This window comes from Affinundibacterium danionis, from assembly GCF_042432465.1.
In the GTDB taxonomy this organism is placed as follows: domain Bacteria; phylum Pseudomonadota; class Gammaproteobacteria; order Burkholderiales; family Burkholderiaceae_D; genus Undibacterium; species Undibacterium danionis.
Genome location: NZ_JBHLXJ010000034.1, coordinates 1 through 57,671, shown reverse-complemented (window position 1 = coordinate 57,671; position 57,671 = coordinate 1). Strand labels below are relative to the sequence as shown.

Here is a 57,671-nt window from a genome sequence, read left to right as displayed (position 1 = left end):
CGCTTTTGCATTACCTGGATTGGCTTCCAAATGAAATACCCGGGAAGCGTGGGCATACATGACAGGATCATCTTTAACCGCATCAAAAGATGGCAAACGGATGACCGTCTTGTTATGTTTGTTGCGCAACATGGCCTGACGCTCTTCACGGCTCATGATGCGGATTGCTTGCTGTTTGATAGTATCAGGAGTCGCAGCGAGTGGCGCAACATTATTGCCGACGGCATTTGCATCTGTCGCACTCGACCCATCGGTCGCGCAATTGGCGTCTTTTTCTGGCATCATTTCATACGGATTGGTATGTGCTTCTACCTTACCCGGCGTATCGATTTTGATCGACTGAATTTCTGTCCAATCCGCATCAGGCAGCCAATTAGATGGCGTCATGAACGCCGTACCGCGTAAATCACGAATTGCCTTAATCGGTTCACCGGCCGCAAGTCGGTGCGTTAAGTCTACTATGGCGCGCTCGGCATTTCCAAAGAGTAGGAGATCGGCTTTAGAGTCTGGCAATACCGAGCGTTTTACTTTATCAGACCAGTAATCGTAGTGCGCAATTCGGCGCAAGCTCGCTTCGATACTGCCGATCACGACATTCACTTCTGGGAAAGCTTCGCGAGCTCTTTGCGCATAAACGACCACCGCGCGGTCTGGGCGCTTATTCGGATCACCGTCTGGGGTATACGCATCTTCAGAGCGAATTTTACGATCAGCCGTATAACGGTTGACCATAGAATCCATATTGCCAGCAGTGATACCAAAATATAGATTGGGGCGCCCTAAGGCACGAAAATCTTCCGCTGAATGCCAATCAGGTTGACTGATAATCCCAACACGAAAACCTTGCTGCTCCAACAAACGTCCCACCAACGCCATACCAAAACTAGGATGATCAATATAGGCGTCGCCCGTAATTAAGATGACATCGCAACTATCCCAGCCTAAAACGTCCATTTCGGCACGTGACATAGGAAGAAAAGGCGCAGCATTTTTGCCGCCCACATCGGGACGGTAGCGTGGAGACGCAAATAGATTTTTCGGTGCAGGATTCATGGGCGCGATTCTACCTGAATCCCATGCACTGCGCCTGCGGTCATACTAGTTTCCAAGTACAAGCTTTGCTTGGTGCATGGTCATTCTTTATCAAAAAACCAATTCAAGAATCTGGTACCGCTATCCAAGAAGCGCTTAATTTTATTCGGCAAATTCTTCTAGTAGCGCAGTATTAACAATATAAACAATAACTTTTAACTATAATATCCGTGATATTGGTAAAATGAAAATCAACTGACGATATGTTCTACCTATGAAAAACGTCACAAAATTTTGATAAATTGAGGTGAAATTGTGGAATCGAAAAAAGTTTTATGTGAAAAGCAGCAAAACAAATCAAGCAGAATCGTCCCAATTGGATGCCTAGTATTAGCACTGGCCTTAAGTGCGTGCTCCAGCACGGGTGACAAGCGCGACGTCGATAAGACCACAGCCGATACAGTAGCAACGGAACAAAACAAGTCCGTACATTCGACCAAAGACAATGGCAGCGTTAAAAGCAAAGCAGAAACCGATGCCAGCTTGGACAATCGGGTTGGTTCCGCGATTACCTCGCCTTTGGGGGATTTAAATTTAGTACGCGCCGAAATTCCAGCAATTTTAATCAATGCGCGAAAAGCACCTTATGCAGTGCCTGATGATGCGGGCTGCGTCTGGTTCACAACTGAAATTCAGGGTTTAGACCAAATTCTCGGACCCGATTTAGACGCAGCAAAAGTCGATGCCAAAGGCAATATCATAGAAAAAGAATTGGGCAACGCTACGGTAAATGCATTAAAGAGTTTTACCGAAGGATTTGTACCATTCCGGTCTTTGGTTAGACGCATCACGGGCGCCGATAGTCACTCCCGCGAAGTAGCTGCTGCTGGCATGGCGGGAATAGTTCGACGCTCTTATCTAAAAGGTGTTGCTAGCGCCAAAGCCTGCCGTATCGATCCAGTTCCAGGAATGAGCGCTCCTCAAGCTGTTGGTGCGACACCTGTAGAAAAATAGTTAGTGTGACGGTTAGCTCTATTAACCAATAAGCCAAAAACGAGAGGGGGGACTTTGCTGCAGAGCGTCATAAGTATTCTCTGTGTGCGAAGTTGCCCGCCTATATAATTCATTTCCATACATCTATCGGATGTATTTACAAGATATTCCTGCACCTTAGGCTTACTTCATTTAATTTTACTCCACCAGATTATGCAAAGCTTCTCTCGATTGTTTCAAATAGTATCGTTCGTCGCGTCTGTTTCCGTTATTAGCTCTGTTGTAAGTTCTTTCGTCTCTCCGGCTCAAGCACAATCCGCAGCCAATACCACAAAATCTGCAACACAAAATTCCACGAATAATTTGGAAAAGTCGGTGGTTAAAGTGTTTTCTACTTTACGCGGACCAGATCCATTCAAACCTTGGGGCAAGGCCTCTCCACAAGAAGTCACTGGCTCTGGTGTAGTCATTGAAGGTCGTCGCATTTTGACCAATGCCCACGTAGTTGAATATGCCAGTCAAGTTCAGGTACAAACTGGACAAGAAGGAGATAAGGTCTCCGCCACGGTGGTCGCCATCTCAAGAGGTATGGATTTAGCGATATTGAAGCTCGATGACGAAAAATTCTTTGATACTCATGCGGCGGTACAACGTAGTAATAAATTGCCAGAAATTACTGACGCGGTGTTTGCTTATGGCTATCCGGCAGGTGGCAATTCTTTATCAATCACCAAGGGCATCGTATCTCGTATTGAGTTTGTTGATTACGACGGCAGTGTGGGCGGCTTACGTATTCAGATCGACGCTGCCATCAATCCAGGTAATAGCGGTGGGCCGGTAATCGCAGGCGACAAAATGATAGGACTAGCGTTTTCTGGATTAATGCACGCGCAAAATATTGGCTACATTATTCCTAACGAGGAAATCGAGTTATTTTTGAAAGATATCGCAGACCAAAAATATGATGGCAAGCCTATCCTGCTTGATGTAACCCAAACCTTCGAAAATCCTACCGTCCGTGAATATTTAAAACTGGATAAATCGATAGAGGGTTGCATTATTCATTTACCGTACACATCGGAAACGACCGAGTCTGCCTTAAAAGAATGGGATGTAGTCACACATATCGGCGACACAGCTATTGATAATCAATGTATGGTGAAATTAAAACCGAATGTGCGCGTGATGTTCAAGTATAAAGTGCAGCAAATAGCGCATCAGGGCAAAGTCCCCTTGACCGTAGTGCGAGCTGGCAAGAGCATGAAAATCGATGCACCGGTATTCGCTGGTCGTCCGCATTTGATTTCAGATTTAAAAGGTGGCTATCCTTCGTATTTCATCTACGGCCCCATCGTGTTTTCTCGTGCCACGGCAGAGTATTTGAGCTTTCTAAGTAATAATGCACCTGCTTTAAATGGCTATGCGTATAACGCAAGTCCATTAGTCACCTTACGTGGTGCTGCGCCCACAAAAGAACGTGAGGAATTAGTCGTCGTTAGTTCACCATTTTTTCCACACAAATTAGTAACAGGCTACAGCAACCGATTTGGTTCTGTGATTTATTCTATCAATGGTATTCCGGTAAAAAGTCTGAAACACCTGGTCTCGCTATTACGTGACTTAAAAGATGACTTGGTCGTTATTCATTATGATCAACGCTATGGCGAAACCATGGTCTTGCCTCGCAAAGCGATGGTGGCGGAAACCGAAGGAATATTGTCCGATAATGGTATTCGTTCGCAAGGATCGGCAGATATGATGGCGATCTGGAACGCGAAGTAATAAGCGGTGAAGCTGTATTGATCCGATACTAAATTAAGTGAATAAAGTAAAAAAGCACCGATTTTTTATGTCGGTGCTTTTATTTTGATTTAGTATTGATTAAGTCAAAAAATCGAGAGAAGTTTAAATTAATCAAACCGAATATCGATTAAAAAATAACGTGGTATTTTGAATTTTTTTCCTAATTCTTCTGGCGTACTACCAGCCTGATTAACGTCCACATATTTCAAGATACCGTTCTTACTTTGGTAGGGCATCATGAAACTTAAGATCGTTTGATTTTTATTAAGCGAGATGTTAGTTTCGCTGTTTTCTGTTTGCAGACTTTTGAGCATAAAGTCTTTCTGATCTGAGTCTAAAACAATCTCCTTCACCACACCAAATCCTAAAAAGCGGAAATCAAACTTCGCTTTATTACTGGAAGTTCGTTGTACCAAGACATTGAAGCCAAATTCTTGTTCTTTGATTTTAAAGAATTCGTCTTCAGTAGAATCAAAAATTTCATAAGTTTTCACCAGTTTATTTTGGTGAAAATCACGCAGGAAAATTTTGAAATTTTTACCCCACAAATCGGTTCCGCTAAATTTAACCTTGGTGTAGTTGATACCCTGAAAACGCAGTACGTTCATCAAGTCTTCATTTTCCACACCGTTCGCTGCACTTAATTTGATATTTGATTGAGCACTTGCAAAGCTGATAGGCAATAGCAATGTCGCTACTAAGAGGGCGATTTTACGCATAGAGTTTCCAATAAAATGGGAGAGTATGATTTTTGTCACTAGCCAGAATTTTATATCAAAATAAATCTATTTACTTTAAGTTTTACTTAAATTAATATGCGCATTAACGATATTTTTCAAAATTTTTCATTTCTATAGCAGAGAGTCCGTGATGAGTTCAGCGAATAATCCAAGCACAAAGGATATGAGTAAATTGAGTGTTTTTATTAAAGGTTTAGTCTTCATCTTTGCTTTAAATTTACTGATTGATCGTGGCGCTCAGTTGTTTCCCGTGTATAGCTTGGGAGGTAATTTCAATTTACTCAATACCTTGTTACTGTCTTTTAAATTACCGTCATTTTGGACGGGTCTGCTGGTGCCAGTTATATATTTATGCGCCTTATGGACGGCCGCCGATTTTTTGAAACATTTTGAATTCAGCAAGGTTTTTGATGACAAGTCACTTCGGAGTTTGCAAAGTATCGGTGCCGATTTAATGTATGCGGCGATGGCGGCAATTCTATTGGTGCCATCGCTAGAGGGCTGGATCAACCAAGGATCACGCTCCGTAAAAACGCTGTGGGATATAGAAGCTGTGACGATAGGAATGATAGGTTTGATATTGAAATATGTAGCGCAACGAGCGCGCAATCTTCAAATCAAAGTTGATGGATTTGTATAGCAGCCACCAAGTTGTATCATTTGGCGTAACGCCTAATAACTTTAGATAAGAAGCTCGATGCCTATTCGCGTTAATTTAGATGTCATGCTAGCGCGTAGAAAAATACGCGCCAAACAACTGGCAGAACAAATCGGACTTTCTGAGACACAATTATCGATGCTACGCACCGAGAAAGTTCGAGGCATACGTTTCGATACGCTCGCAAAAATCTGTCTGGTACTCGATTGCAAACCTGCCGACATATTGGACTACGATGTCGATACAGCAGATTTGCATACTGATGAAGAAGATTAAGCGGCCTCTATATGTTCGACCAATAACTGGACTTTAGTCACACCGTTGTACTCATTGGCATCAAGTCGGAATGCGACGTTGACACGTTCACCAAAACTGTCGGTATGCCCAAACCAAATAGCATCGTAACGCATGCCGTTTTTTTCCAAGACCATCTTTAGGTGCCGTTCTTTTAAAATGCGTTGCGATACTAATTTGAATTCATCACAGAATATGGGCGGCGCAAAACCTTGGCCCCATACTTGGCTATCGAGCAGTTCAATAAAATCAGTGGTGTAATACGCTTCTTCTAAAGGCCCATCTGTCTCGATGATTCTCTCTAATTGTTCCTGCCGTAGCCAAGATTTACCGACTGCTTCAAAGGCCAGTTGAAATGCAGTAAAGTCTTCCGCACGTAGGGTCAAACCTGCCGCCATGGCATGTCCGCCAAATTTCTGTATCAGACTCGGTGAATGTTTTGAAACCAGATCCAAAGCGTCACGCAAATGAAAGCCTGGAATAGAGCGTCCAGAGCCTTTGATGAAACCCTCATCGCCCGGCGCGAAGGTAATCGTTGGTCGGAAGAATTTATCTTTTAAGCGTGAGGCCACGATACCGATCACACCTTGATGCCAAGATTCGTCGAATACCGTAATAGTATGGGTATCTTGCGCTTGAAAATCATCCAGATGAAGCAAGGCGACATCTTGCATTTCGCGTTCTATATCTTTACGGTCCGCATTAATGCTATTAAGCCCTTGCGCAATTTGCCAAGCACGACCTTCGTCATCGGTGGTTAAACACTCGATACCTAGTGACATATCGGCTAATCGACCTGCTGCGTTTAAACGTGGGCCGACTGCAAATCCTAGATCAAATGGACTGGCTAAACGTGGTTCGCGCCCAGCAACACGAAATAGCGCGGCAATTCCAGCATGCATACGACCAGCACGCATACGCTTTAAACCTTGCGCGACCAAAATCCGATTATTTGGATCTAGTTTAACCACGTCAGCAACGGTGCCGAGCGCGACCAAATCCAGCAAAGTGTCTAATTTAGGCTGATTTTGTTGATCAAATACGTCTCGTTTTCTTAGCTCCGCACGCAGGGCCAGTAAGACATAAAACATGACACCAACACCCGCCAAGTTTTTACTGGGAAAATCACAAAAGGGCTGATTCGGATTCACGATAACACTCGCTTGCGGCAAACTATCCGCAGGCAAGTGATGATCCGTCACCAGCACTTGAATTCCTCGTGCGTTGGCAGCCGCCACCCCATCGATACTGGCAATACCATTATCAACCGTGACAATAATATCGGGTGACTTCTCGCGAGCTGTAAGTTCAACGATCTCCGGAGTTAAACCATAACCATATTCAAACCGATTCGGCACTATGTAATCGACTTGCGCACCCAGCATACGTAAGCCGCGCAGACCTACCGCACAAGCGGTGGCGCCATCACAATCATAATCGGCAACGATGACCATTTTTTTGCCGGCAGCTATCGCATCAGCTAAGAAAACGGCGGCTTTCTCACTATGAAGTAATCGCGTTGGCGGTATCAATGCGGGCAACTCGGTACGGAGTTCTTCTGCCGCTAAAATGCCGCGCGCAGCAAACAGTCTCGCGAGTACAGGATGTAGGCCACTTTGCTTAAGCATTTCAGCCTGACGAAACGAATAAGAACGGGTGCTAATACGTGTCATAAAAACGTGGGGGCTAGAATGATTCAAATGCGGTTGATTAAACGTAGCTAACTATGCAGACTAAGTTGCTAAGCTAGCAGTCGATGTGACGGCAGAGTCACTGCCGGCCAGAATAGCCAAGGGCTGCAACGACGCTTTACGCCAAAATTTCCAACTTTGCGGTGCTTTGCACTCAAATATCGCCAAACGATGTGTGTCACTGACCACCAGATTAAGCGCGCTCATTTTCTTGGTCTGTAATGCCTGTAATGCCGGCAAAAAACAAGTTTGCTCCAACTCATTCATTGCAGCCAACCAACTGCCCCAATCATTATTGAGATAGGCCGCGTTTAAGTTATCTAAAACGACCGCTTTGGCGTCAGAGGGAGTCGGTGAAGCCAAAATATCATGCAGTTTTGTGATGCCAAATACATGCTCTGGCACTTGTAATTTTTCACTACCACTATGCAGCCACACTGAATTAATCGTATCGAGTCCTTGATCGGCTCGACTTTGATTAACCGGATGGATATGCCATTGCATTTGTATTTCATTTTGCAATTTGCGCCATGCGACTTCGCATTCGCCTTTGGCAATCCAAATATCCATATTGTGTCCGCATGCGGCTTGCAAACTTGCTGTGGATAAGTTTCGCCAAGGATCTGCGCGTAAAAACCAAGTTTGTTTGTCACCAAAAATCAGGCTGTATCCTAATTCTGTGCAGAGACTTTCTGCCGCATCAAATAGCGTGCGAGATTCATCTTCGCTGATTGCCAAGCGCTGTGGGTCCGTCATGACCAAATGATCGCGTGCGACATGAATATGCACTGGACTCAGCGTAAACCAATAACCCTCTTCAGGGAGCACACCTGCTTGCTGCATAAAAAAATGGGTGAGGGCAGGGCTAGTACTGCGTTTGTCGCTCGCTAGTCCTGACTGGTTTGCATCGTCAAAATCTCGCGTTATCCAATATTCATGAGGTAATTGTCTGGATAATTCTTCAAACTCATGTAAAGCCACGGTTTTTGCGTGCCCCAATAAAGCCGCTAGCGACGGTGTACGCATCTGCTTCATCAACTCTTTAGCGAGTGATGTGGGTGGAATGCCAAAAGGCAAAATAATTTCTAAATAGCTCATACCGTCATTGTATGGCAAACTAGCGCCCTGTTAGAAAAATCCTCGGTTTTCTTGGATTTTTACTCTTCTGTTTTTTGAATGGAATTTACCGTTTCGTGAAAAATCTCTCCTTTGAATGGCTAGTCGGTCTGCGCTATACGCGGGCAGGGCGACGTAGTAGCCGGAATAGTTTTATATCTTTTATTTCCTTAATCTCCATGGCTGGCATCGCACTGGGTGTCGCAGCCCTAATTATTGTGCTCTCGGTGATGAATGGATTTCAGAAAGAAGTCCGTGATCGCATGCTATCGGTATTGCCTCATATCGAAGTATTTGACGCCAGTGGCGTTATTCCTGATTGGAAAGCCACTGCGGCCGAGGCAAAGAAGCATCCGGCCGTACTTGGCGCTGCACCTTACGTTGATGCACAAAGCATGATTGTGAACGATGGCGTGATGCGAGGCGCGATGTTGCGCGGCATTTTGCCAGAAGAAGAACCCAAAGTCTCGATCGTCGCTAGCAAAGTAAAAGCGGGCAAACTCAGCGACTTACGCGAGGGCGCTTTTAATATCATTTTAGGCGTAGATCTGGCTCGTGCGATGCACGTGAGTATCGGTGAAAAAGTAACCTTAGCAGCACCGGAAGGACAACTTACCCCAGCCGGTACGATACCTCGCCTCAAAGCATTTACCGTAGTCGCTATCTTCGAAGCTGGGCATTACGAATTTGATTCTGGCATGGCCTTTATCCATATCGCAGACGCACAGAAATTTTTCCGTCAAGAAGGCCCAACTGGTGTGCGTTTAAAAATCAAAGATATGCTAAAGGCGCCGCAAGTTGCCTTTGACCTGAGTCGTAGCTTGGGCGGTAATTTGATTACTCGTGATTGGTCGCAGCAAAACAGTAATTACTTCGCTGCCGTCAAAACCGAAAAAACCATGATGTTTATTATCTTGACTTTGATTATTGCGGTGGCAGCCTTCAATTTGGTATCAACCTTAGTCATGACAGTCACAGAAAAACAAGCTGATATCGCCATCTTACGAACACTAGGCGCATCGCCTATGTCTATCATGAAAATTTTTATGGTGCAGGGTGGATTGGTTGGCTTATTTGGTACGGCATTAGGTGTTTTATCCGGCATTGTCGTTGCATTAAACATAGAAGTAATCGTGCCATTTATCGAACGTGTGTTGGGCATACAATTTTTAGCAAAAGAAGTCTATGTGATCAGTAGTCTGCCCTCAGATCTCCATTGGTCGGATGTCTGGACGATAGGCGCGATTGCGGTTGTACTCGCTTTTCTGGCGACAATTTATCCTAGCTGGCGTGCAGCCCGCGTGAAACCTGCGGAGGCACTGCGCTATGAGTAAAATTCAAACAGTATTGTCATGTAAAAACCTAGCCAAAACTTTTGGTCAAGGCGAGCAGGCCGTCAAAGTATTGCAGGGTATTGATTTTTCTATCGCAGCCGGTGAACGGGTTGCCATCGTTGGCGCATCCGGCTCTGGCAAATCAACCTTATTGCATTTGTTGGGGGGCTTAGATACACCAAGCAAAGGTATTGTGAATTTATTAGGCAATGATTTTGCAAATATGAGCGAATCAGCGCGTGGTGATTTACGTAATCAATCTTTGGGTTTCGTGTACCAATTCCATCATTTATTACCTGAATTTTCTGCCCTCGATAATGTCGCTATGCCCTTATTGATACGCCGTATGAAGCGCGCTGACGCTCAGGCTGCTGCGCAAACAGTGCTGGCAAAAGTGGGGTTAGCACACCGAGTTACGCATGTTCCAGGCGAGCTATCAGGCGGCGAAAGACAAAGGGTTGCACTGGCACGAGCATTGGTCACTAATCCAGCTTGTGTACTGGCCGATGAGCCAACCGGCAATCTCGATCGCGGAATTGCCGATCAGGTTTTTGCCCTGATGCTGGAATTATCTCGTACTCTTGGAACTGCTTTTGTGATCGTTACGCATGATATGGATCTTGCCAAACGCTGTGACCGAGTTCTAAGACTTACCGCCAACGGCATCGTGCAAGCCTGATTTTAAGTTGGAGTAAATTCTAAATTGAGGGACGGCCGGGATTCGTGTGAAATTCATCAAAAACTACTGTAATTAATTGATTATTATAGGATTTTTGTTTTGTAATTCATTGGTGGAAGTTCTCGTTCGAGATCCAAAGTGTAGTCACCAAAGCGGTTGATATGTTCGGTTCGATATGGTGCCAAACCTGCTAATATTTCCTCGCTAATTGGCCAACCCTCTTCCTGCATTTCTTTCAATACGCCTGTCATCGCTTCAACATTATGTAGAATCGCAAGGTTGGCAACCAACTGATTGTATTTAACCACTTTACGCTGTTCATGCCGAACATTCTCAGCGATGATTCCTTGATTTCCAAAAAACAGCCATTTGATAAACTGATTAAACTCTTCGCTTTTGTTGGTGGCCGCCTGAATGGTTTTACGTAATTCGACATCACCCAAGTACTTGAGCAAAAATTCGGTACGAACAACTCTACCCAATTCACGAAACGCGAAATAAAGCTTATTTTTACGACTTGCTGTGCCTAATCGCCTTAAGATAGTCGATGGCGTTATTTTTCCAGCCTTGATAGACAAAGCGATACGTAGCATATCTGGTAGATGCGTTTCGATCAGTTCCCAATTAATAGATTCACTAAATAGTCCATTAATATGCTCATACTTTGCTGTGCGATCTGGTTTAAAGAAAACCAAACTTTTTAGATTGCGAATTCTCGGCATTAGTTTAATTCCCAACAGGTACGCTAATCCGAAGACAGGTGCGCTTTGTGCATGCGTATCGCCGTGTAGAGTGTCAGGCTGAATGTCAGATTCATTTTTTATTAGTCCATCCAAGATATAGATCGCTTCATAGACGCCGCATGGAATGAAATGGCTAAATAAAGCGATATACATATCTGATACGTGGTAGTAGCCGATGCCACCATACCCACCATAACGAATGTGATATTCCGACAGAAGGTTTTGTTCGTATAAATTCCATTTCGTTCCATCCGCAGAAGCACTCTTGCCACTGCCCCAATATTTGGGAAGTAGAAATTTATTGTAAGCGTTGACTACCTGCACAATCGATTTCTCGATGCGTTCTTCGGTAATATGATGTAGGTTGAGCCATGCAACTTGCTTTCGGGAGATGCCTTTTACAGACCTTGCTGTTTGCGTAGGACCCAAATTGCAACCGTAGCAAAACAGTGTCGTCACAAAACGTTTGCGCGGATCGTCGATTTTCGATTCGAAACCAGAAAGAGGACCAAATTGTTTATGCAGATCTAGCCAACTTTCTGATTCCACTAATAAATCTAGGATGTTTTTCTCTGGAAGACGTGACGTTAGTTCTTTATCGATTTGTTTCAGTGCTTCGGGTTTTTCATTTTTAACATGTTTGCGTACTATGATTTCTGTTCCGTTCAAATCAACATGTTCATTGTCCGGAAACCCACGATCGACAAGTATAGCCGTATCAGATAGCAACTTCTTGAGACCTGAGGAAAACGCCTTAGCGTCAATCGGAATATTCAACATCGTTCCGTAGTCCATTACTTGCTCTTTATACGTTTCCCAATCAATGAGCTGTGTTCGATGATCGCTGTATTGATCACTATCAGCAACAAATAAATCTCCAGACTGCAATTCTTGCATCACTTCAGTCAATACACAAAGTTCAAAATACTTGCGATTGACTTCTGCTACTTGCCCTGATCGTTGGCCGGTAACTAATTTACGCCATTTCTCAGGCACCCATTTAAGATTAAGGTTGGCATTGATAATGGATAACCATTCTTTATGGCTCTGTCGATTTTGAAGAATGAATTGAATTGCTTCAATCAAAGAGCTATCCGCAGTACTCGATTCCAAATTCAATAGTTCAATACAGTTCAAAAGCAATGGACGCTGTGTCTGATAGGGATTTAGTAAAAATGGCAGGTAATTATTCCCAGCATAAGCCATATGTTCTTCACACTCAGCTATCAATAGCTCAGGGTTTTCATGAATTGCGGCGGCTATATTTTTTCCACGCTCTTGGTCGTCCGCCCCTTCTTGAAAGGCCTCGAGCAGATCACGTAATTGAGATACTAGTTTCTCAGCTCGTTTTTGATGCTCCAAATAATAGTCGCGTAGTTGTTCTTCGGCTCCATAATGAATTTTACGTAACTTTCGCACGAACATGTCCACCGCGTCGTCCAACGCTTTGCCCAGTTGTGCGTGGAATAGAACTATCATAAGCGCATAGCGCTTGCTAGGCTTGATCGCTCTCAGATCTGGTGTGTCTAATGCTCGCGCTTCATCCACATACTGGTGATATTTGATAATTGGAATGTGAGAGACAGTTGGAAGCTGTCCTGCCCAACTCTTAAGCCATTTAACGTGTTCGAGATAATACTTAATTTCTGTATTTGTCGGCTTCTTGGGTTCACGCTTAAGTTGCTGCCATCCACTAATCTGATGAACGGGATGTGGTAAAAGCATTGAATCAAATTGTATGATCACTTCAGATCGCAACGGTTCTGATAAGGTGCGGAAGTAATTTTCGTTCACCTGATTGCGTACCCTTTGAGCGGTGCGATTAATTCCACTAAATGCAGGTAGTTCAAATCGTTGGCGAACGAGTTCTTCAATAATTACATTTACAATGTCTGCTAAATCTTGTTTTGTCTGTGCAGCATTTTGTGCCGCATTAAGGATGGCAGCGTCTGTATCCTTTGAAATTGGTTTTATTTTCAAATGTCCTCGAATTGCCTCCATGAACCGCTGGCGTGTGTTTGATTTCTCAAGCGCCAATAGTTCACGCGTTGCGACCGCTCGAGCTCCAATGCTTTTGGTAAGAAATGCCAAAATTGCCGGTGGTACGTCCGCCAACATTACAAAATACCCTAAGCGCTGAACAGTTTTCAGTAAAACTAGTAGATACAAGCGTCCAGTGACGGTTTTACCAAGGCGTCTTGAGAGTCGGAGCTCCACGTCTGTTGGATTGTAAATGTCCTCAAGTTCTCGTTGTGTGAGATCTGTCTTAAAACGCGGATACGCCGTTTCGTGCACGCTGCTCATTAAAATGACTCGCTGAATAATTAGCCAAAGAAGATCTTTGGCGAAAAATTATGCTTTGTAATTTGTTTTCCGGCAAATAAAACTCTAGTTTTTTAGTGTATTTTCGTAGTGCCAAAAAGACAGTTCGTTTAGGGAGTATCCTATGGATACCATTCGGTATTTCGTTAGTCCGAAAACGAACTTATTCACCGTAAATTGATCGTAATTAAAAAGTCTCCACCCTATTTGGGTGACATGACTTTTCTAGTAGTTTGCCTTAAGTTCACATCCCCTAAAAATCATAAAAAGCGAATATCGAACAAGAAAGTTTTCAATTAGTTTGAAGATTATCTTTAACGGATGAGCCGTTAAACATCGCTATGCCACGCAAACCAACGCCATAAGCATTGAAGCCTAGAGGTTTCCATGACTTTTGGTAATCGAAGTTGTCATGATGATGGCCATGAAAACTCCAAGCTACGTTCATCGAGCGTGCCAGTTGGTCGATAGCGGAGAATCCATGGGGGTGGCAACTAGGCGCCTCATGCGTTACTAGAATGTCTGCTTTCTGACTAGCTAATGATGCATAGTCGATCGGGAAGATGGTACTGCGATGCTTTCTGGTGAGCCCTCCACGCCACAAGTTTCCCTTACCGCCATGGCATGCGTAGTCTTCTTGTGAAGCGAACTTGGGATCATTGGGCGGCATCCACACTTGACCTCTAAAAACGCCTCCAAGACCGGCAATCCTATACCCGCCAATGTCGACCACGCGGCCATGTAAATTTCGGTCGGCGAGTCCTGAGCTAAAAAGATGGTCAAAGTCAGCATCAGAATCTGTGTCGTGATTTCCATGAATAAACCAGACTTCCGTCAGGCCTATAATTTCTTGGAGTTCGACTTCTAACGGTCGTTTGGCTTGCAAGTCACCTAAGAAAATAATCGCGACTGGTCGATATAATTTCACTGCATCAATCACATGCTGAAACTCACCGTGGGTATCTCCGCAAAAAAATAGTTCAACCATTTACTTTTGTGAGAAGCAATTGCTCGTCGACGATATCGACGTTGATAACGTCACCTTCATGCCAATCAAGTTTCTCCAGTAACTCCTTGGGGAATTCGACATAGCAATCGCCGCTTCCATCGCCAGCATCGATCAATGTGACTTCCCACTTGCTTAATGAATTATCCGTTAAACTCATGATGATAATCTTGGTGAACTTTCTAACCACCAATTGCTAAACGTGCGTAGATCTTTGTGACTTGAATCGATGTCGTCGAGCTCAGTGCCGATATTAGGTGTGCCATTCGTTTCTCGAGTGATGAGTGCGCGATGAATGGTCGGGGAAACGCCGCGGTGATAAGGTAGAAAATCATCTACAAAACCGACTGGTTTCAACAAGTTTAGTGCCGTAGCTTTAGGACTCATTGCCCCGGTCGTACTGCTAGTCGCAATGACCCGACGAATAGGAAAGCCAAGGTTTGTCAAATTCTCTAATCGTGCGTTTTCGAATTTGAACTCAATGGCGCTAACACAAACCAGTTCAAATCCTGCATCGTGCAATTGATTGCAGGCGTGTATTGCACCATCGATTGCAGGGATAGTTCTCCAAAAATCTTCGTTAAAAAAACGTCGAAAATGCACGAGTTCATCGCCATCTAATTTGCGTACGTTCCAGCGATCTATTGGCCAATAGGCGTTTGGGTCTTTTAATGAAGGACAATGGTTAAATGCTTTCTCCCAAGCGCTGCGATAAGCGATGTGATAATCCAGTAATACGCCGTCAGCGTCCAAGGCAATAATCGGTTTAACCATGTGTCGTCTGCAAAGATTTCAGTAAATTTACTGGTATCTCTATCTTATAGAAAGTCCAAGTCGCATTGCAATTAGTTCTTGCTTGAATTTACCAAAAATATTAATGCTAGTCTCATAGGTATTTGCCAGTGTTGAACGCTCATGAGGGACATGAATATCGGAAGTCAACATAGGCGCTTTCTCGTATGTTCGACCTAAGTCCAAGGTGAGTCCTTGAGTGAATGACTTGTTTTTCTCTGTATTGGATTTTTGCGTTACTTCATTCTTAGTTTTTGACATCGAATCAAATTTTACACTCAAGCCCTCTGGTATTTCTTGCGCCACACGCGTTGCGTATTCGATCAAATCTGGCTCTGCTGGCATGTAGAGAAAAGCATCACTCTTTGTTTCATCGTTACTGCGCAGTATTCGTCCGAGTACCTGGCGAAAGTGAAGTTCAGTTTTCACTCGGGTCAAATGACAGCACACGCGTAATCTCGGAATGTTTGTACCTTCGCTGATCATGCCAACGGCCACGATCCATTTTTCTGAATTGCGCTTAAATTCGTTGATTGTTTGTTGCGGATCCTCTACTCGATACGTTGCCACGTAGGCCTTCTCGCTAAAGCGGTCTTCTAAAATTCTGACAATTTTATTTGCATGCTCGACCGATGCCGCAACAATTAATCCACCTGCATCAGGAATTTGTTTTCTGATGGTGTTTAGCTTATTAGTCGATTTTCCTATCAGGTAGGCAATGAGTTCATCGTGTTCGATCAACTGCTGGTAGGAACACTTCGAATCTTTGAGTAATTGTCCAAACGACGAATAATTTGAACTCTCTCCGTTGTCCTTAACAACGATGTTATCGTTATCGATCAAGGTAATCTGAGGTGTTCTGCAGACATTATCCGAGACGGCCTGCGTCAGTCCATAGATATAGTCGCAGTGGATTTGGTTATTTTGACAGTAACGGGACAGCGCAATGGGAATTTGATCTGACCTCCAAGGTGTTCCCGTCAATGCCAAGGTATAGGCAGCACGTCCTTGAATATTTTCAATAATCTTCTGACCCCAGGCATTCGCATTTTCTATCCCATCACCCGCGCAGTGGTGGATTTCGTCGAAAATGACGAATATACGATAGGTCTCAAATAGTGCCCAAAACGATGCATCGAGATGGAGCATTCCTTGATAGGTTAAAGAGCGACCTTTAGAGCCTAAAAGGCCATCCATCCGTAAATTGGTATGTGTCGCCAGTGCTGATTCAAAATCAGATGCCACTGTAACCGACGGAGAAAAACACAAAACAAGATCTATTTTATTTTCCAGAAAAAGTCTGTTGGCCAGTGTTGACGCCATGATGGTTTTTCCAGCACCGGGTGTTGCTAAGCAAAGGAAATGATTTTCTTTGGTCGCGAATTTTCGCCATGCACGATCAATGCAAGCGGACTGCCACTTTCTCAGTTTCATGATTAGCGAGAACTTAAAGCGATTAGGTTTTCAATTGCTTTTACTTTGCCTAATAATTTAGAGCATCTGTCTCGTGATTCGTTATAAAGCTCTTGAATTTGCGCGCCAATTTCTGGTAGCTCTTTATAAATGGCGTCGTACTCTTCGGCCTCGCCGATGGCAGTGAGTAACATCAATTTTTGTTGATTAAGACGGTCAGTCAAATTTTTTCCGAGCGTATTCTTTTGCACCAAAGGTTCATTCTTTGTTGTGTTAGACGATTGATTTTCGTTTGTGAGTCGCTCACTAAACTGATCCGTCATTTTGTATTGTTGCGCACGTCCCTGAGAGGCTACTTGAACAATGTCACCTGTCGATAAGAACCTCAATATGTTTCTATGAACAAATTGCCTGGCAGATTTTGATTCAGAATGAATTTTTGAAGGTGTCGTTAAATACACCTCAAGTGCTTTGCCTATTGTAAAAGTCTTGCCAGCCAATAACCGAAAAGTGTCGATTACTTCCTTTTTAAATTTTCTTTGCTTCATTTTGCGTAAAGATTTTGTATCGAATTTCGCTACATTGTATCGCGTATCTACTATCGCTACAATGAAAACTTCCTCCTACTCACCTCATTACGAGAAACTTCGTGCTTGGCTGAAGCTGAGACGTTCAGTGTCTTCATTAACACTACGTGAGATCGCCCCCATCATTGGCGCTCACTTCACGAGCGTCGGGAAGATGGAACAAGATCGAAAGAAAATTGAACTTGTAGAATTCATCAAGTATTGTCAGGCCATCGATGCAGATCCACATGAAGGTTTAGAAATTATTATTCAGTCGATCACCGAACAAAATCATCGTAAGAAAAAAATCTCGGGAAAGTAATGAGCTTTTACAGCTTTGAAAAAGCGCTCTTCAAATAGATATTGGTGATTGAATGCAGCTTTACTAAGAGACTCCCAACAAAGTGCGCAACTTTATTTCTGCATTTTCGTCAAATCCGCTTGATGATTCTGTCTTGATTAAATTGGATAAGAATGGGCGAAATAAATAGGGCTTGTCGTCAATCGCAACCCAAGGTAGCCATGGCTCACCCGAATCACGTAACCATGCTTCAATTTCAGTTTGGCGTTGATAGCCAATCACCTCAAATAATTCAGCACGCTCACGCCAATGAGGCGTCGCACCAATGATCCGATGGCGAATCGCAACATCAAAGAAATCGCGTAGTGTTTCGAGTGATCGTGTATCTCGCCACGTGCTGCTGACAACGACGCTTACGTGCGGAAATTCGTGTAGGATTTTTTCCAATCTCGGCAAAAAACAAAATAACTGATCTTGGTCGTAGCAAGGTTCTGGGTGCAATACGCCATCAAAATCAAGAAATATAATCACGAATTAATCCTAATATTGAAATAGGTTACGACTTGCTCTTAGCGATAAGAATTCTGGTGCTAGTGAGGATTTGTCCTAAATAAGCCAAATCTTATATTCAATGACAGTTTCCACCATGGCTACCCAATTTTTTAGTTGGCAATCCTTCCGTAGTAGCAAGATTGTGCAAAATTCCGCAATCTTTACCCGCGGTCGGATTTTCGCAAAGACTGCGCAAATGTGTGAGTTGCGTTTGCAATTGCAGTAATTCGGCAATCCGGTGCGCAACATGCTCAATATGTTTGTCCAATATCTGGTTGACTTCAATACAGGTCTGCTGCGGTGCATCTTTATATTTCAAGAGTTGGCGAATTTCATGCAAGGTCATATCTAACGATCGGCAATGACGAATAAATTGTAGCCTCTCCGCATGCATCTCACTATACAAACGATAATTCCCTTGCGAGCGTACAGCGGGAGGCAGTAGTCCTTCTTTCTCATAAAAACGGATAGTCTCGACCTGACAGCCAGAACGTTTCGCAAGTTCGCCAATTTTCAGTTCCATTTGAATTACTCCCGTCAACAAATATTACTTGACCCTATACCTACTACAGGGTTTTTAATAGCACTATACGCTTTTGGGAGCATTTATGTCATCTACAACCGAATCTCAATCTGCCTGCGCGACCGACAAGCCCGACTGCGGTTGCGCTAACGCCACAACTGTGATCTCTGCGGGAGCAGATACTATTTCGAGTGCTGGCACCACAACTGTGGTGTATCGCATCGAGAATATGGACTGTCCAACGGAAGAAACCTTGATACGCCAAAAACTGGCATCCATCAAAGACATTGCGCAACTTAATTTTAATTTGTTAGAGCGCAAACTCACAGTCAAGCATCATCTTGTTGACGACAAGTCGATTCAAAGTGCTTTACAAGATATCGGGATGCAAGTCGAGCTGATTAATGCAACCGAACAATCCCAGCAAAATGTCAATGCACCTACAATTTCAAATAGATCGTGGTGGCTAGCGGGCTTGGGAATCGCCAGTGCCGTAGCTGCGGAGGTGATCGCCTGGATAAGTGGCAATGAATCAAGTTGGGAAGTGATTGTTTTATCCTTGTTTGCCATCATGGTAAGCGGTATTGGCACCTATAAAAAAGGATGGATCGCGCTCACCAATTTCAACTTAAACATTAACGCCCTGATGGCAATTGCTGTAACAGGCGCTGTCATCATAGGACAATGGCCAGAGGCGGCAATGGTCATGGTGTTGTTCAGCCTGTCAGAAATGATCGAAGCTTTGTCTTTAGACCGTGCGCGCAACGCGATTCGGGGATTGATGGCGATGGCACCTGAACAAGCGACGGTAAGGCAAGTTGATGGTTCTTGGCTCACTGTAGGAACTGACCAAATTCAAATTGGTGCAATTCTACGGGTTGCGCCGGGAGAACGGGTTCCGCTGGATGGTATCTTGACTGAGGGAGCATCCGCGATTGATCAGGCTCCGATTACAGGAGAAAGTATTCCGGTTGCAAAAAATATCGGCGATCAGCTTTTCGCTGGAACGATCAATCAAAGTGGTTCCTTTCTTTACCGCGTTACGTCCCTAAAGGCTGATTCGGCATTAGCACGTATTATTGTTCGCATTGAAGAAGCGCAAGCAAGTCGTGCGCCCACCCAGCGTTTCGTCGATCAATTCGCTAAAGTTTATACGCCTGTGGTCTTCTTATTGGCATTAGCGGTCATGATAGTGCCACCTGTCTTTTTCGCATTACCATGGTCAGTCTGGGTCTACAAAGCCTTGGTGTTATTAGTGATTGCGTGTCCTTGTGCGCTAGTGGTGTCAACACCGGTGACTGTCGTCAGCGGTTTAGCGGCAGCAGCTAAAGCAGGCATTTTGATCAAAGGTGGTGTCTATCTGGAAGATGGACGTAATTTAAAAGTCCTTGCACTGGACAAGACGGGCACTATTACCTTGGGTAAGCCAAGCGTCACCGACATCTCTTTGCTTCAAGGTGATGCCAATATGCACTTGCAGCTGGCAGCAAGCTTGGCGATACGTTCAGATCATCCTGTATCGGGTGCTATCAGCCGCTACTGGCAAACGCAATTTCCCACTTTACCTCTCACTGAAGTAGTTCAGTTTGAAGCCTTGATGGGGCGTGGTGTGAAAGCACGTATGGGCGATCAATGGTTTTATTTAGGTAATCACCGATTGGTTGAAGAATTAGGTATCTGCAACACTAGCCTCGAAGCCACGTTACGCACCTTCGAAAGTGATGGAAAAACGGTGGTAATTCTCTGTAATGAAACAACGCCACTACTCATGGTTGCGGTGGCTGACACGGTTCGTGAAACCAGTCGTCAAGCCATTACCGAACTGCATGCCATGGGAGTACGTACCATCATGCTGACGGGTGACAATACGCTCACAGCGAAGGCAATTGCCCGACATGTTGGCATTGATGATGCGCGCGGTGATTTATTGCCCGAAGGTAAGTTGGCGGCCATCCATCAAGAGATAGCGCAATATGGTCGCGTGGGAATGGTTGGCGACGGGATTAATGATGCGCCAGCGTTGGCCAAAGCGCATATTGGATTTGCAATGGGCGCTGCCGGAACAGATACCGCATTGGAAACAGCCGATGTCGCGTTAATGGATGATGATCTGCGTAAGATTCCTCAGTTTATTCAATTGAGTCAACGTACCTCCCGCATTCTGAAGCAAAACATTAGTTTAGCGCTGGGGATTAAAATGATTTTCTTGGTACTCGCCGTGTTTGGCTCGGCCAGCCTTTGGATGGCAGTCTTTGCCGATATGGGAGCAAGCCTGTTGGTCATTTTTAATGGTTTGCGTTTGCTCAAATTTTCTGCTGCATCCAAGTCTACCGTGAAATCATTCATCTAGATAACGAATTTGTAATCCATTAGAGAAACCGATCAGGTATATAATTCGCGCTATGTGTAAAAAGTGGATCGTCATGTTAGTGATTGCCTTTAGCTTCCAACTTAGTTGGACGGCGGCAAGTGCATTTTGTCAACATGAAACTGATCAGTCCACCCAACATTTTGGGCATCATCCTCATCAACATCAAACATCGGGTCATGAGGATCAAAAGGATAAAACCAGTAGTAAAAAATCTGTGTCGCATCCCGATTGCGCAACATGTCATCACGGTTCTTCCATGGCAGCCGAATTGCAGATAAATCCCTTGGATTTGTCTGCACTCCAAGATACGGATCGCTTTAATTCTCCTCAACCTCCCATGCCATTTTTGGCAGAGCCTGAACGTCCCAAGTGGATGTACGTCGTCTAATCCGGCGTCCATTGATTGTCACTCTTTATTAGTTCCTTTTTTTCTGATACTCAAAGGCTGACAGTTCACGACCGGATTTTTCCTATTGCTTCGTTTTTAGAATAATTTCGGGAATAATTTCAGGGGAATTCCATGCAGAAATTGCTTTTGCCGCCCACGCTATCGTGGCTCGCGGCGTTACTATTGGCGTCTTTACCCACATACCTTGTGGCACAGACATTACAGACCAATACGCATACAAAAGATCAAGCGAGTACGCCAATGCTCGCAGCAAGACTATCAACAGATAAGGTAATCAATACAACTGTTGGTAGTCGTTTAAGTTTGCAAGAAGCGATACGTTTAGCCCAGCAATATCATCCGGATATTGCTGCTGCGAAGCGAGAGATAACAGCGACCGAGGCAAGCCTGCGTCAAGCAGGCCTATTACGTAATCCAGAATTGGTTGCGATGATGGAAGATGCTCGCAGTGAAAATCGAAGTACTACGTGGCAACTCAATCAGGCAATTGAGCTTGGCGGGAAACGACGTGCCCGACTCTCGGTGGCAGAAAGTGGTTTGAATATCGCTAAAATCGACTTCACCATGATGTTGAACGAGATTCGTGCCACCGTCACAACGCGCTTTAATGAGGTGCTGATCGCACAAGAGCGTCAACGATTGGCGCTCACGTCACTGGAGCTGACTCAGCGCGCTTACAATGCGGCTAAAAAACAAGTCACGGTGGGTAAAGTCGCGCCGTTAGAAGAAAGTAAAGCACGCGTGGCGCAGTCCAGCGCACAGCTTGAGCTGGCTAAATCAGAGACTGAATTAATGATTGCACGCCAGCGATTGCAATCTGTTATCGGCAACAACGCAAATCAATCTACTGAATTTCTGGGACATTTCGATACCTTACCTTTGTTACCCGATAGCTTGGATTTAGAAAAGCAACTGACGCAATCACCACAAATCATCAAAGCAAAAATCGAGGTGGAAAAACGCGCCGCGATGGCCGATGTGGAACGCAGTAAGCAGATTCCGGATGTGACGGTAAGCCTTGGCGCGAAGCGGGAGCAACTGACCGGGCGACAACAACCAATGGTCGGAATCGCTATCCCTCTGAGTTTATTCGATCGCAATCAAGGCAATGTGCAGGAAACTATTAGTCGTCTTGATAAGGCCAAGGATGAACTGCAATCAACACAGATACGCGTTCGCAATGAATTGATGCAAGCCCATCAGCGACTACGCTTCGCCATCGACGAGGCACAACTGAGTAAAACAGATGTACTACCCAATGCCCAAAATGCTTTTGAGCTTGCATTGAAAGGTTTTGAATTCGGTAAATTCAATTTCTTAGATGTCCTCGATGCGCAGCGCTCTCTCTTGGCTGCGAAAGCACAATATTTACGTAGTTGTGGCGATGCCCATCTTGCCGCAGCGGATATTCAAAGACTGCTCAATGATCAAGCGTTTGAATTCTATCCAGCGACTGACTCATTTTAGGAATAACCATGAAATTTTTATCTCAACTTACGCAATCATCACCGCTCAAATACCGGAACCAAGCGATTGCAGTGGCCATCGTTCTCGTAGTTGGTTTGGTCTTAGCGATCGCTATCTTATTTTCCAATAAATCTGGTACCAAAACAGAGGAACATGATGAGGCCACCCATAAGGGAGAGCATGCAGAAAAAACAGGTGAAGAAGCGGCTCCTGATCAGAAAGGGCCACATGGCGGCCGCCTATTTACGCAAGGCACTTATGCGTTAGAAGTCACCATTTTTGAAGTGGATTCTGTACCGGTCTTTCGGCTTTACCCCTACCAAAATGGCAAAGCTATAGCACCTGGTGCCAGCGACGTCACTGTCTTGGTGCAGCGCTTGGGTCAGGAAGCCCAGACGTATCGATTAAAACCAGAACAGGATTATTTGACCAGTACGGATGAACTGGAAGAACCTCATTCCTTTGATGTCAAAATTAAGGCCATATTTGATCAAAAGACCTATGAATTTCACTACGAGCAGATCGAAGGCCGAGTGCAAATGAGTGAGCAGCAACGCAAACATAACGGGATTGAAACCCAGGTTGCTGGACCGATGCTATTGCAAAGCACAATGTCACTGTTAGGCGAGATTCGTTTGAACGCCGACAACACGGTACATGTCGTGCCACGCCTGACAGGATTAGTCGAACGTGTTTTGGTGAATGCCGGTGACAAGGTTAAGCAAGGGCAAGTGTTAGCGGTGATTTCCAGTCAGCTGTTAGCAGACCAACGCAGTGAAGTGCTGGCGGCACAAAAACGGTTTGCGTTAGCGAAAAAGAGTTTTGAGCGAGAAAAGAAATTGTGGGAAGAAAAAATTTCTGCCGAACAGGATTATTTAGCGGCACAAAACGCCTTACAAGAAGCCGATATCACACGTCAAAGTGCAGAGCAAAAATTAGCGGCTTTAGGCGCTAATTCTTCTATCGGCACGACTGGCGGATCACTCACTCGTTTAGAAATTCGTTCACCCATTAACGGCACCATCACGGAAAAAAATATCGCGATGGGACAAGTGCTGAAAGAGGATGCTACGATTTTTACAGTGACCAATCTCGATACAGTCTGGGTTGAAGCGGTTATTCCAGCGAAAGAACTGGGACAAATTAAAGTCGGGCAAAAAGCAATGATCAATGCAACGGCATTTGAAGCGAGTACCAGTGGAAAAGTAAGTTATGTAGGCTCAGTGGTCGGTGATCAGACCTTAAGTGCGATGGCGCGTCTGGTGGTGTCTAATGCAAAAGGACTTTGGTATCCCGGTCTGCCAGTCAATCTGGTTGTGCAATCTGCAGCGGTGAACACGCCGGTGGTTGTCGCCAGCGAAGCTATTCAAAGTGTCAATGAAGTCTCTAGTGTGTTTATCAAAGTCGGCGATCAGTTCGAAGTACGGCCTGTGGAATTGGGTCGGACTAATGGCAAGTTTACTGAAGTAGTGAAAGGCCTGCACGCGGGTGAAACCTACGTTTCAAAAAATAGTTTTCTGATGAAAGCGGAATTGGGTAAATCGTCAGCGAGTCATGACGATTAACACCTAATCAGATCTTCTTATGGATCATTTCATTCATTTCAGAAAGTAAAAATCATGTTTGAGAAACTTATTCGCTTTTCCATCGACCATCGATGGATGGTGTTGGCAGTTACCTTGTGTTTTGCCGCGCTGGGTATCGTCAACTACCAACGGTTACCGATCGATGCGGTACCCGACATAACTAACGTTCAGGTACAAATTAATACTGTATTACCAGGGTACTCGCCCTTAGAGTCAGAGCAGCGAGTGACCTTTCCGATAGAAACGGTCATGGCAGGTTTGCCGTCTCTACAGCAAACGCGTTCGCTCTCCCGTTACGGTTTGTCGCAAGTGACAGTGGTCTTTAAGGACGGTACCGACATTTATTTCGCGCGTCAGTTGGTCAATGAACGTCTGCAAGAAGCAAAATCAAAATTGCCAGCGGGTGTTGAGCCTGCTATGGGGCCTATTTCTACGGGTTTGGGTGAAATTGTGATGTGGACGGTCGAAGCTAAACCTGGTGCTTTAAATGCCTCGGGTGAGCCTTATTCCTCCACCGAGCTTCGTGAGATTCAGGATTGGATCGTTAAACCGCAATTGCGTAATGTCGCTGGTGTAACCGAGATCAATACCATCGGTGGCTATGACAAAGAGTTTTTGGTCGCTACTAGACCAGAAAAGCTGGTTGCCTACGATGTTACTTGGCAAGAAGTCGCTGAAGCAATCGAAAAGAATAATGCCAATATAGGCGCTGGTTACATTGAACGTCGAGGTGAACAATACTTGGTGCGCGCACCAGGACAGCTTAGTTCTATTGCGGACATTAAACAAATCATCGTGAAATCCATCCACGAGACACCGATTCGTATCGAAGATGTGGCAGACGTTGAAATTGGCAAGGAGTTGCGCACAGGAGCCGCTACTGAAAATGGTCGTGAAGTCGTGCTGGGTACCGTATTTATGTTAATGGGTGAAAATAGCCGTAAAGTGTCGCTCGCTGTCAGTAAAAAAATTGAAGAGATCAATCGCTCTTTACCGAAAGGCGTCATTGTTAATACCGTGTACGACCGGACGATATTAGTGGATAAAGCGATTAATACGGTGAAGAAAAATCTGCTCGAAGGTGCTGTACTGGTTATCGCGATTCTATTTCTATTCTTAGGTAATATCCGCGCTGCCATCATTACGGCAATGGTGATTCCCTTAGCGATGCTATTCACGTTCACTGGCATGGTCGGCAACAAAGTTAGTGCGAACCTGATGAGTTTGGGAGCATTGGATTTTGGCATTATCATCGACGGTGCAGTCGTCATTGTAGAAAATTGCGTGCGGCGTTTAGCGCATGCGCAACAGCATCATGGCAGACTATTAACGCGGCATGAGCGCTTTAATGAGGTATTCGAAGCAGCAAAAGAATCACGTAGACCCTTGTTATTCGGTCAGTTAATCATCATGGTGGTGTACTTACCGATTTTTGCGTTGACAGGTGTCGAGGGCAAAATGTTCCATCCCATGGCTTTTACGGTGGTTGCCGCATTGATTGCAGCGATGGTTCTCTCAGTGACATTTATTCCGGCCTCCGTCGCACTATTTATCGGCAATAACATCGTCGAAAAAGAAAATGGCGCGATTAGCCGTATTCAAAAACGCTACCAATCTCTATTGGACTGGACACTACATAGTAAAGCCTTGGTGTTAAGTATTGCAGGCACCACCATCATTTTGAGTGGTTTGTTGTTGACTCGCATGGGAAGTGAATTTGTTCCTAGTTTAAACGAAGGTGACATTACCATGCATGCGATGCGTATTCCGGGTACGGGTCTCAATCAGGCAGTGCAAATGCAACAGGATCTTGAACGCGTCATTCAAAAATTCCCTGAGGTTGAACGGGTATTTTCAAAAATCGGTACCGCGGAAATTGCGACCGATCCGATGCCGCCGAGTTTGGCAGACACGTTTATTATGCTCAAACCTGAAAATGAATGGCCCAAGCCAAAACGAAGTAAAGAGGCGTTGATCGAGGCAATACAAGAAGCTGTTACCAAGGTGCCGGGAAACAATTATGAATTCACCCAACCAATTCAAATGCGCTTTAATGAATTGATTTCAGGTGTGCGTAGCGACGTGGCGGTGAAGGTATTTGGTGACGACATGGACACCATGAATAAATCGGCTGAAAAAATCTCTCAGGTACTCTCCAAAATTGAGGGTGCCGTCGATGTGAAGGTGGAGCAAACCACGGGATTACCAATGCTCAATATTCAAATTGATCGCGATAAAATTGCCCGTTTAGGTGTTAACGTCAATGATGTTCAAGGTGTCATCAGTCACGCCATTGGCGGTCAAGCGGTGAGTACCATGTTTCAAGGTGATCGTCGTTTTGATATCGTAGTGCGTTTGCCAGATCATTTACGCAATGATGTCGATACGATTAAACGCGTACCAATTCGTCTGCCCAAGGACGGTAACAGTCCTGATAAAGCGGGTTATGTACGCCTCAGCGATGTAGCGGCTGTCACCATGGGAGCGAGTCCTAATCAAATCAGTCGAGAAGAAGGAAAACGCCGGGTGGTTGTCACCGCAAATGTCCGAGGGCGCGATATTGGCTCCTTCGTGAATGAAGCCCAAGAGAGTATGCGCAAAGAAGTAAGCATGCCAACTGGTTACTGGATGACGTGGGGCGGTACCTTTGAACAATTACAGTCAGCGAGTAATCGCTTAAAAGTGGTTGTGCCAGCTGCGTTGGTGCTGGTTTTTATGCTGCTCTTTGCGATGTTTGGCAATATGCGAGATGGCCTATTAGTCTTCACTGGCGTGCCATTCGCCCTGACAGGAGGGATTGTAGCCTTATGGTTGAGAGATATTCCTTTATCGATTTCAGCGGGCATCGGTTTTATTGCTCTATCTGGCGTGGCGGTATTAAACGGGTTGGTGATGATCGCTTATATCCGTTCACTGATCGATAAAGGCATGGATGTAGATGCCGCGATCAGTGAAGGCGCAGTAACGCGACTGCGTCCCGTATTGATGACCGCATTAGTCGCCTCATTAGGATTCATTCCTATGGCCATCGCCACGGGTACCGGTGCTGAAGTACAACGACCGCTGGCGACCGTCGTTATTGGTGGGATTATTTCGTCAACGCTATTAACGTTACTGGTACTGCCATTGCTGTACAAGCTTGTGCCTTCTTATTTCACGAAAGAAATTGAAGCTTAGTTTGCCATGTAGATTTGCCCCACATGTTTAGCGATAACATGTGGGGGTCAAATGAAGTCAAGGCTTACTCAACTGGCGTATTGGCGAAGGCTTGCTTAAACTGGACTCGATACGCTGTTGAGAAAATTGATCAGCGACATCAACATAGCGCATCGCTGACTGAACATTTTTCCAGCCAACATATTCCATTAGCGTTTTTAAATCCCATCCATTGGCGGTAGCCCAAGTAGCGAAGCCGCGCCGTAACGAATGACCACTGTACAAATCAGCGGATGTGACTCCCGCATTCGTCAAGATAGCGCGAAAAATCGGAATCAGGCTATCCTCATGTAGGCCAGCTTCTGCAATATGACCCCATCGATCTATCGAGCGAAACACCGGCCCAGAGTTCAACTGCGATACGTGAATCCATTCGACAAATGCTTCAACAGGACAGAGCTTTGATAACGCTGGCGTCTTAAAGCTGGTTCCTTGATATCGCCGATCACTTTTCGTTTGTGATAGATAGCAAGTCATTCCTTCACCAGGCAACACCGAAACATCCTCGACCAGCAATCGTGTAAGTTCATCGCCTCGAAAGCCTCGCCAAAATCCAAGCAGTAAAAGTGCTCTGTCTCGAACATATCGTAGCTCAGTCCGACGATTACCTTCACTGCGAGCTTTTTCAATGGTCGATTCTAACCACCGTACCACCTGTTCAAGTTGATCTAGTTGTAGGGGCTTCGCCTGCTTTTCTTTGGCGGGGTGAAGTGCTTGAATGCCGCGAAAAACTTTACGTACTACTGGTGATTTGGTGGGGTCTGGAAATCCTTGCGAAATATGCCATTGCGCTAGGGCAGCCAAACGCTGTCGTAGGGTATTGATCGCTAGCGTATCAGCGTAAGCGGCCAGATAATTAGCTATATTGTCGGCGGTAGCGGGCAAAAAGCCTCCCCATTCAACTTCAAAATGACGTACGGCGGCTTGATAGCTTTGACGGGTATTGTCGCGGGTAGCCGCTTGAATGTATTGATCAATTTTGCTCATGATTTTGATGATTACACATGAAATCAGTAATTTACCTTAATTTTTACCTATCACACAGGATAATCCTAAATTATCCTTTATTAAAATCAAGAAATATGTGCTTGAAAAATCATTAAATTTAGTATGTAATTACATGGTACGTAATACATTACGATATTTGATGGAGTGACGATATGGCGCGAACTGGTTTATACAAATCCGAAGTAAAAAAAGCACGCGATGCATTGATTGCGCAGGGGCGACATCCCTCAGTCGATGCCGTTCGCGTTGAATTGGGTAATACCGGCTCTAAATCGACAATCCATAAATATCTCAAAGAATTAGAGGCTGAATACGGCAAAGTTGACGATCGAAAAGCATCTATCAGTGAGGCCTTACATGACCTCGTTGCGCGCCTAGCTATTCAGTTGGAGGCAGAAGCAAATGAACGGATTGGCGAAGTGCAGATACAAAGCACGGAGACGGAACGTCAGCTCAATGCATCCATTGCGGCATTAAACGCCTCCAATGAGGCGTTGAGCGAAAAACTAAGCGTTGTCGAGGCCGGAACTCAAAGTGAAGTGGCAGCGCACGCCAGAACTGCAGAATCATTGCAACGCGAAACCATTGCACGCCACACCCTAGAGCAACAGGTAATCGATCTGAAAGAACGTCTACTCGAAAACGAGGCGTACCGGGAATCTTTAGAGTCCAAGCACACCCATGCGCGGGAGGCTTTAGAACATTATCGTGAGTCAGTAAAGGAGCAGCGCGACCAAGATATCAGGCGCCACGAACATCAAGTACAGCAGCTACAAGGCGAAATTCGCCACTTGCAGCAAAGCCTAGTGCACAAGCAAAACGAAATTACAGGGCTCAATCAGGATGGCGCCAGATTGGTTGCTGAGCTTTCTCAGGCTCAAAAATCACTTTACGAACTGCAGGGGCTTGAGCGAAAGCATATTAGTGAGATTGAGTTGCTCAAAGTGGCTGCTGCCCGTATTCCTTTACTGGAATCTGATTTGGCAACGAAAGATGTCGTTATTGTCGAATTAAGAAATCAATTGTCGGAAATTTCCGCGCAAAACGATGAATTGAAGGCGCAATTTCATGAGCAGCAATTGGAATTAGTCAAATCCTCTGCAGTGATTGAAACTCAAAAAATGATTCTGGCCGATTTAGAGGAACATTTTGATATTAAAAAGCTAACACCAATAATGCAGTCACCACCAGGAATACAGAAATAAGTGTAACAATAGTCTTTCACGGTACATCAACCGCAGCAATTGCGCTGCTGTTGAATTGGCGGGCACTTCACAGTACCGTAGGAACAAAAGACGCAGCAATCGCCGACCTTTGGCCGCAACACAACGCCACAACCTTGACACTCGTAGTAGTACTGGCAAGCATCTGTTGGCATCGTTTCTTGTTTGCTGTGACCACAATGCGGACATGTCAAAATCGATTCGAGGGTTGCGTCTGTCATAGCGTTACTTTCTGACCGTTGAAGGGAATCCGGCATCGGTCGTCGCTTTGGTCAACATCGAGGAGTTGGCTCTGTCCGTATCAAGATTCACTATGGCTGTTTTGTGCTCAAAGTCGACTTTTACATCGGTCACGCCGGGAACTCGCTCCAGTGCTTTCTTGACAGTAATTGGGCAAGTAGCACAGGTCATGTTCTGCACATCGAGAGTGACGGATTTTGGTGTACCTGCCAAAGCTGATCCGCTTAGCAACAGTGCGACGAAAAAGGTAGAAATACGCATCGAAAAGTCCTTTCAATAAAACAGTGAGGCATACAAAGGTAACGCCAGCAGCAATATCACCGGCAAAGTAACGAGCCAAAAGATAATGCGTTGGTTACGGATAACGCGGCCATCGACACAGGCATCACCTGGTTCGCATGACCGTCGACGCACGTACAAATTGTAAAAGGCAGCTCCCAGGAACAGAACTGTCATAGCAGTGAAGTAAGGGCTATATGGCTCAAACGCGATAAGGTGAGATGCCCAACCGCCGCCGACACCTAGCAATAGCAGAACGAGCGGGCCTGCGCAACATGCCGAGGCGCCAAGCGCTGCTAACACGCCCGCTACTAAAGATCCCTTCGTTCCGAATGCCATGCCTCACCTCATTTTGTTTTTTACAGAGATAGGATAAACTCCGTACACATATACGGAGTCAAGTACATGACTGAAAAAATGACGATCAGCCGCTTGGCTGGCGCCGCTGGTGTGAATGTGGAAACGATCCGTTTCTATCAGAGAAGTGGACTGATCGTCGAACCGGCACGTCCATACACCGGCTACCGCACTTATGAGATTGAAGATGTACGCAGAATCAGGTTTATCAAACGGGCGCAGCTTCTAGGCTTTACCCTCGATGAAATCAAGAATCTCCTTGCGTTGGAGGGGTCACGCGCGTGCGCCGACACCCGGGATTTGGCAGCACGCAAATTGGCGATGGTGGAAGCGAAGCTAGCTGATCTGCATATAATCCAGTCCGCCTTAGTCGATATGCTCGAACGGTGCAATACTGGTGACGGCACCGCAGGATGCCCAATTATTCAAGCTCTGATTGAAGGGGTATGACGATGATAATCTCAGATCGGTGGTATCAACAAATTTGTGATGGAGGAATCGATGACATTAAGCATCAATGATCTTAAGGCATATGTTCCCGCCAAGGACTTTGAAACATCCAAACGATTCTACCTGGCTCTCGGCTTTAATATGTCGGATGGGTGGGACGGTACAGCGGACTTCGAACTAAGTGGCTATCGCTTTCGGCTGCAGAACTACTACGTGAAGGTTTGGGCCGAGAATTTCATGATTGTCATGGGCGTTGACGACGTGGATGCCTGGCACCACAAAGCATCCCAGGTTGCCGTCAGCGACGGCTTTTCAATGGTGCGAGTCCTGCCCATTGAATCGGCAGGAGGCTCCCGCGTACTTCATGTTATCGACCCGTCGGGAGTGTTACTTATTTTTGTTCAATGATTCTGGTAAGTTGGGTTTTCGCGTGCAAAAGTCGACAAGTGTTATATGTAAAAATTTCGCAAAATATACATCCCTATATAACCAAAACGCTTATGTGTCATTACTGGCTTTATCTCGGCATGCTCCCTCTTAAGGTCGCCGCGAGCCGTATTCCTTTGCTGGAGTCCGACCTAGCAACAAAAGATGTCGTCATAGTTGAATTCAAAAATCAATTGTCCGAAATTTCAGTGCAAAACAATGAATTGAAGACGCAAATTCATGAACAACAGTTGGAATTTGCCAGATCCACTGCAGTACTTGATACTCAAAAAATGATCCTGACCGAGTTACAGGGGCACTTAGGAATCAAAAAGAAGGAGGAATCAGTGACGAGTGCATTAAAATAAAATGACGCAATTGAGGTCAGTATCTAACAATTCCGCACATCAAGACGGGTAACTGTCAGGTCAATTTGACCCTAAACAAACAGCTGCTTTTTAGTTCTGTTAATAGCTACACTCGGCAAGAATACTGGGCTTATTCGTTCCGCCCTCGATTTCCATGGAGAGCACAGTGTTACAAACTACATCTTTCAATGTTAAAAGTGTAGTTTGCCACACTGGCCTTACAATTTTGCTTTTTTGGGAATGATTAAGCTTAACCATTTTGAAAAGTACAGATTTCTTTCAAATCAAATACTTAGATTGATTTCTGCTGTTTTTTAGCCGAATTCCTGCCAACCCTCTAATAGAGATGAATTTTGGCCGCTCCTCAATTAGGCATCTAGCCATGCGCCGTAGGTGCGGATATCGATCATCGGAACCGTCGCGGTTGCCTGAAGTCTGGCAATTAATTCAAAAAGAAAAGCGGTGGCTGGTTTGCCTGATGCGTGAATGTTATACGTAGCGGTCGCATTATCATAGTCAAACACACCATGGGATGCGACGCAACCTAGGTCGAGTTTTCCTCCTGCATTGCCGTCCAGAAGAGCGGCTCGCATCGCATCGCCAAGTGGCGGGCTCCAGTCGCTTCCAAGAGTTAATATGCCGCCAAGAATTGGCATCAACGGTTTCGGCGGGTAAGTTCCTCCAGCATGGGGAATCGGCAGGCTGGTCCTGTGTAGTTGCCGCACGCTAGAAATTTTTTCCTGCGCGTACGCTACCATCGTCGCGTTGATTGATTGTTTAGCCTCAAACACCGCATAGACGCTTTCCGCGGGAATAATGAATTGATCGCCATGCCGAAATATGAAAGGCGAATACTGGCGGTCGAACACCACAACATCGATTTGATCGCTGAAAGCACCGGTGCTATCAACGACATGCGCCGATGCCGCTTGGTATCGTTGCGGCAAATATTGTTGCAGCAGCTTCAGCCAGACGGCTTCGGTGGCATCGCCCTTTGTTCCGGGATGGACAAACGCCTTCCGCGCGATCGCAAGCTGTGATTCGATATCTTCGTGCAGGCCCGCGAGCAGCGCGGATAAAGACCATTTACTCATTGTTTTTCCAGTCATGTATGGGATTACGACAGTGGGAAACGCGGACCGAACAGTTCGCGCCATATCTTCAGCGCATCACCATTGCGTCCTTTACGAACGTGATCGATAGCCATGGTTGCCTGACGGCCGGCCTCCAACAGAAGCGTCTGCGCGCGCCGCTTGCGTGCGTCGTCCATGCCATTACTGATCGCTGGCCCTAAACCAGCCGGATCAGGCCAGACATCACCGACTCGGTCGGCCAAGGTGGCGAACAGTGCCTGCACCTCACGGTCGAATTGCCCACCCCAGCCGCCATGCAGGCACTCCAACGCCATGACCTCAAGAAGGAACGACGGCTTCACCGGTTTTTCGCCATGCTTGGGGTGGTTGTTCCAGTACTTGACCATGCGCACCAGGCCTTTCCATTCCTTCGAATATGCGTCATGCGCTTTGACCGCTTTTTCCGCATGGATCTTGGGATTGGTCTTGATCCACGTTCCGGTATCCGTGCAGGGAATTTCGAAGTCGTCGCCGGCGGCGAAGGCCGGCACCACGTCGATGCTCAAGATCCGGTGATCGGTCTTGTCTTCACTGTTCGGCTTGATTCCGAAATCGATGTTCACCGACCGGCCTTGCTTGCGCACCGCGGACGATCCATATTTTTCGATAAGCGCGTCATAGACGGCGTCGATCATCACCGAGGGAGACTTGTCGCGGTAGTGCTTTTCTGAGGTCTTCAGGACGAAAAAGATGTCGATGTCCTTCAGCGGCTTCGTCTTGGTGTGGCGCGCATAAGAGCCGGTCAGGAAATCGCGATCGACGGCAAACTTGGTCGCAACGTAGTCACGCACCTCCTTGTGGCGTTGGCTGGCATTGGTTTGCTCGCGGTCGGTCAGTTCAAGCCGCGATTTAAACTTGCGAAAGGCGTCATTGACAGTCAACATTATGCTTTTCTCCAGTACGCGGCCTGGGCGCCCAGGCCATTGTGTTCGACGGTTGACCCCAAGCTCTGCTTAACCATGCCATCGGTCGATCGAAGGGTTGCTGGCCCCCAGCCTGTGACGTCGCGACGACCGGGCTTCGTATTTAAGAAGATGTCGTACTTCGCCTCACCGGGGATGACGCCGGCTTTCAAAATGGCGTAGCGCAACTGGTCCGTATCGGCGTAGAAGGTACCTTCGTCAGTGGACCAGTTATAGACAACGTCCATCTCCCACCGGGTGATCAGTTTATCAGTGACCGGGTGGTAGATTTCCAAGATGACCTTTTCGAGATCTTTCGATTCGATCCATGTGCTCAGTGCCCGCAATTTACTATCCCAGGTATCGACCAGTTCCTTTGGATTGAGCCCGCTAAGCCGGATGATGTCACGGAAGCTTTTCAGGATGTTATCGGAGACGTACGTCACCGAGTGGGTGTACGTGTAGACGGAAACGGCGCTCATTTCATGAACTCCTCGACGTCGAGCACTAGGCTGTTGCTGGCCGCGGCTTTTTCGTCGGCCGCCAAGCCGTCAGCCATGTCGCGCGCTGTGATTCTGGTCGTGTGTTCCGCCAGAGCGCCCACCACCCAGGGCAGCTCGTCCTTGTGGCACGGAATGGAAATTGCCCAGTCGCCTTGTAGCGCATCAAATCCCAGCGCACCTTCCTGCGCATCGGCACCATCGAGTGCGTCATCGTCGTACAGGCAATAGATACGCGTTCTGGGGCCATTGCAGGTCACGACAATCGGCACTGACCGAGGGGCTTGGTCAGCGATGCAGCTGGCGGCTATTCCTGCGACGGCGACTAAGACTTTTCTAGCTTCAGATGACTGGCCGCCAGTGAGCAGGTCCACAATCGCCATCCAGGTGTCGTGGGTGTTGCGAAAAGGACTGCTGCGGAATGTTCTTCGGATTACGGTCGCCATTATTCACCTCCGCTATTACGACTCAGCTTTGCTTGCTCAGCCGCTGCGATAAGGTCATCGGTGTTGAGAAGATTGGGATTGATAGCTGTTTCCTTTCGCTGGGCCAGCGCATTAACGACTGCTTTGCGGATCGTTCTGCCATCAAGTCCTTCGCAAGCAGCGGCGCAGGCGCCGAAATCCGACATCGATGGCAGCTTGCCAATATTCGGGAATGTTTCAGCCAGACCAGACAGGCAATCTGCCAAAATCTTCCGGCAGGCATTGGCGTCGGGCAAGGGTATCTGCAGCACCAGGTCGCAGCGAGAGGTGAACGCGGCATCCACCGCCTGCGGGAAGTTACTTGTCGCCACGAACAGCAGATTCGGGAAGCGCTCGGCAAGCGCATCAAGCTGAACCAAAACCGCGTCTGTTGCGCGATGTACGTCGACCGGATTGGCGTCCATGCTCAGCTTTGCGCGGTCGGCCGCGAGCGTTTCCACTTCGTCCAACAGAACGATAGTCGGCCCTGTTGCCGCGGCTTCGGCAATCGTTTGCGAGAACAGTTCTGATACAGCCCGTTGCGTTTTGCCCATCGCGGAGCTAGTCAGGGCATGCGGGTCGACCTGCAATAAACGCATTTTTTGCCCCTTCAGCAGTTCGGCGATGCGATTTGCCAAGCCTTTGGCCAGCGACGTTTTTCCGGTGCCTGGCGGTCCGACCAAGAGCAAAACGCCATGGAGGGGCAGTATGCTGCGCGACACCTTGGGACGGATCGTAAAATTAAGAATGGCCTGCGATACAAGCCGCTCTTTGATTTCTGGAGCTAGGATAATGGAATCCCACAGATGACCAAGCTCGGTATTCGGCAGCGCCACGTCGGCATGAATACCCTTTGGCAGATCCCTATCTTTCACTAATGTAAACTGAGTCATTATTTCGTGCTTTCATAATAAGGTTATATGCACGGATGACTTGGTTATCACTGTACTGTATGCACAAACAGCATTGACGAAACAGTGAAAGACGCACAAACTGCAATTCCGCAATCGCATAATGGCGTTTCTATGTCATTTTGTTCGCCTCAGGACGTACGTCCTGAGGAGTCCGCTAGCACTCGCTCCCTTTGAGTGCTAATTTCTATTGTGCGCTCATCAATATTGGAAGTCAAAGCCAAGGTTTGCAAGGTTGGTGGATTCATGTTGCAAATTTAGCTTTCAAGGCTGACTCATCATAAGCCTAATTTGTGCCATACTAAAGTTATCCACATAATCTGGTGCCAAAATTGGCACCTAGCAAAATGCCGTTACCTTCTTTCGATCAGGCGAACAAATTAAGCGTCCAGGCCGTTCAAAAGCTTATTAGCGACCGCGTGCGACTTGAGCGTCGGCGTCTTGGTTTGACTCAGGTCGTTTTCGCTGCTCAATGCGGCATTCCGCTACGCACGTATAAACGACTTGAGCTCGGCGAATGTGATTCCCTCGCTGCATTAATCAGAGTGTCGCAATTCCTTGGTCGCGCCCCTGGTTTTAGCTCGCTGTTCCCGGAACTGCTTCCGCCACCTTTGGGGCGCCTGGATATTGCCTTGCAAAGCATCCGTGCAAAACTGGATGCGCGTGCTGCGAAGGAGGGAGGCTAACTTAAAGGAAATAGAGCGGGCGGTTTCGTCGCCGAGGAACGCGACGATTGTTGTTAAATATAAAAAAGTTTGATTTTTTAAATAAAATCAAATAGTTACTATACTTTCTGCGGATTTTTAAGAAATCCTGGCCGATCCTCTATAACGTGACAGTCCATTCCCTCGAAAAGGTCAAAGTTTTATTACGGAACGTTTTTTTGATGTCTGATTTACATCAAAAAACTTGGAATAATGAGATATTGTGATTGAGTCGGTACAAGTAACCAAAACGCTTATGTGTCATTACTGGCTTTATCTCGGCATGCCCCCTCCAACCTACACGTTTGGAATTAAACTATGCCAATGGCGTTAGAAAAAATTACATACAATGAAAAAAAGTTGATTAGCTTATTTAGGAAGGAATCAGGTTTGAAATGGGATAAGCAAAAAACAAACAACGTGAGAATTTTTCGACACCCCTTATTGATGAGTGGGAGGCTGATGACTGCATCAACTTTGCCATCGCGCTGGCAAGATTGACAGGATGGCTACTTCACGTTGACTGGTGGGTTACCGACCCAACAGAAGATATTTCCGAGAATGAGATGAAGCCATTGCGGGTGTATGTGGCTGATAACCGGGATGGCATTTTTGATGTGCGGGGTGTCAAGACGATTGCCGAATTTAATCAAAGCACGATCATTAGGTTAGCCAAGAAGAAAGGACTCGGATTCGGCGGTGTTCGCACGCGTTTTTATACTGAAGCAATGCTTGCCACTTTGCCTTTGAGAAGTTTGCCAAATGAAGACAAAATCAGTAAGGCGGTTGAGGTTATCAATTCACACCCACTTTACCTTAATGCAATTCCATCAAAACCACCGTCACGTATTCCTGCCTATGATGCTGCCAGATACACCTTCGGCAGCTGTGTTGCCTACGCCGAGGCAATGTGTGAATTAATTGGTTTGCAGCCAGTAGCCATTATGGGTAAGCGATTTGCTCCATTGTATGAAGGCACTAAACGGTCGGCAGACGGTTACTTTCATAGCATTGTTGTACATCCAAATGGGATGGGCGAAGACGCTTGGGGTATCGCTCCGATTGAGGATGTTGCTGGACGTTTTGGAGCAATCGAATTTGAGATAAGTGCAAACGTACACCAAGAAGTCGTGAAAAATTACAACCGAACATCCAATGAAAATTACGAAGCAGAGTTAAAAATTGCTAGAGAGTTAGTGGCCCGGTACCGACTTGATGCGTAAAAGCACGAGTTTAGCAGCAGAGGTAATTAGTGTTTAAAGTGTAAGCAAAAAAACTTATACCTTTTCGAGGGATAGGCCATAAATAGCCAGATTGCGAAGCAACAATTCTTTAAAAATCAACCAATTACAAGATTTTTTGATGAATTTCACACGAATCCCGGCCGTCCCTCAAATTGAAGTGAAAACAGATGAGAAACAACAGCCGTAAAACAAATCAAAAATACTGATTGCGCATACAGTATTTTTGATTTACATTACTAACTACTGAACGTGCATACAGCACTTTTAAAAAGTAAATACGGCTAGATCGACATCAAACTCATGGAGATTTTACAAATGACTAACTTAGAACAATCCTTTGATACACGTTTTACAGTGCAATTTTCCCCTAGTGCTTTTTTGATGCGTCTTGGCCGTCGTGAAATGTTTGTTTGCAAGGACTTTAGAAGTCGTAACTATCACGTCAACCCGGTAATTGAATGCTCTACAGGAATACAGGCGGGGCACTTAGAAGTATTGCTGTTTCGTAAATGGCTGGTGATTTTATCTAAAGCAAGATGGTGATTTTTAAGACTTTTTTAGCGTTCTTCATTTATAGCTTGCTAACGATTTTAATTTAAATAAAGAGATACGAGAAATTAAACTGGTATCTCTTTATTGCATAGAGCCTCGTCATTCATCAAACGGTCTATTTTAAATAGATATCCGGCAAAGTTAGTGATGGACGTTCCGCTTCAAACAACAAAGAAATAATCCACCAGCGCGTTCCATCGTGCATGAGTTGCACGCTGTTAATCCCACGTTTTACCGCTTTATCCTTATCCATCACAGTCTCATACGTTGTGAAAACCTGCGCTAATTCACCCCATTGTTCAGTTTTTCGACTGATTTCTTTTTCCCTAAAGCCAGTCTCAATCAAAACAGGGCCTGAATTAGCAATATAGTCGCTAACGCTTAAAATGCGCAGAGCCAGATCCTTACTGTCACGCTTAGGGCCAATCGCCATAATGCGAGCCTCAGGAATGAAGAGCGAACGCATACGATTCCAATCTCGTGGCTGACCAATACCACCGGAGATAACATCATAAAGCGCAGCAACGATGCCATCAATCGACTGGACATCCGCAGCACGAGCAGCTGGAGATGAAACCACGACTGGAGAGTTTTGATGAATTAAAGCAGGCGTATCCGCGGCATTGGCCAGCGACACACAACTTAAACTTAAAACCAAACAGCTAGGAATAATTGAGTAAAGAATTTTCATAAGGTCTCCTGATGGCGATAATGTAATCGTACTTTATTAGTTACTTGTGAATTGAAGATCAAAACTAGAAGTTGGAGCCCACAGAACGATTTAAGTTCATAGATGTCCTTCACAATAACAACAAATAATTTCGCATAATTTATATTATGTCAAATTGCGTATGCGGATTCTTCCGTAAATTGTTAGCGAAATTTCGCACCATAAAACAGCGCGCTAACCTAAAAGTTAGGACGGTAACTACCTAATACTTAAGACTAATCGTTTTTTTGCAAGTTTGACGATTAGTCCTGATCATTACGTAACGAAATCATCTATTTCAACGAGTCTAAAAGATTACGTTAATGTGGATAATCTTACGTGTTCGTTTGCACAAATTTGTTCATTTTTTGCATAAATTTGTTCTTTGGTACTCATTCTAAGACTTAGAAACAACCACTCAAACTCTAGCTTTTGCATTATGTTTGCCTGACTAACTCAAATGACATTTCTCAAATATCCTAATAATTGTGGTAAATGTTTGTCGGGATTTTTTAATAGAAAGCTCAATGCACTTTCTTCGTTAAATAGCGGCGCGGAATTTGTCAGTGAGAGCCATTGATCGGCATTTTTCGGGATAGGTAAAAGAGTGTTGAGTTGCTTGTAGATGGCTAGTATGTAACTAATTCTAAGAAGCGTTTCTTCAGAAATGTCACTGGAGTATTTTTCATCACGCATTTCGGCCAATATTTCTCGATTCGGTATACCCAATAAAATTACCTCCTCATTAGGTGATAAATTCCACAAGTGGGAAATTTTAAAGAAAGTTCTCAAACCAACTTTGGATATTGAGTTCAAAGAGACTTGTTCCGAACAATTTGACATTTTGCAGCCTCTAATCGTCTGTAATACACTACATTTTATCGGCTAGAGATGTAGTTTGTAACATCGAACCATCTAGGTTATTTGGCCAGCGCCAAGTAAAGCAAAATTAGCGGCTCAACAGTCCTCTAACGTAAATCTATAAGGGTTTTAAACGTAATGGAATCTTGATGGGCAATAATTGTTCTTTTGTGTTCTTTCGCATATTGTTACGTTCACGATAGTCCACTGTCGTTTTTCAGTATGTCATTACGTCCAAAGCTCAAAAATACGTCGCGGCCATCTTGAGACTTAAGTTCCCATTTAGCCTTGACGCGTTTAGATCTGGTTACGGCGTAAGATTTGGCGGTTTCTTTTTCCCTTAAAGGAACTAGAGAGGCGGCACGCATTCTAGTTTTTTCGCCAATATGGTTGGGGAGCGGCAGCACCACCCTATTTGAGTGGTGCTGTGTCGTGAATAGACGCTCGATTAATGCCGGGTTATTTGTTCGGCTTGGATGATTTGCTTGGCTTTAATGCTGGAGTATTTCCAGGTGTACTTTTGTTGTCACGTCGACGTTGATCAGGCTTTCCTGTTGAATCAGCAATTGGTTTTGGACCGGGTTTGAGAGCCATATTAATCCTCTTTTTCAAATGAGTTGTAAGAGGGGAGCCCTCTCAATGACTGATATATGGCCGCCAAAAAAAATTACAAGACGACCCGAGAAAATCAAAGATTCCATCCAGTGATAGCTAAGCCCGACGCCGGTAAATAATCGCTAGAGCACCCTCGCAAGTGGGTACGGTAAGGAAAAAGCCTCAGGCTTGCGCAGAACGTGAAACGCTCTAAAGGGCGAACATCTCCTTCTGTTTACATGAGGTTGTATGTCCAACCAGACGGAATTTCCAACAGTCAATGCACGAATTTTTCCGCTTCCCGTGCTCTCCCCTTTTTGAATTTGATTGCGGCTGAGATTGTTTCTACGGTTCCATTTGCATAAATTTGTTCTCTACGGCTTGTCATTCGACGAACCAATTCTGGGCGTTTTACGGAAATCAATTTTGAAGCCAAGATACATTCTGAGTAGATTCCAACGACGTCCGCTGACATAGATGCCCTCGGTGATCACCCTATCTGTCCCTGCTCATTTATTAAGTTGGCGAATCAATCACGTGGCTCAGTTATGGATGAAATTTAATCTAAAAGTTGTCAAATTTTGTGTGATCGTAAAAAGCATGAATATGATGATAGCAAGGCTGAAAAAATTTCCTAAAGACAAATAAATATTGCTAATATTGACTGCAAAATCAAGCGAAGTCCAAAAGAAAGCGAACATCGACTTAAGAGTTTTACACACCTATTGCAAATATCTATCCATTGCAAAAATAAGATCGAAGACATTATTAACATCCGGCATGCGCAAGTGCGCGATTTCATCTCGAACAGCCTTGACCTTCTTACAAATACTTAAAGCATCCAATTGCTTTTGAGTTTGCATTTTCAACTCTTTTCTGGCCATGCCCACAACATTGTTATATTCAATTTGCTCTGGATCGAGAAAGAATCCATCTCTACCGGTAGGAATGGTTCCACAATTTCTATCTGCGATCGCTTGAATTTGCTGTTTAAAACAAGCAAGAACTGGCGAACGCCGTTCTTCTAACCATGGCGTAATCACTTTTATGCAGGCTCGCCAATACCGACTTTTAATACGCTTAGCTGATTGTTCTTTTTCATGCGGCGTTCCATGGTTTGTTAAATAGCAGTCATGTAAGACATGGTAGACACCGGGCGAGACCAAGGATTGACTCCGAGAAATCCAAGATGGCTGGCGCCATCGACTATGACTATCTGATTGCAACAATGAAAGATTGTTGCAAATGTTCATAATTTGCGATTCATCGAGACTCATAATCTGTTCAGCGAATTCAACATCAAATCCAGCAAATTCACTGACAATGCCGCGTACCAATTTAGTTGATCCTGGACCCGGTCTTTCTAGCATTCTTAGGGCAACATAGGCGTCCATTTCATCAGGTGTAAGCCCACCATCAAAAACAATTATTGAGATACCCTTATCTTGCCTATTGTCGGTGATTTTCTCATCGCGATCACAAAAGATCACGTGCGCTGTGCAAGTTGAAGTATTCGCCTGCAAACTTTCATAAAAATCACTAGCGAATTGGCGACATTTTAATAATCCATGATCATCTTCGGGAATCAATAGGACCACAATTTCTTTTAGATTGAAATGCGCTAATTCTTGCGCGGTCATCCTTGATGATGTTAACTCGATTTCATTAGTTTGCAATAGTCGAGGCGCTAAATCAGTTGCTATATCCGTACCCGCACGGATGTACAACTTGACTCTCTCAATTTGCGTGTGACTTAAGCCTTCTTCAATTCCATTCCAAACACCCTGGATAACATCGTTTGGCATATTAATCCAGAGAAGCGACGAGCTCGCAACACTCTGTCTAATTTGGCTAATGAAATTAGTTGGCCCAGGCAAACTCCAATATAAACGCGGATCTATTGAAACCTTTTTATTGTGCGACATAACGATTCCACATGCAAATTTTTAGTGTAAGGGTAAATTACTTAATAAGGTCAAGATACAGCTTTGGAACCTTCCACGATCCCGCGGGACCATCCTGAAGTAGTCCCATCCAGATAGCTAATTGCATTTCGCCTTTAGTAACTGTCAGCAGCTCTCTCATTTCTTCTACACCAGAGGATGATTTTTCCTCGTTATGAATCGAACCTAAGAATTCTTCCAATACCTTGCGACGCTCCTTCGTTAGCAAAGCAGGTAGAGCAATCTTCTTATAGAAGGTGTCTGTATCAGGCGCCAAGAACGGCTTACGCTTTTCTGGTGCTGATATGGCGTCTTCTAAGGTCATTGAAGGATTTTTGCAAAAGGATATGATCTCATTGCTGTAGCCGCAAGTCGCATCGCTAATTTTACCAATTGCCTTTTCACTGTCTGCGACCTCAATATTTTCTCTTAGATGGTAAAAAATAGCGTCATCAGACCAAGTAGGTATCGAAACAATTTGGTACTTGCCTTCCTGCTGAGGAAGCGTGTTGGAATCGATTTCTTTAGAAAGTTCGTAAGCTCGCTCAGGAGAGGCTAACGCTAAAAAACGGAGTCCATAACGCGCTCCCTGGGAAGCACAAGCAATGAGATCAGGCAAATCCTTAAGTGCCCAAGCATTCGGTTTAATGATTATAAACCGAGGGTGTATTGGACCTGTTTTTTGTCTTGCTTTTTGAATTACATCTCGACAGCCACTCGCTCCATGGCCTTGCAAACAGATAATGCCACCGTCATGGCCAATTTTCCATTCAGTCGTATTATTGAGAATGAGACTGTTAATGCCACTCAGATCATTGCCTGTAACAATAAGTAGTTCTTTATCCGTTGTTTCCGGATCCTTAATGTCAAGATGACGGCGCACCCAACCAACAGGAAATGGAAATATCTGCTGTGTGTGATTATTTTCCATATGGATTCTACATTCAGCACGATTCCTTGACGTATCTGGTTTTTCTTTCGCCAAATCATCGATTTGCGTTGTAACACGATCGCGATCTCCCATCATCATTGCGATATTCGGGTTTCTGAGGATGTAACGAATCCCTTTGCGCTCGAGAACATTTAATTTGCACATTTCATCTAATAAGGCTTCATAGACACCTGGACCAGTATGCTTAAAATGCTCTTTCGCAAACGTTTCGCAATTGTCTTTGATTTGAAGTGTGGTCAAGCCTTGGTAGTGCCCTTGATTAATTTCAGAGTAATAAACGTCGGCCAAAATTAACGCGATTGCTTTGTATCGTTTATCTAAATTTAAGTTCAACTCGAATTTTGATCGCAACTCTTCTAATAATTTCTGGTCTTGCTCTACTGCTTCCAAATCATTCGAAGTTATAAAATACGGGGGACGATTCTCTTGTCGCGTATTTTGCAACCGCTCAACAAGTCGCTTGCAGTACAATTGGATAAATGCAGGATATGAGAAACAGACCGACATAATTCGTAATGGTAGATCTTCATACCCTTTACCAAATAAGAACCCCATTGACGCTAATGGCTTGGTAATTAGTCGAAGTCCACGACGATAGTCATCAGTAGTATTAAATGGACCAAGCGCGATTGCCTCTGCTTTTCCAAACACTGAATTCTCTTCCGTTGTCATGCGAGTCATGTTATGCAAGCCCGCAATCACATAGCGAATTTGTACTGCATGATGTACATCGTCGATCATCTGTTGAAGACCACGAACAAAACTAATTGCAGCGCCTTTTGTTGACTCCCTTGCAGTTTTAAGTTCACAACCCATGAGCTCATCAGCTTCATCAATTAACAGATAAATTGACTTATATTTTTTTTGCTCAATCAACTCTTTTGTAACCCACTGACTTAAGGCCATCCAGTCTTTAGCAATGGTTTGCGGGCGGGCTTTTATTACTTCCCTTTGCGTTAAATTTCGCGCGACAAAATCCCAAGCTGAATAAATATAATCATCCGAAGATGTTACCGTTTCCATAGAAATATAGAGCGCGATGCTGCCTGGAGTGTTAGACATTTCTTTGTTAATTTGATTAAGCAAAGAAGACTTGCCTAATCTACGCCCACCGTAAAGGACGGCCATACTTTTTACATCACGTAACTTGCTAAGCTCAGATTGTCGACCAAAGAACATTTCTGATGGCACAGGTTTTGAATTGTAATCATCATAAGGATTCGTAAAAAAACTAATTAAAGCAATCTTTAAGAAACTCTGGAACCGATCTTCTGGATGCAAAGCCAGGTACGCGATCAAATCATCGTCAATTATAAGAACCGGCGATGATCCACTTATTTTGATACGTTTTTGCATATTGAGACGATTATGCGTCAATATAATTGTTGGTGTAGATCCGACCTCAGTCATTATCTGACGTAATTCAGTATCGGTAGGCGTACCAAAAACCAAGAAACCTTGAATGTACGTCGCAGAAGAACCCAAGGCTGGCGGAATAAAGAAATTATCGTCGGGTGAGCTAGGGATCGTAAAAATGCCCTCTTTCAATGAAAATTTCAAACGATTTGCACGACCACTCTCAGGAATTGTATTTACTGTACTGGTAATTTTTAGTAAGTCGAATATGTGAGCAAGAGGCTGTTCGTTTTGCGTTAAATCATTCTTGGCAAAATGGAATAAGGCGCGCCAAGACTCAATTAATTCAACCCCCTCTTTTCTCTGTTCAACGCTTAAATTGCTTAACCATGCTGGCGCTTTGTCCACATAAGTGGCAGTCATTCTTTCTCTAAGTGAATCCAACGGTATTTTGTGGCTACCAATATCTGCGATTAACACCTGCATAAATTTCTCGTATTCGCCGGCAATATCAGTGACTTCACCAACATTTTTTGGTAGATAGCCATTTTGAGATAACATCGCAATCGCATCATGAGCCGTACGAATGGTTGACGCATTGTTATCTTTCAGCATTTCGCGGATACGCACAACATCTTTATTGATTGAATTGCCATGCTTTTCGACACACTGCTCTAGGTCCAAATCCAATCTCGCTTTGGCTTCACTTAACCTTGTATCTAATGGGATAGTGACATTGTGACGTAACGCTGCATACGCATAAGGGAAATCTGGATAGATACCCGATGCGCCATCAGGAAACCCGATAGGCTTTTCTGTATTTAGCGAAGTAAGTATTTCCTCAATTTTCCTGATCATAATTGGCGCTTCATCGCGCGGCAGAGCGTCCAATGTTTTAGCGTGAATTACACGTTGTCTTGCATCCTGCAGTTTTGAAATGAATTGTGCCTTTTTCACCTCATAACGCTGTCTTACTGACTCGGTATTCGACAAAAGTTTTTTCGGCAAAATCTGTTCAATTAAGAACGCTGGTAAAAAACGTTGATTGTCGACATGGACTATCATTGCTTCAAAAAGATTTTTTTCAAAATCTTCCTCAAAACTATCAATTTCTATCGCTTCTTTAGCCCAACTCGCTGTCTCAGCAAAGACATCAGATGGCTGACACAGCTCCCTCGTTCTTTGGTCAACCTCATTCATACAAGGCATTAAATCAAAATTCATTGGCAATGCAATTAGAAGCTTCTGATGCTTCTGCGAAATACAATGCGCAGCGCGGTCATTATCGAATAGCCGAATAGCACAGGCGATTGCGTTTGATGCGGCCTCTTTATACAGAACTGCTAGAGGCTGCGTAACTACAATCCCATCTATTTCTTCTTTGGACCTAATTAATAAATCATTCAGCTCCTTTAAAAATGTTTGCGTACTTTGAGCGAGATCCGTGTTTGGTTTATTACGATGATTCAGCACATTAAGACATGATTCAATAAACTTTTTTGTAGCTAGTACATTTTCAATTGATCTCTCGCGGAATGGTCCTTCTGGCTTGCTCCTCTCACCAATTTTTTTAAACAGTTCATCAACAGTTGTAGATGGTTTTTCGAACTTGCGGCGTAATTCGTCAAATGTTTTTTGAAGCTTGCTGAAATCACTTTTTGCAATTAATTGAATACAATTGCCTATTGGGTTTTTATGACTAAACATTTCATTGTGTAAATCACGATAACCGCCATGATGCCAACCAGAATAAATAGCATCATCACTCTTCCATTTGGAAGCACGTTCCGAATAAAGTCTTAGCTCCCTATCGAATGCAGCTTGATCACAGATATGAGAAGAAATAAAAGTTTCGCGCGTGAGATTTAATCCTCTTTGACGTATTTTATCGATGTGACTGATTAGATTGGTTAAAGCCGGAAATCCCACTAAGCGTGCTGCAATCGAATTGCCCAAATTCCATTGATCATCGCCACTTTCAAAGAGCATACTGCTTAAGCCGGCAGCCAATACACCTAATGCAGTTGATGTTGCATCAGAGAGAACATCTGCATTGATGCTCTTATCAACTAACATGGATTTCAGATTTTTATCTAATGTCGTATCAAATTCAAATTGGCAATCCATTCTTTCAAGTGCCGCAACCAATGCTTTTAAAATGAAGTAATGGGGATCATCTTTATTCAAGGCAGTTAAAACCTTGCCTAATGCCTCAACTTGGACTTCAGACAACCCGTACAATCTTTGGTCTAACAGTTGCTTCAGGACTTCGACATAGCCTTCAATTTTCTCGGGACTAGCATTGTCACTTTCTAGGACTTCAGTTGCATCTTCTTCGATGTCAAGATTTGCAATTGCACGCTCCTCAATCGTCTTAATGGATTGAGGCGTCGGGAATATGAATTGCGTTACAACTGGGACGTCCAATGTGAGATTTATATTTTCTTTTGGCTCTTCAATCACCGGAGGCACAGTGACTTCTTCAATGATAATGGCAACTTTTTTCTCCTCCGAAGCGTCATCGATTACAAGCGTTGGATGATTATCGGTCTGGGCAGTAGGGTCCAAATCAACACCATCTAACACTGATTCAAACCTTGATGACTCTGACACATCGAGGAGTGATGCACCTTTTTTTAGCTTTGAGGGCAATGCAATTTCTTCAAATAATGGCGCAGTCTCATTTACGCTTACTATGTTTGCATGGTTTGAAGATGATACTTCCTCCGTCACCCTGTTCTCTGGCAGATTGTTCGGCTCCACATTGCCAATTGTATGCTCCCTCGGGTTATTCGGCGGCGTCGCATTATCAGTCATTTTCAAACAATGACAATTCGATAGGCGATCTCTTAATTCGACTCCAATCGTTTCAATGTTATCCGATGCCTCAAAAATTATCTTTGCACGCTTACCTTTCTCTGCGATAGAAACAGTAGGTCCCATTGCATCGATAGATTCAATTTGCTTGTGGAATGCTTGGATGTCACCAATCGCTACCGAAATACTACTGATGTCATCTTCTGCAGCATCGAGTAGCTCAGTAGCTGGCTGGTTATAAGTAATCGTGCCAAGCTCAAGTTCATCCTTCATTATCGATAATTGCGCAATAATGTCTTCACAGCGTTCTTTAATAGAAGCCAAGCGCAGATTGATTTTCGAAGCTAACGAATTTTTTTCCAACTCAGTTTTATGGATGTCACTAAGTAAAAGCAGATTTTCCTGTATTTCACGAAATTGATCATCATAGGTAGCGGAACCTGGCGTAACCATATTAACCAGTTCTTGAATTTTTGTTTTTATTAACATGATGCGTGGATCTTGATGAGTAAATTTCGTTGGGTCTGCACTTGCAATAAATAAACGACTAAGCAATTGCTCTTGTGTTAAGTCAGGAAGAGCAACTTTGTTGTCTATAACAACAGTTGTTGACTCAACGCTTACGACACTTGTTTTGATGTCATCAATCGCGGCCTTAACCTCAACCGCAACAGCGACATGAGTGGGAGCAAGATTCGATATTTCGACTTCAGACACAAATTGTGGTTTTGCGCGCTTTCGAATTACATGTTGAAATTTGGATAGAAAATCTTTTTGCGCAATCGCAGCTTCTGTGGCATGTACTACGTCTAAGTAATAGCGTAATGACTCTTCCGTCATAGGTCCATGGACTTTAGAGATGTTGTTCATGACGGCTTTGCACCAATCTGGGGCCGGATATTGGGCGACCTGGAAGATTAACCAAGCGATAAGCGCATCATGATTTTTCCTGTCAGCCCACTGGGTGATAAGTGCAATTTTCTCAGCACTTAACGCTGTCCCAATTATTGGGCCATCTGGAGGACTGTCTTGATTGTATGTGGCGTCAATGAGCTTTATGAATGGCTCGAAATTTAATCCACCAATAGCACTACAACCAGGCAAAAGGATCATGGCCGCCTGCGGGACTTGAAGCTTTGACTCGATCCATGGAAGAAATTTAAGATCGTCAGGTCGGCCAACACCAACCTTCTTCACTAAATTTGCGTGGCGTAAGGCATTCCAGCACTTGGAAATATTACGCCGAATTGTCGAAGTAAGCTCACCAAATATTCCTTGTGTCTTTAACCAATATGGCAAATCAACACGCACACGCACAGACTTATCTTCCAGTACCATTCGCTGCATCAAATTTCGATATTTCAAATCTTGACGCAAATTGATTAATTGTGCTTTTTTCGCGCTACATAATAAGTCGTCCTCTTCAACCGAAATTAAGACATTTTCGATTAGTGGAAGGACTTCCTCCTGCTCTTCGGTAGCAATAGGTTTGGTATCACTAAGTTCGAGAGCCCCTTCAAAGAAAGTCTGATTAGAATTCTCCTCAGGTGTCCCATCATCTTCAGGTGGAACGATAATAGTTGTGTTTTCATCCTCAGGAAAACGAATAATATAATCTTCTACCTTTCGCTTAAAAAAGATCGGTGCCGGCAACGTTGTCCAATCATTGTAGTGCGCATAACCAAGACGTAATGACGTCGTCAAAAGAACGATATCTTTCGGTTCAATCGGGGTTGGTGTATGCAAAACGGTCACTTCCATGGAGGCAGGCAAGGAAGCATCAAGATTGGCAGGTTCAAGCATATCGGGTTTATATTCCAGATCGGCACCTTGAACTTTTTTCATTCTTGGCATCGATCTGTAACAAGAGAATCCTCTTGGTATCTGCACTGTTTTAGCGTACCCCATTGTGACAATGAAGTGGCCAAATTGCCGTTGTCGACTTAATTGTTGATGTACGACTTCGACTATCGACTTATTTGTGGAATAGTAGGCATCAACATAAATTTCGCCAGTATTCGCCCGCTCATCGTTTTCTTGCCTTGACTCATAAGATGATTTTACAGATGCTCTCAATGTCAACGTATCGTTACCTCGACGCAACCTAACAAAAGACATGTTCGGAAAATTGGCAGCAAGATCAATCGTATCTAATTTAGGAGCTCCGCATGTTTTTAAGTCGGAATCACGAATACCTTTCCACAGACCGCCAACTGAGAGCCAATCAATCATAATGACAGCGAACGGATCATTGTTTTGGATTTCCAACAAGGTCGCTTTGGTTTCCTCAACAAAGGTGGCTTTTAACCACTTAGTATCGCCCTCATAAATTTGCCTTTGTGTACCGAGCCATTGCAAACCTTTTGACAATGGCATCCACTGCGATCGCTTAGTTTGCTTTGAGCTGCAGTGAACAATTTGTATTTCAGTAACACCGGTTGCAACGATTAAACGTGAATATAAAATAAATGTAATATCCGCTTCAGATGGTGAGCGTGCACGTGATCGAACCGTTTGTATGCCATAAATCGCTTTCGGAACAGTATTTTCTGGCAATAGTTTTGGTACAACGACGCTTGTACCGATTACGATACCCGAATGTGCAAGAAAGACATCCAACAATGCACTTTGCAAGCGATGTAAAAATGATTGTTCTGAGGCCTTGTCTATTATTTTCTCAATAGGTAACACATGATGGACATTGGCACCGACACTGGATAAGGCGTGAATACCCGCGAAATAATTGACGGGATCTTCTGACTTATTATTTATCGTCATCGGCGCACAGATGAGTGCAATGATGGGTCGTTTATTGCTGATCTCTTTAATGGTTTTGGTGGCTTTTGCCCATTGCTTTACCCTGACATCAAAGCGCCCTTTTGCTGACAGTTCACTGGATTCCATTTCAGCTCGCAGGCCATGCGTACCCGTTGGCAATGGTTCTGCCTTTACTTCGACGGCATTGCCAAATAACAATGCAACGGATTTTTCAATGATGTCTTTTTCGTGCTGACTCCCACCCATAACCCAAAGGATTGGAATATTGTCACCATGTTCTAATTTCAAAGCTTTGATGTTTTGATCTCGATAGTATTGAATACTTTCGATCCGATTTTTGCCTGTCGCTGGCTTTTCTAAGTGGGACTCGACGTCGTCTGAATCAAGGTCATCACTAGTCGCCTCCGAAACCAGAGCATCACCTGCAACGCCAAAATCTGACAATTGAAGCATCTCCTGCCGAAGTTTTGCTTGTGTCCGTTTTAATGGAACTTCAATGATTTCAATTGGATCATTTGAAACAATGCCTAACAATAATGGGACAACTGTCTCCAATAAATTGACCTGATCTACCTCAAAAACAGTTGATGGAGACACGCGGCTAAATAAGGTTTTTAATTGCGGTAAGCCGACCCACCAACCTTTAGATGGATCAAATTCACGCAAATCAATCGCTTCCTGGAGAGTATTTGGCAAGGCATTATTAGACTCGAGGCGCACCGCGGCGTAACCCTCGCTAAACTCCCATTGATTCTCACGACGATCGGTACTTACCATAATGACCGGTCGGCCTGGCGACATGACATATGCAGTAACGCGCTTTGGCATTTGAAAACTAATGCCCGGAACTCTTTTTGCCCAAACCCGTTTCATCGTTGAAACGCTGAGATACAGATCGGAACTGTATGGCATCGAACATACTGTTATCTTTGCGACCATCGAATATAAATCATCGCTTTTTGGCATGCGTTCAGGCATGGTCATGAGCTCAATGTAGTTGCTTTTACTCTCAGGGCTCGCAATTAATTCACATGGGCCCAATCCCTCAAACAAGGTTTCCCCTATTAAACGTTCGGCTAAAGAACGGACGATTAGTTGATAATCAGGCCCCTTAAAATTATGAATAAATGGGTTCGATTTTTCCTGTAGTAAAACATATTCAGGCTTAATATTTTTTTTGACACGCTGAACCAAGTCGCCGATTTCATTGCGTTCGGCCCATGGCTCTAGCTCATCAATTACCCATCGCTTCAGAAATTTTGCGATTTGATTTTTGAGTTCAGTTTTATCTTCGACGCCGGTCGATAACAAGGTCATGCCTGCAGGCAAGTCACTGTTAGTACTACCATATGGGGCTACCAAGCCTAAATCGCGATCGAGATTGAGAACGTTATCTAGTCCCGCAATAAATGCGGAGCGTAAAGATTGAATTGGCAAATTCTTTTTGCCTGTTTTGGCTGCAGCCAATAAATCTTTGAGTGCCAGAAATAATTCATCTTGCAAATAGGCTTCTAAGACATTCACTGACCCCGTTAACCACTCAGCTGATAATTTCCTGCCAACAATTAGCGGATTCTTAGTGCCCTTGCCGCGGATTAATGTCCAAATATTATTCCTATTTTCACTCATTAATTTCACCTTGAATTAAATTTTCGATTTTGCTTAATGGCACAGAAAAGGATTGATAAAGATTCTTGTAGCACTCGCGCACAGCAAGATCTTCATGAGTTAAGCACTTTTTAAGAATAGATTGCATCATGACGAGCATCGATGTCCGCTCTGTATCGACTTGTTGATTTGCAGAATGCGGCGCCCAAGCGGCGTCAACAAAGTACACAAAAGCTGGGCAATCGCCACGCATAGCGCGACCGATTGTTTGCAAAATAATGATCATCTGGTCAGCTACAAAGGGTTCGGCGAATTGTCCAAGTGCCTGTGACATCAATGGCATTCTTAAAAGATATTCAACCATTGACACGGTTTCCTTACGGGCTTCCTTTAGTTTTTTTAGCGCTGTTATTGTGTTTGGAAATCGTCGTTGATCGAAGTTTTCGGATGCACGACCAATCAGTCCTTGGATTAATTGCAAACTATCGCCGCGTGGATGTGGACGTGTTAAGAAAAAGAGTGAACCTAACATGGCTTTATCTTGACGAGGTCCAAATCGATAAACGATATTGACGCCGCGCCCTATTGCACTCATAGGGAAAATAAGTAGATCCCATTTTTGATCTTCGCCCAAACTTTCAACTTCCGCTGCCGTTATTGCTGCATCGTTTAAGGTACCGGTTAAAGTAGGTTTCGCTAAGTAGCGCACCCGGCCTCGCCAGGACGCATAGTTAGCTTGAATGTGATTAAATAGAAGTTCGCATTGTTCATAAGAATTCACAATAAAAGCCGCTTTTCTGCCGACCCCATCTACAATATCGTTTTCTTTTATCGCTTGATCAACATTGGATAAGGCACCATGTCGTAGTAGTTGGTCAGCGATCGATTTCAAAATACGTTCGCGTTGTGACATTTTGGCACCACTAAAGCGAAGGTTGACTCCAACATTTTGCGGATCCTTTTTCGGAAAGAATACGTATTTGGAATTGGCCCAGCCGGATCCCGCATTTGGTCTGGCTAGAACGTAGTCTGGGCGTATATTTATATGGAAGCTCGGACTTTGCTCTAGCATTGAAGTCGCACTGGTCATTAAGACCGCCATGCCTTCGCCGCGCTCTTTACCGATTTCGATCATGCGTTTTGGCAATAAGCGTGGCGTGCCGGCAAAACTGACATGAGAAACATCCACATTGCCTTCTTCGCTCACTGTGTAGCGAACTCCACTTAAACGTCCAATCAGTGATTCCGGCAATATTGCTAACTGATCGCGTGAACAGCGTGCTGCAAACACATTGTCACTGACTAGACGCATGGAGCTCATTAGGCGCAAATGAGGAGCCAAACCAAAATGCTGAAGTACGACCATAGATACTGAAACTAATAGCCCGCTATAAGCAAAGAAGTTCTCATCATCGTGCGCGGATATTAAATTTGGCGCTGTACGAAGTACTGCAGCGAGTTCGGCAATAGCACCGTCATTCCCATCACGCTCCCAGAGTTCGATCGCTTGAAGTAATCGTGCATAAAATTGACGAAGTATGGGCGGTTCGACCATTGTAAGCTTTGCAGCTTCATCGATTGTACGATCCAGATCAGACACTTCATCATCGTTGTCGACGAACAATCGGAAAGCAACAATTTTAATAGCGGAATCCCAAATAATTTCAAATGCTTTCCTTGCGTCTAAGTACAGACGGTTTTCAGGCGTATCAACATCGATATCACATTCAAACATGTCTGAAATAATACTGAGAGATGTCAGCATTAGATTTGCATTTTGATCTCTGAATTTATCTTGGAAATGCATGACTCTGCCAACAAATCTTTCCGTAGCGCGTCCAAAACGCCCTGTCATTTCCAATAAAGCCGGGATCGTCATTCCGGCGACAAACGCATTGTTGCCCCGGGCGGCAGGACTGTGGAGATCTTGAATTAAAGTGCTCCACAAAGAATCATTGTCGCCCGCCAATTTCATAAGTGGCGTCCCTTGCATATCGAGATTACTTTGCGCGCCGTCGCATTCATCGACCACGAGAACGTCAAATGTTCTGGCTAAGTATTCAAAGTGACGAATATCAAATTCAGAAAATAAAGGAGATACTCTGCGATCGATAGACAGGATGTGACCAGCCCAGATTCTGGTTGTCGCTAATGTGCGTTCGCCAAATTGCATCCCGCAAACTGAGGACAAACTACATTGATGCGGCTGGTCTCTCTTTTTTTGCAAATTTTGAAGTAATTTCGTGCACGGTGGATTCATGTGCGGGAACTCAATGTCCTCATCACTTGAGAACGCACTCAACGCACAGTTTGTAGCAAAAAAAGGGGCTATCTTTCTGGTGACGCCAAAGCCATTATTTTTACTGGACAATGCGGTTGAGAAATTGAGGACATGTTTGTTTTTTGAAGATTCACCTTGGCCTGATAAAAGCCCGACATCGACTTGATAGCGGTCTAAGGTTTCAATAAACCCACCGGCCACTTCAATTGATGGGAACATAAAACAGCATGAGTGCCCTGTTTTAAATAAGTGTCCAGCTAATAAATACAATAATGTCGTTTTGCCAGCGCCAGGCAAACCGATTAAATGCTTTAAACCGGAGAGATCAATACCTTCAGAATCTATGAGTCCGGTTGGACCTGATTTCATCAGAATCGCTGTTGCGTTGCCGTTTGCATCATGCAAACGATTAAACCAACTATGCTCATCAGTTGTTTGATTACCATTGGTAACGTCAATACGATCGAATTCTCGCGCGACTTCGATTAATTCCGACCACTTAATTAAACCAGGTGCACGCCCTATTTTATCGACGTCATACAGTAAAGGCTCCTCTGGCGCAAAACCGAGCGGAGTAATAACGCCACCATACCCTTGCTCATAATTGATCCCTGCTTTTTTCTTGACGTCATGTAATGGCAAACGCGATTTAGCGCGCAATGGCAACAAAGTCGTTAAGGAAGCGATCGCTTCCACGATATCATCAGGTATTAAATGCGTCCACGTGCGTGATATCGATAGATCCTCGTTAATAATGTAACGCTGAGGGATTTCATTTTTAATGTTGACGTCGCCTTTGGATCTTCGAAGCTCCAATTGCGTGAAGTGCATCTGATAGGAGTCGACCATTAAATGCAGTTCGCGCAAGGTGTTTGGGCAAAATCCTGTCAGACGTAGATTTTTTAGTGCTAAGCATACGTCGTCTCGTAATGTCTTATTGATGCTATCAAAACTGGATGCTAAGGCTGGCAAACTAGATAAATTAGATTCGCCAAACAACTCTGTCATGATGATGCAGAGATAATTGAGACGGTTGACGCCAACATAGGGTTTTAGCAATTCACGCATAGTAGGCCTCCCCTTTTACTAATTGTGTAAATGCTTCAGTTAAGGATAGGCATTCCACTTCTGGGCGATCAATGGCACGATTTAAGCGATCTAAATATGAAGGAACTTCTTTAATTTTCCAATCTGGAATAACGACCCACTTAAATTCATAATGAGCGAGGCCGCCCAATCCTTTTTTAAAATGGGCGCCAAGTGTTTCAGGACTTGTATAGGTCTTTAGGTCAATGCCCACTCTACCGACAGAGATATCGACGCGATCACGGAACGGATACAATTGGGCGGGGATACCTTGAACAATAAGGGCATCGAATAGACGCAGTTCATCGATGCCAGGCTCAATCCAATATTGGCGAATTCCTCTAGACACGCGCAAGAGTTCATTCGATGACACTACTGAGAACGATGGGATTGGGTTTGCTGCACTACATGCGATGGTTCGGCAGATAAGACCTGCCTTGCCTTGTTTTAAAGCGTTTCCACAATGGTGACACTTAGCGATCTGGCTATTTTCAGACCATGCGGAAGGAATTTGCTCGTAAAAATTTTGCTGAATTAGAACCCAGAGAGTGGATGGTAACTCGTTGCCAAGGTCTTTGATTTCAGCAGGACTGCATAAAGGATGACGAACAACAAATTCCCTGATCTTTGTATAGTATTCATAGCCCGATTCTGTTGGAACGCGACCAATATGCTCCAAAAACTGGGCAAATAACTGCTCTTCAATTCCAGCTGTCATTCCAGTAAATTTGGATGCTAGCTCTTCCGCTTCTGCCGTAGGTACACCTTCATCAGCGTGAATTAAGATTGTGTCCGCTAAACCCTTGTCTATAACTTCAGGTATTTTTAACCACTGGCCAAGTGGTTGAGTGCAAAGATAGAGTAAATTATGAATCTCCGCTGCCACATCGGACAATTGATTCTCCAAACAAGCTCTTGAAATGACGGCCATGGCGCGGCGATCTTCATCAGTTAAGCCGATCGGGCTACGAGGTGATCTACTAATGCCAGCGATGATGCGATTCTCAATCAAAGATAAATTGGCTTGACGCATTACCAATGCGGATAATGCAGGGATGATTAAGCTAGAAGGGTTTGCGACAAAGAGACTGTCGCCGTCATCTTGATTTGACTCAGTATCGCTGGAAAGTAAGTTCTCAATGGATTTTCTGATTGATGATGGCATTGTACGGTAGTCATCTGAGGCCTCAGGCATGCGATAAGTTTTAAACGCCCGAGGGTCTGAGCCAACCAGTTTGGCAAACTTATCCCAGGTGAAGTTGTCATATTGTGAACTCAGCATCTTTTTTGCTGAAGATAACCAAGATTTTTGTGCACATCTCGACACTGTTGTCATATCCACCCTTAAATACCTTATAAGTAAAAACCATTATAAGGTACACAACGGTCGTAGGCAAGAATTTTGCGTACCTTTACGCGTACCTAGTTTACATGTAAAAATTTAGACAGGAACCGATTGCGTACTTGTTTGCGTACTTATTTACATGTAAAGAAGAATTAAAAGGCTATTTCGTCGTGAAATACCTAATGGATATAAATTGAATTTTCGTTTGGCAAATTATCAATTTTTAAAAAATGTTCTGCACAACAAATTCACACGAATTGAGCTAATCTTTGTGTAACCCACCAGTAAAATCAAGCCATGAATAACTAGTGTTCTTGAGGCAAACTTATGTGCCAAAAGAGTAGAGAAATAGGTAAGAACAAATTCACAGAAACACAGATCATTGTAATTTTGCAGGAATTGGCAGTAGGATTTCCGGAACAGAAATTTGGCAAATGCTTTCAGTTAATAAGACGAAGTGGCCATACTTAGAATCATAAGCGGATCTATCGCGTTTATTGCGGACTAAAGGTGAACCTTCTAGGTATCATTAAAAAGCGACTTCCAACAAGAGACTCTCAACCATTGGCAGCAGCCGGAGAAGTCAACAAGAGTTGGCCTATAGATTTAGATGACTAACTCATTGCTTTTATGGGAAGAGAAAATGCGGATCAACTGTTTACAGTTAGCTTTCATTTTTGGAAGCTATCGAATTAGTTAGAGTAGTCGATAACCATATAGCATCGCTATATATTCTATGTCGTCAAAGAAAGTAGAAATTCAAAATAATGAGGCAATAATATTTTATGACATTATCGCTATAATGTTGATAAGTGTAGCTGTACTTGCGGCATATCACCTGCTTTTAATTGTATTAGTTCAGACTTGATCTGACACATCGACTTGAAAAGATGAGAGTTACCGGTTTAGATATGGGTGTCGAATCCTACTAAACCAAAGAAAGGTAACTCTCATGCTACATACTAACAACCCT

At 44.5% G+C, this 57,671-nt stretch carries 46 protein-coding genes (1 of these 46 running past the window's edge); 19 read left to right on the top strand and 27 right to left on the bottom strand.

What is annotated here, in order from left to right; translation table 11 throughout:
• A protein-coding gene (locus ACFFJH_RS18935) for a YgiQ family radical SAM protein (RefSeq protein ID WP_390214621.1) crosses the window boundary here: on the bottom strand, nt 1–969 show its 5' end (the start). 1,317 nt of this gene lie to the left of the window's left edge; 969 of the gene's 2,286 nt are visible here — the first part of the coding sequence; the start codon lies at nt 967–969; the stop codon falls past the left edge of the window.
• A 378-nt stretch (nt 970–1,347) separates the two neighbouring features.
• Here ACFFJH_RS18935 and ACFFJH_RS18930 point away from each other — a divergent pair, with 378 nt between their 5' ends.
• The gene (locus ACFFJH_RS18930; RefSeq protein ID WP_390214620.1) at nt 1,348–2,046 is read left to right on the top strand and encodes a hypothetical protein; all 699 of its coding nucleotides are present in this window, start codon (nt 1,348–1,350) and stop codon (nt 2,044–2,046) included.
• Between the two features lie 192 nt (nt 2,047–2,238).
• Complete coding sequence (locus ACFFJH_RS18925; protein WP_390214618.1) at nt 2,239–3,807, top strand: S1C family serine protease; 1,569 nt, start codon at nt 2,239–2,241, stop codon at nt 3,805–3,807.
• A 128-nt stretch (nt 3,808–3,935) separates the two neighbouring features.
• Here the strand turns inward: ACFFJH_RS18925 and ACFFJH_RS18920 are convergent, their stop codons facing one another.
• Nucleotides 3,936–4,547 (bottom strand): hypothetical protein, encoded by a 612-nt coding sequence (locus ACFFJH_RS18920; RefSeq protein ID WP_390214617.1) that lies wholly within the window; start codon nt 4,545–4,547, stop codon nt 3,936–3,938.
• Between the two features lie 151 nt (nt 4,548–4,698).
• Here ACFFJH_RS18920 and ACFFJH_RS18915 point away from each other — a divergent pair, with 151 nt between their 5' ends.
• A complete protein-coding gene (locus ACFFJH_RS18915) occupies nt 4,699–5,208 on the top strand; it encodes a hypothetical protein (protein WP_390214616.1) in 510 nt (169 codons plus the stop codon).
• Nucleotides 5,209–5,265: 57 nt separating this feature from the next.
• Nucleotides 5,266–5,502, top strand: a complete 237-nt coding sequence (locus ACFFJH_RS18910; RefSeq protein WP_390214615.1) for a helix-turn-helix domain-containing protein — start codon at nt 5,266–5,268, stop codon at nt 5,500–5,502.
• On the opposite strand, the gene recJ is transcribed toward ACFFJH_RS18910, so the two are convergent.
• Complete coding sequence (recJ, locus tag ACFFJH_RS18905) at nt 5,499–7,193, bottom strand: single-stranded-DNA-specific exonuclease RecJ (protein ID WP_390214614.1); 1,695 nt, start codon at nt 7,191–7,193, stop codon at nt 5,499–5,501. The two genes, ACFFJH_RS18910 and recJ, sit on opposite strands and share 4 nt — an antisense overlap.
• Before the next feature lie 60 nt (nt 7,194–7,253).
• A complete protein-coding gene (locus ACFFJH_RS18900) occupies nt 7,254–8,327 on the bottom strand; it encodes a hypothetical protein (protein WP_390214613.1) in 1,074 nt (357 codons plus the stop codon).
• A gap of 77 nt (nt 8,328–8,404) precedes the next feature.
• Here ACFFJH_RS18900 and ACFFJH_RS18895 point away from each other — a divergent pair, with 77 nt between their 5' ends.
• A complete protein-coding gene (locus ACFFJH_RS18895) occupies nt 8,405–9,661 on the top strand; it encodes a lipoprotein-releasing ABC transporter permease subunit (protein WP_390214612.1) in 1,257 nt (418 codons plus the stop codon).
• Nucleotides 9,654–10,340, top strand: coding sequence for a lipoprotein-releasing ABC transporter ATP-binding protein LolD (lolD, locus tag ACFFJH_RS18890; RefSeq protein ID WP_390214611.1), 687 nt, complete (start codon nt 9,654–9,656; stop codon nt 10,338–10,340). The genes ACFFJH_RS18895 and lolD overlap by 8 nt, the downstream gene beginning before the upstream one ends.
• A gap of 83 nt (nt 10,341–10,423) precedes the next feature.
• On the opposite strand, the gene ACFFJH_RS18885 is transcribed toward lolD, so the two are convergent.
• The 6 genes from ACFFJH_RS18885 to ACFFJH_RS18860 all read right to left on the bottom strand — a co-directional run bounded on the left by ACFFJH_RS18885 (nt 10,424) and on the right by ACFFJH_RS18860 (nt 17,164).
• Nucleotides 10,424–13,387 (bottom strand): Tn3 family transposase, encoded by a 2,964-nt coding sequence (locus ACFFJH_RS18885; RefSeq protein WP_390214610.1) that lies wholly within the window; start codon nt 13,385–13,387, stop codon nt 10,424–10,426.
• A gap of 310 nt (nt 13,388–13,697) precedes the next feature.
• The gene (locus tag ACFFJH_RS18880) at nt 13,698–14,393 is read right to left on the bottom strand and encodes a metallophosphoesterase family protein (protein WP_390214609.1); all 696 of its coding nucleotides are present in this window, start codon (nt 14,391–14,393) and stop codon (nt 13,698–13,700) included.
• Nucleotides 14,386–14,571, bottom strand: a complete 186-nt coding sequence (locus ACFFJH_RS18875) for an AbrB/MazE/SpoVT family DNA-binding domain-containing protein (RefSeq protein WP_390214607.1) — start codon at nt 14,569–14,571, stop codon at nt 14,386–14,388. Before ACFFJH_RS18875 ends, ACFFJH_RS18880 begins: the two co-directional genes overlap by 8 nt.
• Complete coding sequence (locus tag ACFFJH_RS18870) at nt 14,568–15,185, bottom strand: 5' nucleotidase, NT5C type (protein ID WP_390214606.1); 618 nt, start codon at nt 15,183–15,185, stop codon at nt 14,568–14,570. The genes ACFFJH_RS18875 and ACFFJH_RS18870 overlap by 4 nt, the downstream gene beginning before the upstream one ends.
• Before the next feature lie 39 nt (nt 15,186–15,224).
• On the bottom strand, nt 15,225–16,637 hold the full coding sequence (locus ACFFJH_RS18865) for a DEAD/DEAH box helicase (protein WP_390214605.1): 1,413 nt from the start codon (nt 16,635–16,637) through the stop codon (nt 15,225–15,227).
• Nucleotides 16,638–16,639: 2 nt separating this feature from the next.
• Nucleotides 16,640–17,164, bottom strand: a complete 525-nt coding sequence (locus ACFFJH_RS18860) for a hypothetical protein (RefSeq protein ID WP_212673725.1) — start codon at nt 17,162–17,164, stop codon at nt 16,640–16,642.
• A gap of 127 nt (nt 17,165–17,291) precedes the next feature.
• Here ACFFJH_RS18860 and ACFFJH_RS18855 point away from each other — a divergent pair, with 127 nt between their 5' ends.
• The gene (locus tag ACFFJH_RS18855) at nt 17,292–17,504 is read left to right on the top strand and encodes a hypothetical protein (protein ID WP_390214604.1); all 213 of its coding nucleotides are present in this window, start codon (nt 17,292–17,294) and stop codon (nt 17,502–17,504) included.
• Between the two features lie 63 nt (nt 17,505–17,567).
• On the opposite strand, the gene ACFFJH_RS18850 is transcribed toward ACFFJH_RS18855, so the two are convergent.
• Both ACFFJH_RS18850 and cadR read right to left on the bottom strand, forming a co-directional pair.
• Complete coding sequence (locus ACFFJH_RS18850; RefSeq protein WP_390214603.1) at nt 17,568–18,014, bottom strand: HAD domain-containing protein; 447 nt, start codon at nt 18,012–18,014, stop codon at nt 17,568–17,570.
• A 97-nt stretch (nt 18,015–18,111) separates the two neighbouring features.
• A complete protein-coding gene (gene cadR, locus ACFFJH_RS18845) occupies nt 18,112–18,558 on the bottom strand; it encodes a Cd(II)/Pb(II)-responsive transcriptional regulator (RefSeq protein ID WP_390214602.1) in 447 nt (148 codons plus the stop codon).
• A gap of 85 nt (nt 18,559–18,643) precedes the next feature.
• Between cadR and ACFFJH_RS18840 the strand changes: the two genes are divergently transcribed.
• The 5 genes from ACFFJH_RS18840 to ACFFJH_RS18820 all read left to right on the top strand — a co-directional run bounded on the left by ACFFJH_RS18840 (nt 18,644) and on the right by ACFFJH_RS18820 (nt 27,568).
• On the top strand, nt 18,644–20,908 hold the full coding sequence (locus tag ACFFJH_RS18840; protein ID WP_212673718.1) for a heavy metal translocating P-type ATPase: 2,265 nt from the start codon (nt 18,644–18,646) through the stop codon (nt 20,906–20,908).
• Nucleotides 20,909–20,981: 73 nt separating this feature from the next.
• Nucleotides 20,982–21,317 carry a hypothetical protein gene (locus tag ACFFJH_RS18835; RefSeq protein ID WP_212673717.1) on the top strand — a complete coding sequence of 112 codons (336 nt, stop codon included), beginning with the start codon at nt 20,982–20,984 and terminating at the stop codon, nt 21,315–21,317.
• Between the two features lie 132 nt (nt 21,318–21,449).
• Nucleotides 21,450–22,805: a TolC family protein gene (locus ACFFJH_RS18830; RefSeq protein WP_212673716.1), complete on the top strand. Its 1,356-nt coding sequence runs from the start codon at nt 21,450–21,452 to the stop codon at nt 22,803–22,805.
• 8 nt (nt 22,806–22,813) lie between these two features.
• The gene (locus ACFFJH_RS18825; protein WP_212673715.1) at nt 22,814–24,370 is read left to right on the top strand and encodes an efflux RND transporter periplasmic adaptor subunit; all 1,557 of its coding nucleotides are present in this window, start codon (nt 22,814–22,816) and stop codon (nt 24,368–24,370) included.
• A 54-nt stretch (nt 24,371–24,424) separates the two neighbouring features.
• Complete coding sequence (locus ACFFJH_RS18820) at nt 24,425–27,568, top strand: efflux RND transporter permease subunit (protein ID WP_390214601.1); 3,144 nt, start codon at nt 24,425–24,427, stop codon at nt 27,566–27,568.
• A gap of 57 nt (nt 27,569–27,625) precedes the next feature.
• On the opposite strand, the gene ACFFJH_RS18815 is transcribed toward ACFFJH_RS18820, so the two are convergent.
• On the bottom strand, nt 27,626–28,594 hold the full coding sequence (locus tag ACFFJH_RS18815) for a site-specific integrase (protein ID WP_390214600.1): 969 nt from the start codon (nt 28,592–28,594) through the stop codon (nt 27,626–27,628).
• 173 nt (nt 28,595–28,767) lie between these two features.
• Here ACFFJH_RS18815 and ACFFJH_RS18810 point away from each other — a divergent pair, with 173 nt between their 5' ends.
• Nucleotides 28,768–29,820 (top strand): DNA-binding protein, encoded by a 1,053-nt coding sequence (locus ACFFJH_RS18810; RefSeq protein ID WP_390214599.1) that lies wholly within the window; start codon nt 28,768–28,770, stop codon nt 29,818–29,820.
• 26 nt (nt 29,821–29,846) lie between these two features.
• Here the strand turns inward: ACFFJH_RS18810 and ACFFJH_RS18805 are convergent, their stop codons facing one another.
• From ACFFJH_RS18805 to ACFFJH_RS18795, 3 genes are read right to left on the bottom strand one after another with little or no spacing between them, the layout of a single operon-like run.
• Nucleotides 29,847–30,059: a GDCCVxC domain-containing (seleno)protein gene (locus ACFFJH_RS18805; protein ID WP_390214598.1), complete on the bottom strand. Its 213-nt coding sequence runs from the start codon at nt 30,057–30,059 to the stop codon at nt 29,847–29,849.
• Nucleotides 30,060–30,063: 4 nt separating this feature from the next.
• On the bottom strand, nt 30,064–30,339 hold the full coding sequence (gene merP / locus ACFFJH_RS18800) for a mercury resistance system periplasmic binding protein MerP (RefSeq protein ID WP_390214597.1): 276 nt from the start codon (nt 30,337–30,339) through the stop codon (nt 30,064–30,066).
• A 12-nt stretch (nt 30,340–30,351) separates the two neighbouring features.
• A complete protein-coding gene (locus ACFFJH_RS18795; RefSeq protein ID WP_390214596.1) occupies nt 30,352–30,696 on the bottom strand; it encodes a mercuric transporter MerT family protein in 345 nt (114 codons plus the stop codon).
• Nucleotides 30,697–30,762: 66 nt separating this feature from the next.
• Between ACFFJH_RS18795 and merR the strand changes: the two genes are divergently transcribed.
• The 3 genes from merR (at nt 30,763) to ACFFJH_RS18780 (ending at nt 31,958) form a co-directional block, all read left to right on the top strand.
• A complete protein-coding gene (gene merR, locus ACFFJH_RS18790; protein WP_390214595.1) occupies nt 30,763–31,164 on the top strand; it encodes an Hg(II)-responsive transcriptional regulator in 402 nt (133 codons plus the stop codon).
• A 51-nt stretch (nt 31,165–31,215) separates the two neighbouring features.
• The gene (locus ACFFJH_RS18785) at nt 31,216–31,572 is read left to right on the top strand and encodes a VOC family protein (RefSeq protein ID WP_390214594.1); all 357 of its coding nucleotides are present in this window, start codon (nt 31,216–31,218) and stop codon (nt 31,570–31,572) included.
• A gap of 92 nt (nt 31,573–31,664) precedes the next feature.
• Entirely contained in the window at nt 31,665–31,958 is a 294-nt protein-coding gene (locus ACFFJH_RS18780) for a hypothetical protein (RefSeq protein WP_390214593.1), read from the top strand.
• Nucleotides 31,959–32,326: 368 nt separating this feature from the next.
• Here ACFFJH_RS18780 and ACFFJH_RS18775 read toward each other — a convergent pair whose 3' ends face one another.
• From ACFFJH_RS18775 to ACFFJH_RS18755, 5 genes are read right to left on the bottom strand one after another with little or no spacing between them, the layout of a single operon-like run.
• A complete protein-coding gene (locus ACFFJH_RS18775) occupies nt 32,327–33,052 on the bottom strand; it encodes a DUF6602 domain-containing protein (protein ID WP_390214592.1) in 726 nt (241 codons plus the stop codon).
• Nucleotides 33,053–33,075: 23 nt separating this feature from the next.
• Nucleotides 33,076–33,975, bottom strand: a complete 900-nt coding sequence (locus ACFFJH_RS18770) for a CBASS oligonucleotide cyclase (protein ID WP_390214591.1) — start codon at nt 33,973–33,975, stop codon at nt 33,076–33,078.
• Complete coding sequence (locus tag ACFFJH_RS18765; protein ID WP_390214590.1) at nt 33,975–34,475, bottom strand: HORMA domain containing protein; 501 nt, start codon at nt 34,473–34,475, stop codon at nt 33,975–33,977. The genes ACFFJH_RS18770 and ACFFJH_RS18765 overlap by 1 nt, the downstream gene beginning before the upstream one ends.
• Nucleotides 34,472–34,939: a hypothetical protein gene (locus ACFFJH_RS18760; protein WP_390214589.1), complete on the bottom strand. Its 468-nt coding sequence runs from the start codon at nt 34,937–34,939 to the stop codon at nt 34,472–34,474. The genes ACFFJH_RS18765 and ACFFJH_RS18760 overlap by 4 nt, the downstream gene beginning before the upstream one ends.
• Nucleotides 34,939–35,850 (bottom strand): AAA family ATPase, encoded by a 912-nt coding sequence (locus ACFFJH_RS18755; protein ID WP_390214587.1) that lies wholly within the window; start codon nt 35,848–35,850, stop codon nt 34,939–34,941. Before ACFFJH_RS18755 ends, ACFFJH_RS18760 begins: the two co-directional genes overlap by 1 nt.
• Nucleotides 35,851–36,215: 365 nt before the next feature.
• Between ACFFJH_RS18755 and ACFFJH_RS18750 the strand changes: the two genes are divergently transcribed.
• The 3 genes from ACFFJH_RS18750 to ACFFJH_RS18740 all read left to right on the top strand — a co-directional run bounded on the left by ACFFJH_RS18750 (nt 36,216) and on the right by ACFFJH_RS18740 (nt 38,359).
• Complete coding sequence (locus tag ACFFJH_RS18750; RefSeq protein ID WP_390214585.1) at nt 36,216–36,554, top strand: helix-turn-helix domain-containing protein; 339 nt, start codon at nt 36,216–36,218, stop codon at nt 36,552–36,554.
• A 515-nt stretch (nt 36,555–37,069) separates the two neighbouring features.
• Entirely contained in the window at nt 37,070–37,795 is a 726-nt protein-coding gene (locus ACFFJH_RS18745; protein ID WP_390214584.1) for a hypothetical protein, read from the top strand.
• A gap of 336 nt (nt 37,796–38,131) precedes the next feature.
• Nucleotides 38,132–38,359 carry a hypothetical protein gene (locus ACFFJH_RS18740; protein ID WP_390214583.1) on the top strand — a complete coding sequence of 76 codons (228 nt, stop codon included), beginning with the start codon at nt 38,132–38,134 and terminating at the stop codon, nt 38,357–38,359.
• Between the two features lie 124 nt (nt 38,360–38,483).
• Here ACFFJH_RS18740 and ACFFJH_RS18735 read toward each other — a convergent pair whose 3' ends face one another.
• The 6 genes from ACFFJH_RS18735 to ACFFJH_RS18710 form a co-directional block, all read right to left on the bottom strand.
• Nucleotides 38,484–39,059, bottom strand: coding sequence for a hypothetical protein (locus ACFFJH_RS18735; protein WP_390214582.1), 576 nt, complete (start codon nt 39,057–39,059; stop codon nt 38,484–38,486).
• 474 nt (nt 39,060–39,533) lie between these two features.
• Complete coding sequence (locus ACFFJH_RS18730; protein ID WP_390214581.1) at nt 39,534–39,893, bottom strand: hypothetical protein; 360 nt, start codon at nt 39,891–39,893, stop codon at nt 39,534–39,536.
• A 1,361-nt stretch (nt 39,894–41,254) separates the two neighbouring features.
• Complete coding sequence (locus ACFFJH_RS18725) at nt 41,255–42,457, bottom strand: hypothetical protein (protein WP_390214580.1); 1,203 nt, start codon at nt 42,455–42,457, stop codon at nt 41,255–41,257.
• A gap of 37 nt (nt 42,458–42,494) precedes the next feature.
• Nucleotides 42,495–52,007 carry an RNaseH domain-containing protein gene (locus tag ACFFJH_RS18720; RefSeq protein ID WP_390214579.1) on the bottom strand — a complete coding sequence of 3,171 codons (9,513 nt, stop codon included), beginning with the start codon at nt 52,005–52,007 and terminating at the stop codon, nt 42,495–42,497.
• Nucleotides 52,000–55,335: an ATP-binding protein gene (locus tag ACFFJH_RS18715; protein ID WP_390214578.1), complete on the bottom strand. Its 3,336-nt coding sequence runs from the start codon at nt 55,333–55,335 to the stop codon at nt 52,000–52,002. The genes ACFFJH_RS18720 and ACFFJH_RS18715 overlap by 8 nt, the downstream gene beginning before the upstream one ends.
• Nucleotides 55,328–56,689, bottom strand: a complete 1,362-nt coding sequence (locus ACFFJH_RS18710; protein ID WP_390214577.1) for a restriction endonuclease-related protein — start codon at nt 56,687–56,689, stop codon at nt 55,328–55,330. Before ACFFJH_RS18710 ends, ACFFJH_RS18715 begins: the two co-directional genes overlap by 8 nt.
• Nucleotides 56,690–57,671: the final 982 nt, after the last annotated feature.

Coding starts and splice junctions, on each gene's coding strand:
- ACFFJH_RS18880 (WP_390214609.1), bottom strand. CDS start 14,393: ATGGTTGAACTATTTTTTTGCGGAGATACCCACGGTGAGTTTCAGCAT.
- ACFFJH_RS18720 (WP_390214579.1), bottom strand. CDS start 52,007: ATGAGTGAAAATAGGAATAATATTTGGACATTAATCCGCGGCAAGGGC.
- ACFFJH_RS18825 (WP_212673715.1), top strand. CDS start 22,814: ATGAAATTTTTATCTCAACTTACGCAATCATCACCGCTCAAATACCGG.
- ACFFJH_RS18830 (WP_212673716.1), top strand. CDS start 21,450: ATGCAGAAATTGCTTTTGCCGCCCACGCTATCGTGGCTCGCGGCGTTA.
- ACFFJH_RS18835 (WP_212673717.1), top strand. CDS start 20,982: ATGTTAGTGATTGCCTTTAGCTTCCAACTTAGTTGGACGGCGGCAAGT.
- ACFFJH_RS18780 (WP_390214593.1), top strand. CDS start 31,665: ATGTGTCATTACTGGCTTTATCTCGGCATGCTCCCTCTTAAGGTCGCC.
- ACFFJH_RS18925 (WP_390214618.1), top strand. CDS start 2,239: ATGCAAAGCTTCTCTCGATTGTTTCAAATAGTATCGTTCGTCGCGTCT.
- ACFFJH_RS18770 (WP_390214591.1), bottom strand. CDS start 33,975: ATGTTGACTGTCAATGACGCCTTTCGCAAGTTTAAATCGCGGCTTGAA.
- ACFFJH_RS18860 (WP_212673725.1), bottom strand. CDS start 17,164: ATGAAGCAAAGAAAATTTAAAAAGGAAGTAATCGACACTTTTCGGTTA.
- ACFFJH_RS18715 (WP_390214578.1), bottom strand. CDS start 55,335: ATGCGTGAATTGCTAAAACCCTATGTTGGCGTCAACCGTCTCAATTAT.
- merR (WP_390214595.1), top strand. CDS start 30,763: ATGACTGAAAAAATGACGATCAGCCGCTTGGCTGGCGCCGCTGGTGTG.
- ACFFJH_RS18710 (WP_390214577.1), bottom strand. CDS start 56,689: ATGACAACAGTGTCGAGATGTGCACAAAAATCTTGGTTATCTTCAGCA.
- ACFFJH_RS18735 (WP_390214582.1), bottom strand. CDS start 39,059: ATGAAAATTCTTTACTCAATTATTCCTAGCTGTTTGGTTTTAAGTTTA.
- recJ (WP_390214614.1), bottom strand. CDS start 7,193: ATGACACGTATTAGCACCCGTTCTTATTCGTTTCGTCAGGCTGAAATG.
- ACFFJH_RS18775 (WP_390214592.1), bottom strand. CDS start 33,052: ATGAGTAAATGGTCTTTATCCGCGCTGCTCGCGGGCCTGCACGAAGAT.
- ACFFJH_RS18820 (WP_390214601.1), top strand. CDS start 24,425: ATGTTTGAGAAACTTATTCGCTTTTCCATCGACCATCGATGGATGGTG.
- ACFFJH_RS18910 (WP_390214615.1), top strand. CDS start 5,266: ATGCCTATTCGCGTTAATTTAGATGTCATGCTAGCGCGTAGAAAAATA.
- ACFFJH_RS18760 (WP_390214589.1), bottom strand. CDS start 34,939: ATGGCGACCGTAATCCGAAGAACATTCCGCAGCAGTCCTTTTCGCAAC.
- ACFFJH_RS18885 (WP_390214610.1), bottom strand. CDS start 13,387: ATGAGCAGCGTGCACGAAACGGCGTATCCGCGTTTTAAGACAGATCTC.
- ACFFJH_RS18765 (WP_390214590.1), bottom strand. CDS start 34,475: ATGAGCGCCGTTTCCGTCTACACGTACACCCACTCGGTGACGTACGTC.
- ACFFJH_RS18755 (WP_390214587.1), bottom strand. CDS start 35,850: ATGACTCAGTTTACATTAGTGAAAGATAGGGATCTGCCAAAGGGTATT.
- ACFFJH_RS18865 (WP_390214605.1), bottom strand. CDS start 16,637: ATGAAACTGAGAAAGTGGCAGTCCGCTTGCATTGATCGTGCATGGCGA.
- ACFFJH_RS18915 (WP_390214616.1), top strand. CDS start 4,699: ATGAGTTCAGCGAATAATCCAAGCACAAAGGATATGAGTAAATTGAGT.
- ACFFJH_RS18810 (WP_390214599.1), top strand. CDS start 28,768: ATGGCGCGAACTGGTTTATACAAATCCGAAGTAAAAAAAGCACGCGAT.
- lolD (WP_390214611.1), top strand. CDS start 9,654: ATGAGTAAAATTCAAACAGTATTGTCATGTAAAAACCTAGCCAAAACT.
- ACFFJH_RS18795 (WP_390214596.1), bottom strand. CDS start 30,696: ATGGCATTCGGAACGAAGGGATCTTTAGTAGCGGGCGTGTTAGCAGCG.
- ACFFJH_RS18805 (WP_390214598.1), bottom strand. CDS start 30,059: ATGACAGACGCAACCCTCGAATCGATTTTGACATGTCCGCATTGTGGT.
- ACFFJH_RS18840 (WP_212673718.1), top strand. CDS start 18,644: ATGTCATCTACAACCGAATCTCAATCTGCCTGCGCGACCGACAAGCCC.
- cadR (WP_390214602.1), bottom strand. CDS start 18,558: ATGGAACTGAAAATTGGCGAACTTGCGAAACGTTCTGGCTGTCAGGTC.
- merP (WP_390214597.1), bottom strand. CDS start 30,339: ATGCGTATTTCTACCTTTTTCGTCGCACTGTTGCTAAGCGGATCAGCT.
- ACFFJH_RS18785 (WP_390214594.1), top strand. CDS start 31,216: ATGACATTAAGCATCAATGATCTTAAGGCATATGTTCCCGCCAAGGAC.
- ACFFJH_RS18875 (WP_390214607.1), bottom strand. CDS start 14,571: ATGAGTTTAACGGATAATTCATTAAGCAAGTGGGAAGTCACATTGATC.
- ACFFJH_RS18920 (WP_390214617.1), bottom strand. CDS start 4,547: ATGCGTAAAATCGCCCTCTTAGTAGCGACATTGCTATTGCCTATCAGC.
- ACFFJH_RS18740 (WP_390214583.1), top strand. CDS start 38,132: ATGACTAACTTAGAACAATCCTTTGATACACGTTTTACAGTGCAATTT.
- ACFFJH_RS18725 (WP_390214580.1), bottom strand. CDS start 42,457: ATGTCGCACAATAAAAAGGTTTCAATAGATCCGCGTTTATATTGGAGT.
- ACFFJH_RS18870 (WP_390214606.1), bottom strand. CDS start 15,185: ATGGTTAAACCGATTATTGCCTTGGACGCTGACGGCGTATTACTGGAT.
- ACFFJH_RS18815 (WP_390214600.1), bottom strand. CDS start 28,594: ATGAGCAAAATTGATCAATACATTCAAGCGGCTACCCGCGACAATACC.
- ACFFJH_RS18750 (WP_390214585.1), top strand. CDS start 36,216: ATGCCGTTACCTTCTTTCGATCAGGCGAACAAATTAAGCGTCCAGGCC.